46 protein-coding genes and 1 pseudogene are annotated in these 45,442 nt (G+C 70.6%); 27 read left to right on the plus strand and 20 right to left on the minus strand.

Translation table 11 applies throughout. The features are described 5' to 3' along the window. Window positions 1-77 precede the first annotated feature (77 nt). The gene (locus ABZ749_RS00450; protein ID WP_357221140.1) at window positions 78-638 is read left to right on the plus strand and encodes a TetR/AcrR family transcriptional regulator; all 561 of its coding nucleotides are present in this window, start codon (window positions 78-80) and stop codon (window positions 636-638) included. A 126-nt stretch (window positions 639-764) separates the two neighbouring features. Here the strand turns inward: ABZ749_RS00450 and ABZ749_RS00455 are convergent, their stop codons facing one another. After that, window positions 765-2,204, minus strand: a complete 1,440-nt coding sequence (locus ABZ749_RS00455) for a GuaB1 family IMP dehydrogenase-related protein (protein WP_357221143.1) — start codon at window positions 2,202-2,204, stop codon at window positions 765-767. A gap of 153 nt (window positions 2,205-2,357) precedes the next feature. Further along, the gene (locus ABZ749_RS00460) at window positions 2,358-2,954 is read right to left on the minus strand and encodes a LysE/ArgO family amino acid transporter (protein WP_357221146.1); all 597 of its coding nucleotides are present in this window, start codon (window positions 2,952-2,954) and stop codon (window positions 2,358-2,360) included. A gap of 70 nt (window positions 2,955-3,024) precedes the next feature. Here ABZ749_RS00460 and ABZ749_RS00465 point away from each other — a divergent pair, with 70 nt between their 5' ends. Then, a complete protein-coding gene (locus ABZ749_RS00465) occupies window positions 3,025-3,918 on the plus strand; it encodes a LysR family transcriptional regulator ArgP (protein WP_357221149.1) in 894 nt (297 codons plus the stop codon). A gap of 16 nt (window positions 3,919-3,934) precedes the next feature. Here ABZ749_RS00465 and ABZ749_RS00470 read toward each other — a convergent pair whose 3' ends face one another. Continuing rightward, window positions 3,935-5,686 (minus strand): biotin carboxylase N-terminal domain-containing protein, encoded by a 1,752-nt coding sequence (locus ABZ749_RS00470; protein WP_357221153.1) that lies wholly within the window; start codon window positions 5,684-5,686, stop codon window positions 3,935-3,937. A 150-nt stretch (window positions 5,687-5,836) separates the two neighbouring features. Here ABZ749_RS00470 and ABZ749_RS00475 point away from each other — a divergent pair, with 150 nt between their 5' ends. The 3 genes from ABZ749_RS00475 (at window position 5,837) to ABZ749_RS00485 (ending at window position 8,304) form a co-directional block, all read left to right on the plus strand. Continuing rightward, the gene (locus tag ABZ749_RS00475; protein WP_357221201.1) at window positions 5,837-6,448 is read left to right on the plus strand and encodes a PadR family transcriptional regulator; all 612 of its coding nucleotides are present in this window, start codon (window positions 5,837-5,839) and stop codon (window positions 6,446-6,448) included. Between the two features lie 122 nt (window positions 6,449-6,570). Next, entirely contained in the window at window positions 6,571-7,530 is a 960-nt protein-coding gene (locus ABZ749_RS00480; RefSeq protein ID WP_355009464.1) for an ATP-binding cassette domain-containing protein, read from the plus strand. A gap of 18 nt (window positions 7,531-7,548) precedes the next feature. Next, window positions 7,549-8,304: an ABC transporter permease gene (locus ABZ749_RS00485; RefSeq protein WP_357197966.1), complete on the plus strand. Its 756-nt coding sequence runs from the start codon at window positions 7,549-7,551 to the stop codon at window positions 8,302-8,304. A 64-nt stretch (window positions 8,305-8,368) separates the two neighbouring features. Here the strand turns inward: ABZ749_RS00485 and ABZ749_RS00490 are convergent, their stop codons facing one another. The 5 genes from ABZ749_RS00490 to ABZ749_RS00510 form a co-directional block, all read right to left on the minus strand. Then, window positions 8,369-9,022 carry an O-methyltransferase gene (locus ABZ749_RS00490; protein ID WP_357221156.1) on the minus strand — a complete coding sequence of 218 codons (654 nt, stop codon included), beginning with the start codon at window positions 9,020-9,022 and terminating at the stop codon, window positions 8,369-8,371. Next, window positions 9,019-9,687 (minus strand): Maf family protein, encoded by a 669-nt coding sequence (locus ABZ749_RS00495; RefSeq protein WP_357221159.1) that lies wholly within the window; start codon window positions 9,685-9,687, stop codon window positions 9,019-9,021. The genes ABZ749_RS00490 and ABZ749_RS00495 overlap by 4 nt, the downstream gene beginning before the upstream one ends. Window positions 9,688-9,846: 159 nt before the next feature. Continuing rightward, entirely contained in the window at window positions 9,847-10,890 is a 1,044-nt protein-coding gene (gene mycP / locus ABZ749_RS00500; RefSeq protein ID WP_357221204.1) for a type VII secretion-associated serine protease mycosin, read from the minus strand. Window positions 10,891-12,385: 1,495 nt separating this feature from the next. Then, complete coding sequence (locus ABZ749_RS00505; protein WP_112581897.1) at window positions 12,386-12,844, minus strand: hypothetical protein; 459 nt, start codon at window positions 12,842-12,844, stop codon at window positions 12,386-12,388. A gap of 91 nt (window positions 12,845-12,935) precedes the next feature. Further along, a complete protein-coding gene (locus ABZ749_RS00510) occupies window positions 12,936-13,130 on the minus strand; it encodes an acyl-CoA carboxylase subunit epsilon (protein WP_357221162.1) in 195 nt (64 codons plus the stop codon). A 90-nt stretch (window positions 13,131-13,220) separates the two neighbouring features. Between ABZ749_RS00510 and ABZ749_RS00515 the strand changes: the two genes are divergently transcribed. Both ABZ749_RS00515 and ABZ749_RS00520 read left to right on the plus strand, forming a co-directional pair. Next, entirely contained in the window at window positions 13,221-15,272 is a 2,052-nt protein-coding gene (locus ABZ749_RS00515; RefSeq protein ID WP_357221164.1) for a serine/threonine-protein kinase, read from the plus strand. A gap of 65 nt (window positions 15,273-15,337) precedes the next feature. Continuing rightward, the gene (locus ABZ749_RS00520) at window positions 15,338-15,565 is read left to right on the plus strand and encodes a hypothetical protein (RefSeq protein ID WP_357221167.1); all 228 of its coding nucleotides are present in this window, start codon (window positions 15,338-15,340) and stop codon (window positions 15,563-15,565) included. Between the two features lie 83 nt (window positions 15,566-15,648). On the opposite strand, the gene ABZ749_RS00525 is transcribed toward ABZ749_RS00520, so the two are convergent. Next, entirely contained in the window at window positions 15,649-16,401 is a 753-nt protein-coding gene (locus ABZ749_RS00525) for a GH25 family lysozyme (RefSeq protein WP_112625147.1), read from the minus strand. Window positions 16,402-16,573: 172 nt separating this feature from the next. Between ABZ749_RS00525 and ABZ749_RS00530 the strand changes: the two genes are divergently transcribed. The 4 genes from ABZ749_RS00530 to ABZ749_RS00545 all read left to right on the plus strand — a co-directional run bounded on the left by ABZ749_RS00530 (window position 16,574) and on the right by ABZ749_RS00545 (window position 19,749). Beyond that, entirely contained in the window at window positions 16,574-17,308 is a 735-nt protein-coding gene (locus ABZ749_RS00530; RefSeq protein ID WP_357221169.1) for a M50 family metallopeptidase, read from the plus strand. A gap of 36 nt (window positions 17,309-17,344) precedes the next feature. After that, the gene (locus ABZ749_RS00535; RefSeq protein WP_357221171.1) at window positions 17,345-18,328 is read left to right on the plus strand and encodes a 2-dehydropantoate 2-reductase N-terminal domain-containing protein; all 984 of its coding nucleotides are present in this window, start codon (window positions 17,345-17,347) and stop codon (window positions 18,326-18,328) included. 61 nt (window positions 18,329-18,389) lie between these two features. Then, window positions 18,390-18,890, plus strand: coding sequence for a SigE family RNA polymerase sigma factor (locus tag ABZ749_RS00540; RefSeq protein WP_357221173.1), 501 nt, complete (start codon window positions 18,390-18,392; stop codon window positions 18,888-18,890). Continuing rightward, window positions 18,883-19,749, plus strand: a complete 867-nt coding sequence (locus tag ABZ749_RS00545; RefSeq protein ID WP_357221175.1) for a hypothetical protein — start codon at window positions 18,883-18,885, stop codon at window positions 19,747-19,749. Before ABZ749_RS00540 ends, ABZ749_RS00545 begins: the two co-directional genes overlap by 8 nt. 84 nt (window positions 19,750-19,833) lie before the next feature. Here ABZ749_RS00545 and ABZ749_RS00550 read toward each other — a convergent pair whose 3' ends face one another. Continuing rightward, entirely contained in the window at window positions 19,834-21,417 is a 1,584-nt protein-coding gene (locus tag ABZ749_RS00550) for an acyl-CoA carboxylase subunit beta (RefSeq protein ID WP_357221177.1), read from the minus strand. Window positions 21,418-21,501: 84 nt separating this feature from the next. Here ABZ749_RS00550 and ABZ749_RS00555 point away from each other — a divergent pair, with 84 nt between their 5' ends. After that, window positions 21,502-22,377, plus strand: a complete 876-nt coding sequence (locus tag ABZ749_RS00555; RefSeq protein ID WP_357221179.1) for a biotin--[acetyl-CoA-carboxylase] ligase — start codon at window positions 21,502-21,504, stop codon at window positions 22,375-22,377. 107 nt (window positions 22,378-22,484) lie between these two features. Next, the gene (locus tag ABZ749_RS00560) at window positions 22,485-23,057 is read left to right on the plus strand and encodes a PH domain-containing protein (RefSeq protein WP_357198008.1); all 573 of its coding nucleotides are present in this window, start codon (window positions 22,485-22,487) and stop codon (window positions 23,055-23,057) included. 45 nt (window positions 23,058-23,102) lie between these two features. Here the strand turns inward: ABZ749_RS00560 and ABZ749_RS00565 are convergent, their stop codons facing one another. The 3 genes from ABZ749_RS00565 to ABZ749_RS00575 form a co-directional block, all read right to left on the minus strand. Then, window positions 23,103-23,744: a MaoC/PaaZ C-terminal domain-containing protein gene (locus ABZ749_RS00565; RefSeq protein ID WP_357221181.1), complete on the minus strand. Its 642-nt coding sequence runs from the start codon at window positions 23,742-23,744 to the stop codon at window positions 23,103-23,105. Then, complete coding sequence (locus ABZ749_RS00570) at window positions 23,741-24,448, minus strand: GtrA family protein (protein WP_357221208.1); 708 nt, start codon at window positions 24,446-24,448, stop codon at window positions 23,741-23,743. Before ABZ749_RS00570 ends, ABZ749_RS00565 begins: the two co-directional genes overlap by 4 nt. A 63-nt stretch (window positions 24,449-24,511) precedes the next feature. Further along, on the minus strand, window positions 24,512-25,060 hold the full coding sequence (locus ABZ749_RS00575) for a GtrA family protein (RefSeq protein WP_357221183.1): 549 nt from the start codon (window positions 25,058-25,060) through the stop codon (window positions 24,512-24,514). A gap of 427 nt (window positions 25,061-25,487) precedes the next feature. Here ABZ749_RS00575 and ABZ749_RS00580 point away from each other — a divergent pair, with 427 nt between their 5' ends. The 4 genes from ABZ749_RS00580 to ABZ749_RS00595 all read left to right on the plus strand — a co-directional run bounded on the left by ABZ749_RS00580 (window position 25,488) and on the right by ABZ749_RS00595 (window position 30,545). After that, entirely contained in the window at window positions 25,488-27,332 is a 1,845-nt protein-coding gene (locus ABZ749_RS00580) for a phosphoenolpyruvate carboxykinase (GTP) (protein WP_357221185.1), read from the plus strand. A gap of 37 nt (window positions 27,333-27,369) precedes the next feature. Next, the gene (locus ABZ749_RS00585; RefSeq protein WP_357221187.1) at window positions 27,370-28,239 is read left to right on the plus strand and encodes a hypothetical protein; all 870 of its coding nucleotides are present in this window, start codon (window positions 27,370-27,372) and stop codon (window positions 28,237-28,239) included. 361 nt (window positions 28,240-28,600) lie between these two features. Further along, window positions 28,601-29,743, plus strand: a complete 1,143-nt coding sequence (locus ABZ749_RS00590) for a geranylgeranyl reductase family protein (protein WP_357221189.1) — start codon at window positions 28,601-28,603, stop codon at window positions 29,741-29,743. 31 nt (window positions 29,744-29,774) lie between these two features. After that, complete coding sequence (locus tag ABZ749_RS00595; protein WP_091394347.1) at window positions 29,775-30,545, plus strand: isoprenyl transferase; 771 nt, start codon at window positions 29,775-29,777, stop codon at window positions 30,543-30,545. 42 nt (window positions 30,546-30,587) lie between these two features. On the opposite strand, the gene otsB is transcribed toward ABZ749_RS00595, so the two are convergent. The 3 genes from otsB to ABZ749_RS00610 form a co-directional block, all read right to left on the minus strand. Continuing rightward, window positions 30,588-31,412, minus strand: a complete 825-nt coding sequence (otsB, locus tag ABZ749_RS00600; RefSeq protein ID WP_357198025.1) for a trehalose-phosphatase — start codon at window positions 31,410-31,412, stop codon at window positions 30,588-30,590. Between the two features lie 67 nt (window positions 31,413-31,479). After that, the gene (locus tag ABZ749_RS00605) at window positions 31,480-31,833 is read right to left on the minus strand and encodes a hypothetical protein (RefSeq protein ID WP_210784414.1); all 354 of its coding nucleotides are present in this window, start codon (window positions 31,831-31,833) and stop codon (window positions 31,480-31,482) included. A 162-nt stretch (window positions 31,834-31,995) separates the two neighbouring features. Then, window positions 31,996-32,439 carry an XRE family transcriptional regulator gene (locus ABZ749_RS00610; RefSeq protein WP_091394342.1) on the minus strand — a complete coding sequence of 148 codons (444 nt, stop codon included), beginning with the start codon at window positions 32,437-32,439 and terminating at the stop codon, window positions 31,996-31,998. Window positions 32,440-32,703: 264 nt separating this feature from the next. On the opposite strand from ABZ749_RS00610, the gene ABZ749_RS00615 reads away from it, so the two are divergent. The 7 genes from ABZ749_RS00615 (at window position 32,704) to ABZ749_RS00645 (ending at window position 39,768) form a co-directional block, all read left to right on the plus strand. Next, window positions 32,704-33,048 carry a hypothetical protein gene (locus ABZ749_RS00615; RefSeq protein ID WP_110562608.1) on the plus strand — a complete coding sequence of 115 codons (345 nt, stop codon included), beginning with the start codon at window positions 32,704-32,706 and terminating at the stop codon, window positions 33,046-33,048. Between the two features lie 31 nt (window positions 33,049-33,079). Continuing rightward, window positions 33,080-33,415 (plus strand): hypothetical protein, encoded by a 336-nt coding sequence (locus tag ABZ749_RS00620; protein ID WP_357198029.1) that lies wholly within the window; start codon window positions 33,080-33,082, stop codon window positions 33,413-33,415. Window positions 33,416-33,828: 413 nt separating this feature from the next. Then, window positions 33,829-35,244: a PhoH family protein gene (locus ABZ749_RS00625; RefSeq protein WP_357202766.1), complete on the plus strand. Its 1,416-nt coding sequence runs from the start codon at window positions 33,829-33,831 to the stop codon at window positions 35,242-35,244. Window positions 35,245-35,522: 278 nt separating this feature from the next. Further along, the gene (locus ABZ749_RS00630; RefSeq protein ID WP_357221191.1) at window positions 35,523-36,200 is read left to right on the plus strand and encodes a lytic transglycosylase domain-containing protein; all 678 of its coding nucleotides are present in this window, start codon (window positions 35,523-35,525) and stop codon (window positions 36,198-36,200) included. 106 nt (window positions 36,201-36,306) lie between these two features. Next, entirely contained in the window at window positions 36,307-36,960 is a 654-nt protein-coding gene (locus ABZ749_RS00635; protein ID WP_355009440.1) for a rhomboid family intramembrane serine protease, read from the plus strand. A gap of 106 nt (window positions 36,961-37,066) precedes the next feature. Further along, on the plus strand, window positions 37,067-38,035 hold the full coding sequence (locus tag ABZ749_RS00640; protein WP_357221211.1) for an NAD(P)/FAD-dependent oxidoreductase: 969 nt from the start codon (window positions 37,067-37,069) through the stop codon (window positions 38,033-38,035). A gap of 65 nt (window positions 38,036-38,100) precedes the next feature. Further along, window positions 38,101-39,768 carry a hypothetical protein gene (locus ABZ749_RS00645; RefSeq protein WP_357221195.1) on the plus strand — a complete coding sequence of 556 codons (1,668 nt, stop codon included), beginning with the start codon at window positions 38,101-38,103 and terminating at the stop codon, window positions 39,766-39,768. Between the two features lie 15 nt (window positions 39,769-39,783). On the opposite strand, the gene ABZ749_RS00650 is transcribed toward ABZ749_RS00645, so the two are convergent. Together ABZ749_RS00650 and glpX are read right to left on the minus strand one after the other, a co-directional pair. After that, complete coding sequence (locus ABZ749_RS00650; protein WP_357202754.1) at window positions 39,784-40,758, minus strand: DMT family transporter; 975 nt, start codon at window positions 40,756-40,758, stop codon at window positions 39,784-39,786. Continuing rightward, window positions 40,755-41,786 carry a class II fructose-bisphosphatase gene (glpX, locus tag ABZ749_RS00655; RefSeq protein WP_238661612.1) on the minus strand — a complete coding sequence of 344 codons (1,032 nt, stop codon included), beginning with the start codon at window positions 41,784-41,786 and terminating at the stop codon, window positions 40,755-40,757. Before glpX ends, ABZ749_RS00650 begins: the two co-directional genes overlap by 4 nt. Before the next feature lie 159 nt (window positions 41,787-41,945). Here glpX and ABZ749_RS00660 point away from each other — a divergent pair, with 159 nt between their 5' ends. Next, the gene (locus ABZ749_RS00660) at window positions 41,946-42,593 is read left to right on the plus strand and encodes a DUF4245 domain-containing protein (RefSeq protein ID WP_357221198.1); all 648 of its coding nucleotides are present in this window, start codon (window positions 41,946-41,948) and stop codon (window positions 42,591-42,593) included. A gap of 206 nt (window positions 42,594-42,799) precedes the next feature. Continuing rightward, the gene (locus tag ABZ749_RS00665) at window positions 42,800-43,645 is read left to right on the plus strand and encodes a hypothetical protein (RefSeq protein WP_357202747.1); all 846 of its coding nucleotides are present in this window, start codon (window positions 42,800-42,802) and stop codon (window positions 43,643-43,645) included. 43 nt (window positions 43,646-43,688) lie between these two features. On the opposite strand, the gene ABZ749_RS00670 is transcribed toward ABZ749_RS00665, so the two are convergent. Both ABZ749_RS00670 and xseA read right to left on the minus strand, forming a co-directional pair. Next, entirely contained in the window at window positions 43,689-43,910 is a 222-nt protein-coding gene (locus tag ABZ749_RS00670) for an exodeoxyribonuclease VII small subunit (RefSeq protein ID WP_030328827.1), read from the minus strand. A 45-nt stretch (window positions 43,911-43,955) separates the two neighbouring features. Continuing rightward, the gene (gene xseA / locus ABZ749_RS00675) at window positions 43,956-45,122 is read right to left on the minus strand and encodes an exodeoxyribonuclease VII large subunit (protein ID WP_357202769.1); all 1,167 of its coding nucleotides are present in this window, start codon (window positions 45,120-45,122) and stop codon (window positions 43,956-43,958) included. On the opposite strand from xseA, the pseudogene ABZ749_RS00680 reads away from it, so the two are divergent. Then, window positions 45,025-45,442: pseudogene (locus ABZ749_RS00680) on the plus strand (hypothetical protein); the annotation flags it as partial. The gene xseA and the pseudogene ABZ749_RS00680 overlap by 98 nt on opposite strands.

Genomic DNA, 45,442 nt, shown 5'->3' on the forward strand with positions numbered 1-45,442 from the left:
CTCCTCAGGGGAAACTTGTCAGTGACAAGATTGCGCGTCAGATGCTCATCTTGTCAATGGCAAGATAGGCTTGGCGCATGAGCGGAACCCGCGCCTACCACCACGGCGATCTGCGCCGCGCCCTGCTCGCCGCGGCGCTGGAGGTCGTCGGGGAGGTCGGACCCGCCGCGCTGAGCCTGCGCGACCTGGCTCGCCGGGCCGGTGTCTCGCACGCCGCGCCCGCACACCACTTCGGCGACAAGGCGGGCCTGCTCACCGCGCTCGCCGCCCAGGGCTTCGACCTGCTCGCCGAGACGTTGACCGCGGCGGATGACGACCTGCTGGAGGCCGGCGTCGCGTACGTCGACTTCGCGGTCACGCACCGGGCGTACTTCGAGGTGATGTTCCGCCCGGAGCTCTACCGGGCCGACGACGCCGAGCTGATCGCGGCGCGGAGCCGGGCCGGCGCCGCGCTCCGCTCCGGAGTGGCCGCGCTGTCGAACGGTGGCGCGCCTTCCGACACCGACCGGGACTCGCTCGCGGCCTGGTCGATCGCGCACGGCTTCGCCACCCTCTGGCTGGCCGGCGCTCTGCCCGACCGTGTGGGCGACAACCCCCGCGAGGCAGCCCGCGCCGTGCTGCGCCGCCCCTCAACCTGACGCCGAGGCCCACCCGGCCAACCCCGCCCACACCCTCCCTTGCCGTTGATCATGAAGTTATTGCCACGACACGCCGATGTGGAGGGCAATAACTTCATGATCAACAAGGGTGGACAGTGGGGTGGGCTACCAGCTGGTGGGGAGGGGCATTCCTTCGGTGAAGCCGGCGGCGCTCTGCACGCCGACGATCGCCCGCTCGTGGAACTGGGTCAGGTTCCGTGCGCCGGCGTAGGTGAAGGCGCTGCGTACCCCCGCGATGATCTCGTCGATCAGGTCCTCGACACCGGGGCGGGTCGGGTCCAGGTGCATCCGGGCCGAGGAGATGCCCTCCTCGAACACCGCCTTGCGGGCCCGGTCGTACGGGCTGTCGTCGGCAGTCCGGGCGCTGACCGCCCGAGCCGAGGCCATTCCGAAGCTCTCCTTGTACCGCCGGCCGTCCGCGTCGGTGTAAAGGTCACCGGGGGACTCGTAGGTGCCGGCGAACCAGGAACCGATCATCACGTTCGACGCGCCGGCGGCGAGCGCGAGCGCCACGTCCCGGGGGTGCCGCACCCCGCCGTCGGCCCACACGTGCCGGCCCAGTTGGCGGGCCGCGGCAGCGCAGTCGAGCACGGCGGAGAACTGCGGTCGACCCACGCCGGTCATCATCCGGGTGGTGCACATCGCCCCCGGGCCGACGCCGACCTTGATGATGTCCGCCCCCGCCTCCACCAGGTCGCGTACGCCCTCGGCGGTGACCACGTTGCCCGCCGCCACCGGCACCCCCGGGTCCAGCTTCCGGACCGCCTGAAGTGCGGAGATCATCCGTGCCTGATGGCCGTGCGCGGTGTCCACTACCAACGTGTCCACCCCCGCCTCCAGCAGCGCCGCCGCCTTGCCGGTCACGTCCCCGTTGATCCCGACGGCCGCCGCGATCCGCAGCCGGCCCCGGTCGTCCACCGCCGGTGTGTAGAGGGTGGCGCGCAACGCGCCCTGTCGGGTCAGCACCCCGACCAGCCGACCCTCGGCGTCCACCACCGGGGCGAGTCGGCGACGGCCCGCCGAGAGCAGATCGAAACCGGTACGAGGATCCGCGTCCGCCGGAACGGTGTGCAGCTCGGTGGACATCACGTGACGCAGTTGCGCGAAGCGGTCCACGCCAGTGGTGTCCGCCTCGGTGACCACACCCATCGGCCGGCCGTCGTCGTCGACGACGATCACCGCACCGTGCGAGCGCTTGGGCAGCAGGTGGATGGCATCGCCCACGGTCTCGGTCGGGCCCAGCGTGATGGGGGTGTCGTAGACCAGGTGGCGCTGCTTGACCCAGGCGACGACGTTGGCCACCACCTCGATCGGAATGTCCTGCGGGATCACAGTGATGGCACCCCGGCGGGCGACAGTCTCGGCCATCCGCCGTCCGGCGACCGCGGTCATGTTCGACACCACCAACGGAATGGTGGTGCCGGTGCCGTCGCCGGTGGAGAGGTCGACGTCGAGTCGGGAGCCCAGATCGGAGCGGGCCGGCGCCATGAAGACGTCGGTATAGGTCAGGTCGTGCGCGGGAGCCGCGCCGTGAAGGAACCGCACCCGGCAATCATTCCCGCTCGCGGTCGGTTCCACCGCCGGTGGTCGCGGAAAACACTCGCATCGTCGACGGTCCTGGTCCCGGTGGCGAGTCGGTGCTCGCCGGAGGAGCCGGGCGGCCGGTGGGGTGCCACGGCGAGTCCGGGTACGAACGGGTCAGCCCAGCAGGAGTGCCACGGCGAGCCCGGCCATCACGACGGCGATGACCGCGTCCAGCACCCGCCAGGCGGCGGCGCGGGCGAGCAGCGGCGCGAGGCGCTGCGCGCCGACGCCGAGCGCGGTGAACCAGGCCACACTGGCCAGAACGGCGCCGGCGCCGAAGACCCACCGGTGCGGGTGTTGCTGGGCCACGCTGCCGAGGAGCAGCACGGTGTCCAGGTAGACGTGCGGGTTCAGGTAGGTGAAGGCGGCGCAGGCGAGCAGGGTCGCCCCCAACGTGGCCGGCGGCCGCTCGGTGGGCAGCAGGGCGCCGGGACGCAGGGCGCGGCGGGCGGCGAGCCCCGCGTAGCAGAGCAGGAAGGCGGCTCCGCCCCAGCGGATCGCCGTCAGCAGGCCCGGTCGGCCGGTCACCAGCGAACCGACCCCGGCCACCCCCGCCATGATCAGCAGCGCGTCCGAAGCGGCGCAGGTCAGCACCACGGGTACGACGTGCTCGCGTCGCAGGCCCTGACGCAGGACGAAGGCGTTCTGGGCGCCGATGGCGACGATGAGCGCGATGGAGACCGAGAAGCCGGCGACGGCGGAGGTGAGCACGGAGTCGACGCTAGGACCGTCGACGGTCACCAGTCCAACTAAAGATTCTCACGCAACTTAAGCTCAGCTGATGGAAGGTCTCGACTCGGCGCAGCTTCGGACACTCGCGGCCGTGGTGGCGGAGGGCAGCTTCGACGCGGCGGCCCGGCTGCTGCACATCACGCCGTCGGCGGTGAGCCAACGGATCAAGACGCTGGAGGAGACCGTCGGCCAGGTGCTGGTCCGCCGTGCCCGTCCATGCGTGGCGACCGACGCCGGTCGCCCGCTGCTGCGCCTGGCCGGCCAGCTCGCGCTGCTCGAACGGGAGGCCCTCGCAGATGCCCGCGGCCCACTGGCCGGCGGTGGTCGGATCCGGGTCGCCGTGGTGGTCAACGCGGACTCGCTGGCCACCTGGTTCCCCGCCGCGCTGGCCCGGTTGCCGCAGCGGGCCGGGCTCTCGTTCGACCTGCGGCAGGACGATCAGGACCACACCGCCGAGCTGCTGCGCGACGGTTCGGTGACGGCGGCGGTCACCGCCCAGCGGGAGGCCGTGCAGGGCTGCCGGGTGCTGCGACTCGGGGCCGTGCGCTACCGCGCGTTGGCCACAGCGGAATTCGCGGCGTCCCACTTCCCCGGAGGATTCGCCGCCGCCGCGCTGGCGAGCACCCCGTTGTTGGTCTTCGACCGGAAGGACCGGGTGCAACATCGGTTCATCCGGGCGGTGGTCGGTCGACCGCTCGACCCGCCGGTGAACTACGTACCGTCGGTGCCGGCGTTCAGCGAGGCGATCCGGCTCGGGTTGGGCTGGGGTCTGGTGCCGGAACAGATCGCCCAGGCCGACCTGACCGCAGGTCGCTGTGTCGACCTCGCGCCGGGCCGACACCTCGACGTTCCGCTGTACTGGCAGCACTGGCGGCTGGAGTCGGACGTGCTCAACGCCCTGACCGTCGCCGTCCGCGAGGTCGCCGCCGAGACCCTGCGCTGATCGTCCGCCGGACGGCTCAGGCGATGGTGCAGATGGGAGCACCGGCGGTGATCACGGCGCCGACCTCGGCGCTGAGGCCGCTGACCGTACCCGCCTTGTGCGCGTGCAGCGGCTGCTCCATCTTCATCGCCTCGAGCACCACGACCAGATCACCCTCGGCCACCGTGTCGCCGTCCGCCACCGCGATCTTGACGATGGTGCCCTGCATCGGCGAGGTGAGCGAGTCGCCGCCGACCGGGGCGCCGGCCTTGGCGCCGCCACCGCGCCGGGTCGGCTTGCGAGCGGCGGGTGCCGCGGTGGTCGTACTCCCGCCGAAGCCGGCGGGGAGGCTGACCTCGATGCGCTTGCCGCCCACCTCGACCACGACGGTGTCGCGCTCGGCCGGCGCCTCGGCGGTGCCGGCGGCGGCGCTGAACGGCGGCACCGTGTTGTGGAACTCGGTCTCGATCCACCGGGTGTGCACTGTGAAGGGCTCGGCGGTGAACGCCTCGTCCCGCACGACGAGCCGGTGGAACGGCAGCGCGGTGGCCATCCCGTCGAGGACCATCTCGTCCAGCGCGCGGCGGGCGCGCTCCAGCGCCTCGGTCCGCGTCTCACCGACGATGATCACCTTGGCGAGCAGTGAGTCGAAGTTGCCGCCGATCACGTCGCCGGCCGAGATGCCGGTGTCGACCCGCACACCGGGCCCGCTGGGCAGGCGCAGCGCGGTGACAGTGCCGGGGGCGGGCAGGAAGTTGCGGCCCGGATCCTCGCCGTTGATCCGGAACTCGATCGCGTGCCCGCGCGGCGTCGGGTCCTCCGTGATCCGCAGCTTCTCGCCGTCGGCGATCCGGAACTGTTCGCGGACCAGGTCGATGCCGGCGGTCTCCTCGGTGACCGGGTGCTCGACCTGGAGCCGGGTGTTGACCTCCAGGAAGGAGATGGTGCCGTCGACGCCGACCAGGTATTCCACGGTGCCGGCGCCGTGGTAGCCGGCCTCGCGGCAGATCGCCTTGGCGCTCTCGTGGATCTGCGCGCGCTGGGCGTCGGTGAGGAACGGCGCGGGCGCCTCCTCGACGAGCTTCTGGTGACGCCGCTGCAACGAGCAGTCCCGGGTGCCCACCACGATCACGTTGCCGTGCTGGTCGGCGAGGACCTGCGCCTCGACGTGCCGGGGCTGGTCGAGGTACCGCTCGACGAAGCACTCGCCCCGGCCGAACGCCGCGACCGCCTCCCGGGTGGCCGACTCGAACAGTTGCGGGATCTCCTCCATCGTGCGGGCGACCTTGAGGCCGCGCCCGCCACCACCGAAGGCGGCCTTGATGGCGACCGGCAGGCCATGGTCGACGGCGAAGGCCATCACCTCGTCCGGGCTGGCCACCGGGTCCGGGGTGCCGGGGACCAGCGGTGCGCCGGCCCGCTGGGCGATGTGCCGGGCGGTGACCTTGTCGCCCAGGTCACGGATCGCCTGCGGGGTGGGGCCGATCCAGGTCAGCCCGGCGTCCATGACGGCCTGGGCGAAGTCGGCGTTCTCACTGAGGAAGCCATAACCCGGGTGTACGGCGTCGGCGCCGGCCCGAGCGGCGACGTCGAGCAGCTTGTCGATGCGCAGGTAGGTCTCGGTCGCGCTGTCCCCGCCCAGCGCGTACGCCTCGTCCGCGAGGGTGGCGTGCAGGGCGTCGCGGTCGGAGTCCGCGTACACGGCAACGCTGCCCAGGCCGGCGTCGCGGCACGCGCGGATCACCCGGACGGCGATCTCGCCGCGGTTGGCGATGAGTACCTTGCGCACCTTCGTGGCTCCTCCCGGGCAGGTTACTGACGGGGAGTGTATCGGCCGCCCACTGCGGCCCTAACGATCGCTCAGTGTGGGATGGCGCACTGCACCCGCCACGGGTTAGTCAAACTTGGCTATTACGCTTATCGGGTGTCTTCGACTCGGATGATGATTCTCGGTCTGGTGCGGTGGATGCAGCCCGTGCACGGCTACGACGTGCGCCGTGAGCTGCTGAGCTGGAGCGCCGACAAGTGGGCGAACGTGCAACCCGGATCGATCTATCACGCCCTGCGCAAGCTCACCGAGGAAGGGCTGCTCCGCGCCGTCGCGACCGAGCAGGTGGGCGCCCGTCCCGCGCGGACCACGTACGAGGTGACGGTCAAGGGGGAGGACGAGTTCGAGACGCTGCTGCGTAACTCCTGGTGGACCATCAGCGAGCCCGTCGACCCGTTCGTGGCCGCCTTCTCCTTCCTGCCGGCCATGCCGCGCGCCGAGGCGGCCGCCGCCCTGCGTAACCGGGCCAACCTGCTGCGCGCCGGCGTCGAGTCCATGCGCGCCTCGCTGGAGTCGGACTGGGTGCGCAACCGCAAGCCGGTGCACGTGGCCTGGATGTTCGAGCTGTGGTCGGCGCGCGCGGAGGCGGAGATGACCTGGTGCGAGCGGATCGCCGAGCGGATCGATTCCGGAGTGTCGTACCTGCCTGCTGAGCTGGACGAAGCGCAGGGTTGGACGGGGTGGAGGGACGGCCTGGAGTCGCCCGGCTCCGACGCGAAATAATCAACGTTGACTAGAAAAGTTATATCGCGTTAGCCTACTGACGGCACAGCGGGGGATTGCGCCGTCCGGCGTCGACCCAACTCGACGGCCGGCCCGACCGGCCCGAACGACCAGGAGCAGAGATGATCGAGACCAGGGGGCTGCGGAAGTCGTTCCGCTCCCGCGCGGGTCGAGAGACGAAGACGGTGGACGCCGTGCGGGGCGTCGACCTTGACGTTGCCAAGGGTGAGATCTTCGGCTTCCTCGGCCCGAACGGCGCCGGCAAGACCACCACGCTGCGGATGCTCGCCACGCTGATCGAGCCGGACGGCGGCGAGGCCACCATCGCGGGCGCCGACCTGCGCAAGGACCCGGCCGAGGTGCGCCGCCGCATCGGGTACGTCCCGCAGGGCGGCAGCACCTGGGACGAGTCCACCGCCCGCGAAGAGCTGGTGCTGCACGCCCGGATGTACGGCATCAGCAAGGCCGACGCGCAGCGGCGCGCCGCCCGCGCCCTGGACGCCTTCCAGCTCACCGAGTACGCCGACCGCAAGTGCAAGACCTACTCCGGCGGCCAGCGTCGCCGGGTGGAGATCGCCCTCGGCATCATCCACGAGCCGAAGATCGTCTTCCTGGACGAGCCGACCACCGGCCTCGACCCGCAGAGCCGCGCACACATGTGGGACGAGATCCGCCGGCTCCGCGCCGACGGCATGACCGTCTTCATCACCACTCACTACCTGGACGAGGCCGACGCGCTCTGCGACCGGATCGCGATCATGGACAACGGCGAGGTGGTGGCCGAGGGCACCCCCGCCGAGCTCAAGCGGGAGATCTCCGGCGACGTGGTGCTGGTCGGTCTCGACCTGGCCGCCACCCCGCAGGCCGCCCAGACGCTCGACGGCGAGCCGTACGTCAACAAGCTGGAGACGGTCGACGAGGGCGGCCTGCGCCTCTACGTCGACGAGGGCGCCACCGCCATCCCGCAGGTGCTGCGCCGACTCGACCACGCCGGGCTGGAGCTGCGCTCGATCGAGCTGCACCGACCCAGCCTGGACGACGTCTTCCTCACCAAGACCGGCCGCTCGCTGCGCGAGTCCTGACCACCGGAGACGACTCTCATGAAATTCGCCCGTGACACGTGGCTGATCTTCCAGCGCCAGATCCAACTCCTGCTCCGCAACCCGGTCTGGGTCTTCGTCGGTGTGTTCCAGCCGGTCATGTACCTGCTGCTCTTCGCCCCGCTGCTCAAGCCCGCACTGAACGCGCCCACCCAGGCGGCCGCCTACAAGATCTTCGTGCCGGGTCTGCTGGTGCTCCTGGCCATCTTCGGCGGACTGTTCCAGGGCTTCGGCCTGATCGCCGAGCTGCGAGCCGGTGTCATCGAACGCTCCCGGGTCACCCCGATCAGCCGGCTCGCCCTGCTGCTCGGCCGCTCGCTGCGCGACGTGGTCTCGCTCCTGGTGCAGGCCGTCATCATCACGCTCCTGGCGCTCATCTTCGACCTTCGGGTGTTCCTCGGGGACCTGCTGCTGGCGTACCTGATGCTCGCCCTGATCGCCCTCATGACCTCGGCCGTCTCCTACGGCGTCGCCCTCAAGGTCAAGAGTGAGGACGCGCTGGCCCCGCTGATGAACACCGTGGCACAGCCGGTGCTGCTGCTCTCCGGCATCCTGCTGCCGCTGACCTTCGCGCCCGGCTGGTTGCAGGGCATCGCCAACTGGAACCCGTTCTCCTGGGCGGTCGACGGCACCCGGGCGCTGTTCGCCGGTGACCTGGGCAGCGACAAGGTCTGGCAGGGCCTCAGCATCACCGCTGTCCTCGCCGCGCTGGGCGTCTACTGGGCTGCCCGCCAGTTCGCCCGCAGCGTCCGCTGACGCCGGGTTTCTGACAGGGGTGTCCCTCTGGTGGGGACACCCCTGTCGCTGCGGGCAGCGTCGGTCAGCGGACCCGGGCGAGGGTCAGGCCGTCCGCGATCGCCAGCATCACCGGGTCCACCCGTACGTCCGCGAGGACCTCGTCGTTGAACGCGGCGATGGCCCGGTCGCCGGCGTCCTGCGGGGCGATGACCCGCCCGCCACGCAGGACGTTGTCGACGGCGATCACCCCACCCGGCCGCATCCGGGGCACCAACTCGGCCCAGTAGATCGGGTAGCCGGTCTTGTCCGCATCGATGAACGCGAAGTCCAGGTGCCGCTCGTGCGGCAACTCCCGCAGCCCGTCCGCGGCCGGGCCGATGCGCAGGTCGATCAGATCCTGCACGCCGGCCCGCGCCCAGTAGCGCCGGGCGATGCCGGTGAACTCCTCGGAGATGTCGAAGCAGGTCAGTTGCCCACCCTCGGGCAACCCGCGGGCGATCGCCAGAGACGAGAGCCCGGTGAACGTGCCGACCTCGACGGCCTGGCGCACGCCGAGCAGCCGGGTGAGAAACGTCAGGAACGCGGCCTGCTCCGGAGCCACCTGCATGGTGGCGTGCTCGGGCAGCACCGACCGGGTCTCCTCGGCCAGGTCACGGATGATCTCGTCCGGCGGGGAGCCGTGTGCGACCAGATAGGCGTGCAGCTCGTTGGTGAGCGGGATCGACTTGATGGTCATGACCGGACGTTACCGATCGGCTCGACCATTTGGCCGCCCGGCGCGACAGTCGTCCACAGGTCGGTGATCCGCAGATCCAGCTCGGCGAGGAGCCGGCGCAGCAGCGGCATCGACAGCCCGACCACCGTCCCCGGGTCACCCTCGATCCGTTCCACGAACGGCCCACCCAGCCCGTCGATCGTGAACGCGCCAGCCACCGCCAGCGGCTCACCGGTGGCCACGTAGGCGGCGATCTCGTCGTCACTGATGTCAGCGAAGTGGACCGTCGTCGACGCGACCGCCTCCGCGCGCCGGCCCGCAGTAACGTCGACCAGGCAGTGCCCGCTGTGGAGAACGCCGCTGCGTCCCCGCATCCGCAGCCACCGCCGGGTAGCGTCCGCGGCATCCGCCGGCTTGCCGAGGATCTCCCCGTCGAAGGCGAGCACCGAGTCGCAGCCGATCACCAACGTCCGCTGATCGGCGGCCGCATTAAGCCGGGTCAACACCGCCTGTGCCTTCAGGCGAGCCAACTCCAGGCACAACTCCTCGGCCCGCTCGGTCACCACCAGGGACTCGTCCACCCCACTGACCAGCACCTCCGGCTCGACACCGGCAGCCTGGAGCAACTTACGACGGGCAGGGCTCGCCGATGCGAGCACGAGGCGGAGCGGCAAAGTCTCAGACACCACCCCGACGTTACCGCCCAGCCACCCACCAGGACCGACACCCCGCCGCCGGGTGGCCCGCCCCCATGATCCACTCGACTTACAGGAAAACGCGCTATCCCATCGCCCCGGACACCGCGTTTTCCTGCAAGCCGAGTGGATCACCGCTTCGCCGATCGTTCAGCGACTGATTCTGGGTGGCGGATCATCGCCACGTCGACGCCGCCGCGCTATCACGGCCCACCCGACCCCGGCAGCCACGAGCACCCCGAGAGTGGCCAGCCCACGCGCGGTCGCGCTATCGCTCTCATCACCCGGCTGAGCGCCAGCCGTCGTGGTCGGGCCAGCACCGGCCGGAGCGCTCACCGATTCAAACCCAAGCGGCGGTACGTCTGCCGTCAGCGCCGCCACAAGATCAATCACTCCATAGCCGTACTCGTCGTCACGCCCAGGAGGGCCCTTGTCGACGGCGGTAGCCGTGAGCCGGTGCGCCACCTCTCGGGCCGGCAGGTAGGGGTACTTGGACCTGATCAACGCAGCCGCGCCCGCAACGATCGCCGTCGCGTCAGAGGTGCCGGTGCCTTTGCGGTACTTGCCGTCGATACTCGTGCTGTAAATGTCAACGGCGGGCGCAACCACGTCAATCTCCGGCCCAGACACTGAAAAGCTGGCGCGAATCCCGTTTTGATCTATGCCGCCTACAGCTACCACGCCCGGATAGGCCGCCGGAAAGCTAACATATTTGTCCCGAGGGCCATTGCCTGCTCCTGCAATCACGACAACATTCGCTTGCGCTGCCATTTCGATGGCGCGTCTTAGTCGATTATTTGGTCCCGCTACGGAGGAGACGCTAATAACCGAAGCGCCCTTGGCCACAGCAAAGTCGATCCCGGCCGCAAGGTTGTCGCTGTCACCATCTTGATCTGTTCGGCTGGTGCGGATTGGTAGAATTTTTGCCTCTGGGGCGATGCCAAGGGCACCGAGATTTACGGACTGTCCGTGAGCGGCGATTAGCCCGGCCATTCCGGTGCCGTGGCTGCTTTCGTCCTGCCAGCCGTCGCCGCCGGGAAAGACGATGTCGGTACCGGTTAGGAGGTTATCGCGAAGGTCAGGGTGCGGTGTGACGCCGGTGTCTGGCACGGCCACAATTACGCCCTCGCCTTTGCTTAACCTTTGAGCTTCGTGGGTCTTTAGATAGTCCAGGTGCCACTGATCCTTGCGTATCCGCTCGGCACCATTCGGTTGAGGATCGTTCTGAGCTGACGCCGGGGCTGGAAGTAACGTGAATGTGAGGCTGAGACTGGCTAGCAGCACTCCAGAGGCATGCAGGGTCAACGGTCTAGACCGATAGTCGGGCCAGGGTCGATGGGGCCCTCATCGTTCGGTGGTCGAACGATTGGCGCGACGCCTTCGTCTGTCGTCCAGGGGTTGTCAGGATCCCGGCGGCGCCTTTCCGCGTCTGGATCTATCCGGAAACCGGGCCTTGAGGGTGCTGCTCGAGTGGGGTTTTGGCCGGCGCTGGGACCGATGCTGGAGCCGAAGCCGAAGGGAGGGGTTCCCTGAAGCGCGTTCGAGCCTCGGCCGCCTCCAGGGCGCGAGCCCGCGCCGCCAGTGGGCCCTGTCCCAGCGCTGCCGCCGCCTATTAAACCGCCCACCGGGTTAATGCGGCGGGGTGCGCCGGTACCGGATGCAGGAGGGCCAAATCCCATCGCAGGCACCCCGCCGATTAGGCCGCCAGGAGGCATCGGGCGCGGTTGCGCCGCAGGTTTGCCCGCGGAGCCTGTGGCGCTGGCTGGAGGGTTCACTGAGTGAGGCTGCCAACGCGATGCCCCAGAAGCATCACCACGCGCGGATCCTGCAGGCGGTAGGGGTGTCACCCCGACTCCAGGCGTTGAACCGGACACTGCTGGCGGTGTAGCTCCGATTGGCGGGACAGGAGTTGTGGAGCCAGGAGTGATTACGTTACCTGTTCCGCCAAGAACTGGGCCGACGCCGGGGCTTGTTATCGGCCAGCCTTGACCTGCAGAAGTCCGAGGGCGAGTAGTAGGAGCCTTCGGGAGAGGTACCGCTATTACTGGAGGAATTACAGGAGCAGCAGCAGTTCCGCCGTAAACATTGACCTCGCTCTGATCGATCCCGGGATTTGCCTTGGGCGCCACGGGGGGTTTTTGGAGGGTTGCTTGGGCTTGTTGGAGTTCGCCGCTCAGGTTGAACATCATGGAACGGGCCTGCACGTTCAGCCGTTCCAGTTCTCCGTCAGCAACAGGTGGTGTGGTGGCCCGGTTGCCCATCACCGCTTTCGGGTCGGCGACCATCGACTCGTACGCCTGCTTCTGCTGGAACTTGGTCGCGTACTCCTCGTAGATCTTGTGGAGTGCGGCGCGGGTGGTGCCGATGGCCTGTGTTGCGGCGGAGAGCGCTGTGTAGTTCGCGGCGGCGGCGTCGTGGGTTCGCTGCACCTTGTCGACGAGGTCGTCGAGTTCGGCGAGGTACGTGCGGGAGGCGGCGCTGGTTTCGGGGGGCCACGCCTCGGCGAGTCCGCGTCGGTACTGCTGGAGGCGGCCGAGGTGGGTTTGCGCCAGGTCGCAGACCTTGCGCCAGCCGGCGACCTGCTTCCAGTGGTTGGCGGTGTCGTGGTCCTGGAGGCAGGCCCACATGCTGTTGACGTCCATGAGGTGCCAGTCGGTGAGGCCGGAGGTGCGGCCGGTGCCCCGTTCGATCACGGCAGGACCACCGGCCCTTCGGCGTCGGGGCTGGTCGGGTCGGTGAGGGTTGGCGTCGGGCCGCCGGGGAGGACGCTGGCCGGGTTGGCGAGGGCTCGTTGCACGTCGACCACTCGGGCGGCGGTGAAGGCGTCGCTGTCGGCGTAGTGGGTGGCGACCTGATCGGCGGCGGCGGCCAGGTGGCCGGTGGCGCCTCGGACGGCGTACACCATGTCGGCGGTGGCCTGCTGCGTCTCGTGGTGGGCGTGCAGGAAGGTGACCAGCTCGATGAAGGCGTCACACGGGTTGGGCAGCTTCGCCGACATGTCTTCGGCGATGTACGACAGGTGCGGCGCGTAGTTGCTTTCGACCTCGGCGGCGAGCCGGTCGGCGAACTCTCTGAGCTGGCTGATGTCGGCTTCGATGCCGCCGTAACCGCGTAGCCAGGGTGCTGGCCGGTCCTCTTCGGGGATCATGGATCCTCCCTACCCGTAACGGCACCGTTTCCCTGAGTGAGGTTAACGGCTCAACGCCACCCTGACAGCCCCCGTACGGCAGGTCTCGGGGTCAGCGGGGCAGGCCGGTGGCGCGCCACCCGCGGGAGCCGCCGGGTCGACCGCTGCGTGCCCAGGCGGACGCGGTCGCCGGGACGGGGGCGGCGGCCGGACGGGTTCGGACGATGATCGCCCCCACCAGAGCGGCCAACTCCTCGGCGGTGGGCACGCCGCGGACGACCCGGAACAGCGGCTCTTCGGCAGACATGCCGCCAGGGTACGCGGCGCGAAGTTACCCGAAGCGCACAGTGGCGTGCCGGCGGTGTGAGCGTCAGCGGGTCCGGGTACCGTCTCACCGATGTCGAACGCGCTTCCCCAACTCGTCGCTGACCGATACCGGCTCCTGTCGCCGCTCGGCCAGGGCGGCATGGGCAGGGTGTGGAAGGCGCGCGACGAGGTGCTGCATCGGGACGTCGCCATCAAGGAGCTGGTGCCGCCGCCCGGTCTCACCGATGAGGAACGCCGCGAGATGCGGGAGCGTTCGTTGCGGGAGGCGCGGGCCATCGCCCGGCTCAACCACGCCAACGTCGTCCGCATCTTCGACGTGCTGCGCACCGACGGCGATCCGTGGATCGTCATGGAGTACGTGGCGTCGAAGTCGTTGCAGGACACTCTCGCCGAGGACGGCCCGGTGTCGGTGGCCCGCACTGTGGAGATCGGCCTGGGCGTGCTGGGTGCGCTCAGCGCCGCACACAAGGCGGGCGTCATGCACCGCGACGTGAAGCCCGGCAACGTGTTGCTCGGCGACGACGGTCGGGTGGTGCTGACCGATTTCGGTCTCGCCACGATCCCCGGTGACCCCAACGTGACCCGCACCGGCATGGTGCTCGGCTCGCCCGCGTACATCTCGCCGGAGCGGGCCCGGGACGGCACCGCAGGGCCGGAGGCCGACCTGTGGTCGCTGGGCGCGACGCTCTACGCGGCGGTCGAGGGCAAGTCTCCGTACGCCCGGCCGTCGGCGATCGGCACCCTGGCCGCGTTGGCCACCGAGCCGATTCCGCCGCCGAAGAACGCCGGTCCGCTCAAGGCCGTCCTCAACGGGTTGCTGCGCAAGGACCCGAACGAGCGGATCACCGCCGAGGTGGCGGAGCGGTTGCTGCGCCGCGCCGGGGGCAAGCGGTCGCGTGGCATCTCCCTGCTCGATGGCGTACGCCGGCCTGGGCCGAACGGTCCGCGCGAGCCGCGCCTGCCGGTGGTGCCGGCCCCGCGACCGGCCGAGAGTGTCGACCGGCCGGTGTCACCGCCGCCGGCCGCCGCCGCGACCACCTCCGCCGCCACCTCCGGTGCCGCCGCCACCTCCGGTGCCGCCGCGACCCCCGCCGCCGATGCCACGCCGACGGCCGTCGTTTCCGGTGCGGTCGCCGACCCAACCGCGGTCGTGCCGGCCGAGTCGGCGGCAACGGCCCCGGCCGAGCCGACCGCCACGATCGACCGACCGTCCGACGCCGCTCCGTCCGACGCCGCTCCGTCCGACGGCGAGCCGACCGCGAAGGTCACGGCCGCGCCCGACACGAGCGGCGACGGTACGACGAACGTCGACGACGAGCCGACGGTTGTCGACGGTCCGCCGGTGGCTCCGGAGCAGCGCAAGCCGACCACGCCGACGTCGCTCATGCCGCCGCTCAGTCCGGCCGGCCGTGCGTCGGTGCCGCCCTCGGATGGCACGAAGCCGAACAACACCCGACGTAACCTGCTGATCGGTGCTGTGGTCGCCCTGCTGCTGATCGGTCTCGTGGTGGTCGTGCCGATGCTGACCAAGGACGACGACAAGACCCCGCAGGCCAACCCGACCAGCGCTGCCGCGACCTCCGCGCCTGCGCCGACCTCGGCTGCGGCGCCTCCGCCGCCCACCAGCGGTGCCCCGAGCCCGTCCGCCTCGGCCACTCCCTCGGTCGACCCGAACGCGTTGCCGGCGGGCTGGAAGCTGCACCGGGACCCGGAAGGTTTCGCCCTGCCGATCCCCGACGGTTGGGTGCGCCGCGACGCCGGTCAGAACACTGTCGTCTTCGACGAGTCCAACGGGCCGGGGGAGCTGCTCGTCCAGTGGACCCCGACGCCGAAGAAGGACGCCTACGCCGACTGGAAGAGCATCGAGGGCGGCCGCAAGAACGAAGTCAGAAATTATCAGTACCTCAGCATCGAGCGCTGCACCTTCTGGAAGACCTGTGCGGACTGGGAGTGGCTGGAGACCCGGGACGGGCAGCGGATCCACGTCCGTAACCGAGGGTTCGTGACGGCCAGCAACCGGGGCTACGCGCTGCGGTGGGAGATCGCGGAGAAGGACTGGCAGGCCAACCTGCCGAACTTCGACCGGATCGCAAAGGGTTTCGTGCCCGACCGCCAGGACTGAAAATCCTTCGCATGACCTTCCGTCGTCGTGGGTAATTGACAGTCGACGACGGAAGGAGGCACGACATGCGTTACCGACGGAGGGACGCTCGGCCTCGGCTGGCACTGTGGATGCTCGTGGCGCTCGGCGACGCGATCCTGCTGCTGGTCAGCGCGGGGGTTTCGGTGCTCGTCGCACTGCTCGGCGTCGTGATCGTTGCCGGCTTTGGTGTTGCTGCCTGGCGCTTGACCCGCAGGGGCGCGCTGGCTCGTGAGGACGCTGTGGTGCCGGCCCTGAGTCGGCGGCGGGTCTGACCCGTACCCGGTGGTGTGGCGGCAGCCGGACCGATTGTCGACCATGATGGTGATCGTCGATCCCGCTGCCGCCAACGGCCCGGTCAGGTGTTGTTGGCCAACGCGATCAGGCGGCTCCGGTCGCCGTTCCAGTAGTTGCGGTCCACGTTGCCGCTGATCCCGGAGACCGCGCCGGTGCTGGTGTACTGCCAGAAGCTCCACACCGAAGCCCCGGCCGGCAGGGCGCCGGGCGTGCTCGACCAGCGGGCCAGCCAGAGCGGGTGGTTCGCCCACGGGCCGGTCCAGCTACCGGTGCACTGGTTCCACCAGCTGGTGGTGGTGTAGATGACCGCGTACCGGCCGGTGCGGGAGCGGTAGGTGTTCAGGAAGTCCTGCACCCAGTTGCGCATACCGGTGGTGCTGAGCCCGTAGCAGTAGCCGCCGGCGTACGGATTGCCCTCGATGTCCAGGGCCGCCGGGAGGGTCCGGCTGTCCGCCGACCAGGCGCCGCCGTTGGAGGCCAGGTAGTTGGCCTGGGTGGAGCCGGCGGAGATGTTCGGGCGGGCGAAGTGGTACGCCCCGCGGATCACCCCGGCGTTGTACGAGTTGACGTAGTTGGCGTTGAAGTTCGGGTCCTTGTAGCTGGTGCCCTCGGTCGCCTTGATGAAGGCGAACTGGATGCCGGCGTTGCGGACGCTTGTCCAGTTGATGCTGCCCTGGTAGCGGGACACGTCGACACCGGGTGTGGTGGCGGCGGCCGCCGGTCCGGCGGTCGCGACCAGGGCCGCCGCCGCGGTGGCGAGGACGGTGAGGCCGGCCGCGAGCGCGCGGCGCAGCGATGATCGGGTACGGGCCATGAATGCCTCCAAGAGGATCGCTCTATCGACAATCATCTTTGGAGCTTAGTGCCCTAGATCGCAAGTGCGATCGGAAAAAAGCTTCATCGGCGGACGTCAGTCGCCCCACTGGCCGACATGCGAGCCGGTGCCTCGGTAGCGACACGGAACGCCGCCGGTAGGCTCGCGCCCCATGATGTCGATCGACGGACTGGGCGAGAAGTGGGACACGCTGTTCGGCGCGCAGCCGGACCCGCCCGCGCTGCTGGTGCTGATCACCGGAGCCGTCGCGCTGGTGGTGGTCTCCACCCGGCTGCCGTGGCGGATCGCCCGTAATGCCGTCACCATCGCGCACGAGGGCGGGCACGCCCTGGTCGCCCTGCTCACCGGCCGCAAGCTGCGCGGCATTCGACTGCACTCGGACACGTCCGGGCTGACGCTCTCCGCCGGCCGCCCCACCGGGCCGGGCATGATTCTCACTCTGCTCGCCGGGTACGTCGCACCGCCGCTGGTCGGGCTGGCCGGGGCCTGGCTGCTCGGTGGTAACCGGATCACCCTGCTGCTCTGGGTGGCCGTGGTGCTTCTGCTGGCCATGCTCGTCATGATCCGCAACGCCTTCGGTGTGGTGTCGCTGCTGGTCACGGGCGCCCTGGTGTTCGCCGTCTCCTGGTACGCGACGCCGCAGGTCCAGGCCGCGTTCGCGTACACCGGGGTGTGGTTCCTCCTGCTCGGTGGGGTGCGACCGGTGGTCGAGCTGCAACGGCTGCGCTCGCGGGGCCGGATGCCCGCCTCCGACGCCGACCAGCTCGCCGGGCTCACCCCGTTCCCGCCGCTCTTCTGGGTGGGCGTCTTCGCCCTGGTCAACGTGGCGGCGCTGATCGCCGGAGCGCTCCTGCTCGCCGGCCCGTTCCTCCCCACGTCGCCCTAGCCGCCTCGCTCCGGTCGATCCGGGCAGAATGAGGCAATGCGATACCTGATCATCGGCGCGGGTGCGGTCGGCGGGACCATCGGCGTACGGCTGGCCCAGGCCGACCGGGACGTGACGGTGGTGGCCCGTGGTGCGCACCTGGAGGCGATCCGAGCGCGGGGCCTGACCCTTCGGCAGCCCGAGGGTGAGGTCACCGCCCGGCTCGCGGCGGTGGACCGGCCCACCGACCAGCCGCTGCCGGCGGACACCGTGCTGATCCTCACCGTCAAGTCACAGGACACCGCCGGCGCGTTGGCCGCCTGGGTGGACGCTCCGGTGGTCGGCGGCGGCACGGCGGGAGAACGTCTGCCGCTGGTGACCGCGCAGAACGGGGTGGCCAACGAGCGGGCCGCGCTGCGCCTCTTCGCCGACGTGCACCCGGTCTGCGTCTGGCTGCCGGCCACCCACCTGGACCCGGGTGTGGTGGTCGCCAACGGGTACCCGCATCCCGGGATGCTCCACATCGGGCGGTACCCCGGAGGCGCCGACGACACCGACCGGGCTGTCGCCGCCGACCTGACCGCCGCCGGCTTCGTCGCACCGGTCCGCACCGACGTGCTGCGCTGGAAGTACGGCAAGCTGCTCAGCAACCTCGGTAACGGCCTGCAGGCGTTGCTCGGCCGGGACATCCCGGACGCGCTGGTCGAGCGGGTACGCGCCGAGGGCGTCGCCGCGCTCGCCGCCGCCGGCATCGCGCACACCTCCCCGGAGGAGGAGAAGGCCGAACGCGGCGACCTGGTCGGGCAGCGCCCGGTCGACGGCGAGGCCCGCTCCGGCGGCTCCACCTGGCAGAGCCTGGCCCGGGGCACCAGCTCGACCGAGGTCGACCACCTCAACGGTGAGATCGCGCTGCTCGGCCGGTTGCACGGGGTGCCGACGCCGGTCAACGCCGCGGTGCAGCGGGCCGTACGCCGGGCGGTCCGGGAGCGGATCGGGGCCGGCGCGTTCCCGCTCGACGAACTGGAAAAGTCGATCGCCTGACCGGGCAACCAACGGCCCTTGCCGGTGCGTGTTCCCAGCGACCGACACGGGGAGGTATCGGGTGCCGGACGTCGACGGGTTCGACGAGTTCTACCGGGGGAGTCGGCAACGACTCCTCGGGTTCGTCTACGCCCTCACCGGTGATCGGGGTGAGGCCCAGGACGCCGTGCAGGAGGCGTACGTCCGGGCGTGGCAGCGCTGGTCGACGATCAGCGGGTACGACGACCCGGAGGCGTGGGTACGGGTGGTGGCCAGCCGGATCGCCGTCAGCCGGTGGCGCAGCCTGCGTAGCCGCGCCCGCGCCTACCTGCGACACGGGGCCACCGAGACCGTTCCCGGGCCGGGCACCGACACCGTCGCGGTGGTCGCCGCACTGCGTCGACTGCCCGAGGAGCAACGCGTCGCCATCGCCCTGTACTACCTGGTGGGCATGCCGGTCGCCGAGGTCGCGCGGGAGACCGCGGCCCCGGTGGGCACCGTCAAGGCCCGTCTCTCCCGGGGGCGTACCGCGCTCGCCGGTCTGCTCGCCGTCTCTGATCTGGAGGAGGCCACCGATGCGTGACGACCCGACATTCGTCGAACAGATCCAACGGGACCTGCAGGACGTGCGGTGGCTCGGCCCGGAGGAGATCCGCTCCCGGGCCCGCCGCCGCAGCCAGCGCAGGATCGTGGTGGCCACCGTCGCGCTGGCTCTCGCAGGGGTCTCCGCAGTGGCGGTCGCCGCCCCGAGGAAGTCCGCGCCGCCGGTCCCGCCGGCCGCCGCGCCCTCGGCCTCGCCGACCCGGCACGAGATCAGCAGCCACGCCCTGTTGCAGCCGGCCGACCTGCCGCAGCAGGTCGACGTGCAGCTCAGCCAGTCGGGCCTGGGCGAGCCGGTCCTGCTGGATCACATGCTCGGTGCCTGCCGGACGAGTCAGGGGCGATCGAATGGCTGGCTGCATTCGATCCTGTCCCGTTCGCAGACCCTGGTACCGAAGCGCGCCGCGGCAGTCCTCACCCAGTCCGATGGTCTGATCACGCAGGATCTCTACCGGCTGCCTCCGGACGCGGCCATCCAGCTTCTCGCCACCATGGACGACCTGGTCGCACCGTGTGCCGAATGGACCAGCGTCGGCGAATACAAGGTGCAGGGCGCAACAGGCACAGGCACCGCGTCGGCAACGCACCGCTGGGCGGTGATCCAGCGGGACTTCGCCGGTGACGGGGCTGCGCTGCTGCGGCACACCGGTTCGCAGCCCGTCGACCAGAAGACGGGCAAGCCCATCGCCGCGCCACCTCGGCCGACCACCACCGCCGTGGTCCGGGTGGGCGACCTGATCACAGTGCTCACTCTGAGGCAGACGGGCATCGAGGTGGACCTGCCCCGATTGGCGGAGGTCGCCGCCCGCCGGATGTGCGTCGCCGCCAACCCGGCCTGCTGACCACTGTCGATCCGCGCAACCTCAGGTTTGTCGCCCGCCGCCCGGAGGCAGCACTTCTCCTGACGTTGCGCGGATCGACCGGCCTCAGAGCGGGATGTTGCCGTGCTTCTTGGGCGGCAGGGTTTCCCGCTTGGTCCGCAGGACACGCAGCGCCCGGACGATCTGGGTGCGCGTCTCGTGCGGAGCGATCACCGAATCGATGTACCCGCGCTCGGCGGCCACGTACGGGTTGGCCAGGGTGTCCTCGTACTCGGCGATCTTCTCGGCCCGGACCGCCGCCGGGTCCTCGGCACCGGCCAGCTCGGAGCGGTAGAGGATGTTCACAGCGCCCTGCGCGCCCATCACCGCGATCTGCGCGGTCGGCCAGGCGAAGTTCAGGTCCGCGCCGAGGTGCTTGGAGCCCATCACGTCGTACGCCCCGCCGTACGCCTTGCGGGTGATCACGGTGACCTTCGGGACGGTCGCCTCGGCGTACGCGTAGATGAGCTTCGCGCCCCGGCGGATGATGCCGTCCCACTCCTGACCGGTGCCGGGCAGGAAGCCGGGCACGTCCACGAAGGTCAGCACCGGAATGTTGAACGCGTCGCAGGTGCGGACGAAACGGGCGGCCTTCTCCGAGGCGGCGATGTCCAGGGTGCCGGCGAAGTGCATCGGCTGATTGGCCACCACGCCGACCGGCCGTCCCTCGACCCGGCCGTAGCCGACCACGATGTTCTGCGCGTAGAGCGGCTGGACCTCCAGGAACTCCCCGTCGTCGAGGACGTGCTCGATCACCGTGTGGATGTCGTACGGCTGGTTGGCCGAGTCCGGGATGAGGGTGTCCAGCTCCCGGTCCTCGTCATTGACCTCAAGCGAAGCGGGGGCGTCGACCACGACCGGCTCGTCGAGGTTGTTCGACGGCAGGTACGACAGCAGCGCCTTGACGTAGTCGACGGCGTCCTCCTCGTCACTGGCGAGGTAGTGCGCGTTGCCGCTGCGGGTGTTGTGCGTACGCGCGCCACCCAGCTCCTCCATGCCGACGTCCTCGCCCGTCACCGTCTTGATCACGTCGGGGCCGGTGATGAACATGTGCGAGGTCTGGTCGACCATCACGGTGAAGTCGGTGACCGCCGGAGAGTAGACGGCGCCGCCGGCACAGGGCCCCATCACCAGTGAGATCTGCGGGATGACGCCGGAGGCCCGCACGTTGCGGAAGAAGATCTCGCCGTAGAGGCCGAGCGAGACGACGCCCTCCTGGATGCGCGCGCCGCCGGAGTCGTTGATGCCGACCACCGGGCAGCCGATCTTCATGGCCAGGTCCATCACCTTGACGATCTTCTCGCCGAAAACCTCACCGAGCGAGCCACCGAAGACCGTGAAGTCCTGCGCGAAGACGCACACCTGCCGGCCGTCCACCGTGCCGTAGCCGGTGACCACGCCGTCGCCGTACGGGCGGTTCCGCTCCAGCCCGAAGGCCGTGGACCGGTGCCGGGCCAGTTCGTCGAGTTCGACGAAGGAGCCCTCGTCGAGCAGCATCTCGATCCGTTCGCGGGCGGTCTTCTTGCCGCGCGCGTGCTGCTTCTCCACGGCGCGGGCCGACCCGGCGTGCACCGCCTCGTCGACCCGGCGCTCCAGGTCCGCCAGCTTGCCCGCGGTGCTGTGCATGTTGGTCCCGGTCTCGGTAGTCACCCAGGGAATATAACGATGGTTCAGGTGGGTGCCGCTGTGCAGTACGCCTCAGTGTCGGCCGGAGCACCGCCGTAGGCTGGCGGAATGTCGGGCTCCCCGTACACCGATCTGGACCGGCCGCCGCTGTCGGCGACCCGGCTGCGCCGCGCGTTGACAGCGCCGAACGGGCCGTGGGCCCGACTGGAGCTGCGTGTCGAGACCGGCTCCACCAACGCTGACGTGGCCGAGGCCGCGCGGGCCGACGAGCCCGAGGGCCTGGTCGTGGTCGCCGAGCGGCAGACCGCGGGGCGCGGCCGGCGCGGGCGGGTCTGGCAGTCGCCGGCGCGGGCCGGCATCGCGACGAGCGTCCTGCTGCGGCCCGGAGAGGCTGTGCCGGACCGCGGCTGGCTGCCGGCGACACCCACCGGGTACGGGTGGCTGCCGTTGCTGGCCGGCGTGGCGTTGGTGGAGGCGGTGGCCCGGCTGGCCGAGCTGGAAGCCACCCTGAAGTGGCCGAACGACCTGCTGATCGACGACGCGAAGTGCGCGGGCGTGCTGGCCGAGGCGGTGCCGGGACGGGCGCCGGACCAACCGCCGGCGATCGTGCTGGGCATCGGGCTCAACGTGACGTTGCGCGCCGACGAGTTGCCGGTGAATCCGACCGGGCTGCCGGCCACCTCGCTCCAGTTGGCCGGCGCGGTGGCCACCGATCGGGATCCGCTGCTGCGGGCGCTGCTGCGGGCGGTGGCCGACTGGTACGACCGTTGGCGTTCGGCGGGCGGCGACGCGGTGGCCAGCGGCCTGCGCGACGCCTATCTGGAGGCCTGCGCGACGATCGGGCGCGAGGTACGCGTCCTGCTCCCCGACGGCGACTCCCTGACCGGCACTGCCACCGGGGTGGACCCGGACGGCCAACTGATGGTCACCACGTCGACCGGCGCCCGAACCCTGGCCGCCGGCGACGTCCTGCACCTCCGCTGAGGACGGGCAAGATCACGTAGAGCCGAGTGGGCCCGCGCGGCGGATGTTGTGGTGGGGCCTGGGGGGTTTACCGTCTGCGCGTCCAGAAAATCGCGTTGGAGGTTCCCGTGGCGTTTCCCGAGGACGTGCTCACCGAGGACGAGCACGTCGTGCTGCACCTGCATCCGCACTGGAAGGCGTTGATCCGGCCGATCGCGGTGCTGGTGCTGGCCATCGCCGCGGTGGTGGTCGGCGTGCTCCTGTTGCCCGAGAGTGGCGGCGGTTCGGTCGCGCTGGCCGTGATCGGGGCGATCGCCCTGGTCGCGGTGCTCTGGCTCGGCCTGTGGCCGTTCCTGGTCTGGCGCACCACCCACTACCTGTTCACGAACGAGCGAGTCCTGCTTCAGCAGGGTGTGCTCTCCCGGGACCGGCGGGACCTTCCGCTCGCCCGGGTCAACGACCACTCGATGAACCAGCGTTTCGTCGAGCGTCTGCTCGGCTGCGGGACGCTCACCATCGAGTCGGCCGGTGAGCGCGGCCAGTCGGTGCTCGCCGACGTGCCGGACGTCGGGAAGGTGCAGACCACCCTGTACGAGCTGGTCGAGGCACAGCACGACAAGCACTCGCTGGGCGATGGCGAGATGCGCGACATGCTCGCCGACATGCAGGACGGCAAGCCGCTTCGCGACACCACGACCTGATCCGGGCCGGTGGAGACCCGCCCCTGGCACACCGTCGGGGGCGGGTCAGTCGGGTGGGCCGCTGCTCTTCGTCGGGTCGGTCTGGGACGACCCGACGGTGGACGGGTCTGCTGCGGTCGGGCCGCTGTCGGGCTGGTCAGCTGCGGGCCGGTCAGCGTCGGTCGGCCTGGCTTCGGCGGGGTCGGCCTCGACCGGTCGCACGGCGAACCAGCCACGGAAGCGGGTCCGCAGCACCTCCTGCTCGGGCCGGTCGTCCGGGCCGAGGCGCAGCATGGTGCCGGTGAGGCTGACGGTGCCGAGCCCGGGGCGGGCAGTCGACGGCCGGGCTCCCATCACGTCGACCCGGACCGCGAGCCGGTCGCCGGCCCGCACCGGGGCGAGCCAACGCAGCTCCTCCAGGCCGGGGGAGGCGTCTGCGGCGGCCCGGGACAGCAGGTGGTCGACGTACGCGCGCATGAACAGGCTGACCGTGTAGAAGCCGCTGGCGATCAGACCACCGTGTCGGCTCGCCGCAGCCAGGTCGGGGTCGACGTGGTACCACTGCGGGTCGAAGCGGCGAGCGAAGGCGACCATCTCGTCGGCGTCCACGGTGACCACGCCGAGGTCGACGGTGAGCCCCGGGACGAGATCCTCGAAGAACAGCTCGGCGGGTCGCCCCGTGCCGGAGCGGGCGTCGGGGGTCGTCACCGGCGGGGCGCGCGACGGGTGCCGACGTGCAGCTCCGCGGCGAGTTCCGCGTCCAGGTCGACGGCGGGGCTGACGCTCAGCCGCGGGAGCCGACCCTGCGTCGGTGCGCCGGCTGGCGGGTCGGTGCGTTGCGCCGACTCCGCCTCCTCCAGCTCGGACACCGATTCCGCCAACTCGGCGACCGGGTCCATCTCCGCCATGGTGTCCCACTCGTCGCGCGGAATGCTGTGCCAGGTGGAGTCAGGCTTCGCGGGCTCGTCCTCGGCCGGCGCGACGGGTTGGAAGACGAACGTGCGGTATGACCAGAACCGGAACAGCGTGGCCAGCAGGACGCCGACGGTCTTGGCCAGATTCAGTGCCAGCAGGCCGTGTACGCCGAGACCGTACTTCGCCGCCGCCACAGCCCCCAGCTCAATGAGCAGGCCAGCGCCGTTGAATAGGAAGAAAAGCAGATATTCCCGGCGAAGCGCCGATTTCGGGCGATCACGGTACGTCCAGTGCCGATTCATGAGGTACGACGTGATGGTGGCGACGATCGTCGCGATCACTGTCGCCTTCAACTGACCATTGACGAAAACGGTCAGTGCAAGGGCATTGAACACCGCGTAATTGATGACGGTGTTGATGCCGCCGACGATGCCGAACTTGAGCGCCTCGTGGATGAACTTCTGCCAGCGCTCAGGCAGCAGGCGGACAAGACGCATGCGAAACACCTTAGGGCAGTCGGTGCGGCCGGCGATCACCGGCCGAACGAGGTGGGCGGCAGGTCACGCCCCGTGGTCACGGTCGGGATCCACCTGCGGAAGGGTCGGGGTTCCCGCTTCGACGAAGACGAACCGCCGGTACGACCAGAATCGAAACAGCGTGGCGAATCCCGTACCGACGATGTAGCTGGCGAGATTGTCCGCCAGGCGCGTCTGGAACACGTCCGGCCAGATGGCCCCGAGCCCGTAGCGGCTGAGCGCGAGGCAGGCCACCGTGATGCCGAGACCGACCGCGTTGAAGAAGAAGAACAGCGCGTACTCGCGGGCCGCGTTGTTGCGCTGACGGTGCCGCCACGTCCAGAACCGGTTGCCCACGAAGGCGACGGACGCCGCGATCACCGTGGAGATCGTCTTCGCCGTCAACTCTTCGACGCCGTGCCTGCTCGTCAGGTAGTTGAAGAGCGCGAAGTCGACGAGGAACGCGAAACCACCCACGGTGGCGAACTTGCCCATCTCGCGGATGAGGTGACCGAAGCGGTCGAGGAGTAAGCCGACGAGACCCCGTCGGGTCTGCCGGGGACCCGGTTGTTCCCCGGTCATCGTGGCGGCCACGGGGGGAGCCTACCGGCTGCCGGCCAGTCAGAGGGGTAGCAACGGCAAGCGGGCGTGGTCTCCCGGAGGGGCCCAGCGCCGTGTACGTAACCACTGCACAGAGCGTAACCAATTGGGAGGACTGAGCCGCTGCGGAACGGGAATCACCGCATCGGTCGGCGGGGCAGGTCAACGGCCCGACCGCAACAAGCGTCCGCCGGGGTGCACAACAAGATTTGCGTGAAACTGCGCGGGAAAGCGGGTATCAGCTCGTGATGCCGCAGCGAGGCCGTAGCTTGTGCAGTTCTTCACAACCTGTCCCACTGACTCGGAAGGCTGCCCGGTTTACGCTGAGGCCAATCCCAGGTTTCCACGAAGGCGACGCATCGCGCCGCTGAGTCTCGTGCATCCCATAGATCGGTCAGCGTCGACCACAAGGAGATGTGTCATGGTTGCTCCGGCTGTTGTGCGGGGTATCGATCAGGCCCCGACGTCCCATCCGAAACTGCTCGCCTGGGTCCGTGAGGTCGCGGAACTGACCACCCCCGACCGTGTCGTCTGGGTGGACGGGTCCGACGAGGAGTGGCGCCGCCTCACCGATGAGCTGGTCGAGGCCGGCACCCTGATCCGGCTCAACCCGGAGAAGAAGCCCAACTCGTTCTACGCGCGCACCGACCCGACGGACGTCGCCCGGGTCGAGGAACGCACCTACATCTGTTCCGTCGACGAGGCGGACGCCGGCCCCACCAACAACTGGATGGCGCCGGCCGAGATGAAGCGGACGATGACGGATTTGTACCGGGGCTCCATGCGCGGTCGCACCATGTACGTCATCCCGTTCGTCATGGGGCCGGTCGAGGCCGAGTCCCCGATGTTCGGTGTCGAGATCACCGACAGTCCGTACGTGGTCGCCTCGATGCGCATCATGACGCGGATGGGCACCCGGGTCCTGGAGGCCATGGGCGACGACGCGGACTTCGTGCACGCGCTGCACTCGATCGGCGCGCCGCTCGCCCCCGGCCAGCAGGATGTCGCCTGGCCGTGCAACGACACCAAGTACATCTCGCACTTCCCGGAGAGCCGGGAGATCTGGTCGTACGGCTCGGGTTACGGCGGCAACTCGCTGCTGGGCAAGAAGTGCTACTCGCTGCGGATCGCCAGCGTGATGGGCCGCGACGAGGGCTGGCTCGCCGAGCACATGCTGATCCTCAAGATCACCTCGCCGGAGGGCAAGGTTTACCACATCGCCGGCGCCTTCCCGTCCGCCTGCGGCAAGACCAACCTCGCCATGGTGGAGCCGACGATTCCCGGCTGGAAGGTCGAGACCATCGGCGACGACATCGCCTGGATGCGGTTCGGCCCGGACGGCCGCCTCTACGCCGTCAACCCCGAGTACGGCCTGTTCGGCGTCGCGCCCGGCACCGACTGGAAGACCAACGCCAACGCCATGCGCACGCTGGACCGGGGCAACTCCGTCTTCACCAACGTCGGCCTGACCGACGACGGCGACGTCTGGTGGGAGGGCATGGGCGAGCCGCCGGCACACCTGATCGACTGGAAGGGCAACGACTGGACGCCGGAGAGCGACAGCCTGTCCTCCCACGCGAACAGCCGGTTCTGCACCCCGATCACGCAGTGCCCGATCCTCGCCGACGAGTACTTCGACCCGAACGGCGTGCCGATCGACGCGATCCTCTTCGGTGGACGCCGCAAGGACACCGTGCCGCTGGTGACCGAGGCCCGCGACTGGGTGCACGGCGTCTACATGGGTGCCACGCTCTCCTCGGAGACCACCGCCGCCGCGTCCGGCGCCGTCGGCGTGGTCCGGCGGGACCCGATGGCGATGCTGCCGTTCATCGGCTACCACGCCGGGGACTACTTCCGGCACTGGATCGAGATGGGCAAGGGCACCGACGGCGACGAGGCGAAGCTGCCGAAGATCTACTACGTCAACTGGTTCCGCAAGGACCCGGACGGCTCGTTCCTCTGGCCGGGCTTCGGGGAGAACTCCCGGGTGCTCAAGTGGGTCGTCGAGCGGATCGAGGGCACTGCCGACGCGGTCGAGACGCCGGTCGGCATGGTCCCCGCGCCGGACGCCCTGGACGTCGAGGGCCTGGACATGACCCCGGAGGATGTTCGGATCGCGCTGAAGGTCGACCCGGACGAATGGCGTAACGAGCTGCCGATGATCACCGAGTGGTTCGAAAAGTTCGGTGACAAGCTGCCCGGCGTGCTCTGGGCCGAGTTGGACGCGTTGCGCGCCCGCCTGGACGCTGCGCAACCGCAGCGGTAGGTGTGAACGAGACCCTTCGCGGGCAACATCGGATTTCATGAGGACGGCCGCCGAGACACAGGTCCGGCGGCCGTCCGCCGTCCGGGTGCTCACCATCCTGCTGGCGACGACGGCGGCGGCCACCGTCGTGGTCGAGCTGCTCAACTGGTGGTACGCCCCGGAGCAGGGATTCGGGCTCGCGGTACGGACCGGCTGGGCCATGCTGCGCTCGTTCGGCTTCCTGCTGCTGATCGGCCACGTGCGACGGGGTCGTACGGCGGCCCGCCCGTTCGGGCTGATCCTCGCGGTCACCACGATCTTCGCGGTCGGCCGGCTCATCGTGCCCCGGCAGGGCGTGCCGCCGCTGCCCGGCCTGCTCGGCTTCGCCATTCTCACGGCGCTCTGCGTCGCGGTGGTCTGGCTGCTCTACCGCTCGTCGGCGTTGGCAGCGCACCTGGTCCGGCACCGTCCACGCCTCGTCATCGACCGGGACGGCATCTCCTGGCGGGAGACGCCGCCACGCCGACCACAGGCCAGTGCCTGGTTGTTGACCAGCCGGGTGGCGGCCTTCACCTACAGCCCGCTGATGCTGGTGCCGGCACTGGTCGCCGGCGGTTCCATCCTGGATGGTCGACTGACCGCGGTGCCGGCCGTGCTGTTCTGGTTCGGTGCGGGCATCACGGCCAGCTACGCGGTGCTGTTCTGCACAGCGTTCCTGATGCGGGGCAAGGACTGGGCACGTGGCCTGCTGGTCGTCGTCACTGTGGCCGTACTCGCCGTGGATCTGCCGCTGTGCTGGTGGCTGCTGGGTGTAGACGGCCTGGTCCGCGACGGAGGCCCCCTGGTGGCGGCGGCAGGGCTGACCCTGTACGGCCTTCGCCGCGCCGCTCGCGCCCCCGACGACGCCGGACCTGAACCCCGACCTTGACCGCGGCGGAGCCCCCGCACCGACGCCGCCGGGTGCCGACCCGGCGGCCGACCGCGGCCCAGCACCTGCCCATCCCCTCGTCTGCTCTGCACCGTCCTTTGCTCTGCACCCCAATAGGCGACAGTCGCGGACGGTAACCGTCGCATCCGCGGGTGCAGAGCAAAGGTGGGGTGGGTGAGATTGGCCGGCCGGGTGCGGGAGCGTTCTTCGCGGGCGGCCAGGGGGCAGGATGGCGGGTGGCGTCGGTCACAGTGTCGACGTCGGGGCGAGCTGCGGAAATCGTCGCGGCGGTCGGCCGCAGGGCCGACCGGGTCGCCCGGCGGGAGCGGCCGCGACGCGGCGGACTGGGAGGAGGCTCGTGGTGGGCGACGAGTTCGACGTGGTGGTGGTGGGGGCGGGACCGGCCGGGGCGGCAGCCGCGCTGACGGCGCGCCGGGCCGGTGCCAGCGTGCTGCTGCTGGACCGGGCCGACTTTCCCCGGGACAAGGCGTGCGGTGACGGGATCGCCGCGCACTCGGTGGACGTGCTCGCCGAGCTGGGGGTGACCGAGGCGGTGGCGGGTTACGCGCCACTGCCGGCGTTACGCATGGTCTCGCCGGGTGGCGGTGCGGTCGCTCGGGCGCTGCCCCGACCCGCGTACACAGTGCCCCGGGAGGTTTTCGACGCGCGGCTGGTGGCGGCCGCGGTGGCCGCCGGCGCGCAGCTGTGCCGGCACACGGTGCGCCAGGTCGAACCGCGCGCGGACCGGGTGGTGCTCGACGGGCAGGTGTCCGGCCGGGTGGTGATCGGCGCGGACGGCGCCGGCTCGGTGGTACGTCGGGCGCTCGGCCATCCGCAGAACCCCGACCGACACCTCGCGCTGGCCATCCGGGGGTACGCCCCGGCTCTGCCCGGCCCGTCCGAGCAGCTCATCGTCACCTCGAAGGCGCGTTGGCCGGCGTACGCCTGGTCGTTCCCGATCGGTGACGGCCGGGCGAACGTCGGATACGGGGAGGTCCTGCGCGGTGAGCCACTGAGCCGCGCGTACCTGCTGGACCGGCTGGCCGCGCTGCTGCCCGGCACCGATCTGGCGACCGTGACCGCGTTGCGCGCGCATCACCTGCCGCTCTCCACCCACCGGCCGTCGCCGGGGCGTGGACGCACCCTGTTGGCCGGGGACGCCCTGTCGCTGATCAACCCGTTCACCGGGGAGGGGATCTTCTACGCGTTGCTCTCCGGCGCGCTCGCCGGGTCGGCGGCGGCCCGGTCGCCTGAAGGCGCGGCTGGCCGCTACGCCGACGGGTTGCGTCGCCGCCTCGGCACCCACCTGCGGCACAGTTCGGTAGCGGCGTGGTTGGCCCGGCGACGTCGGGTGGTGGACGCGGCGGTCCGGGCCGCCCGTCGGGACGACCGGGTGTTCTACGACGTGGTCGAGCTGGGGCTGGGTGACGGACGCCTCACCGCTCGTACGCTCGCCCTGATCGGTGTCGGTCTGGGCGGCGGGGATGGGGCTCCGAGGCAGTGAACTGGCGCAAGGGTCGCTACGCTGCTAGGTGATGACGCTGCGGAACCTTATCTACTCCGTGTACGAGCGCCGGCTCACGGCGAAGCTCGCGGGTAAGCCGGTGCCCCGGCACGTCGGGGTGATGTGCGACGGCAACCGCCGATGGGCGAGGGAGATGGGCTTCGTCGACCCGAACGACGGGCACCGGGTCGGCGCGGCGAAGATCAAGCACGTCCTCGGCTGGTGTGACCAGGCCGGCGTCGGGCACGTGACCCTCTACCTGCTGGCCACCGACAACCTGCGCCGTCCGGCCGCCGAGCTGGACCCACTCCTCAAGATCATTGAGGACCTGGTGGTGGAGCTCTCCGAGGAGGGCAACCCCTGGCGACTGCGCATCGTCGGAGCGCTTGACCTGCTGCCGGCGCAGACTGCGGCGGCACTCAAGGGCGCCGAGGAGCGCACCCGTGAGCGCACCGGTGGCGCGGAGGTCAACATCGCGGTGGGCTACGGCGGCCGCCGGGAGATCACCGACGCGGTCCGTTCGCTGCTGCTGGAGCACGCCGCCACCGGAGGCACGATCGAGGAGTTGGCCGAGGTGCTGGACGTCGAGCACATCGCCGAACACCTCTACACCCGCGGCCAGCCCGACCCGGACCTGGTCATCCGCACCAGCGGCGAGCAGCGGCTTTCCGGTTTCATGCTCTGGCAGTCCGCGCACTCGGAGTTCTACTTCTGCGAGCTCAACTGGCCGGATTTCCGGCACATCGACTTTCTGCGGGCCCTGCGCTCGTACGCCACCAGGCAACGCCGCTACGGCGCCTGACCCGGCGGCGACGCCGTCGGCCGCCGCTGGGGTCAGGTCGGTTCAGGACAGGTGGGTCAGCGCCCGGGTGAGGAAGTCACCCAGGGCGGCCGGCGACTCGATGGTCAGGTCGGCGGCGTTGGCCACCTCGTGGCCGGTCTCCGGGTTGGCCACCGCCACACAGACGCCGAGGAAGTCCGGGTCGGCGGTGGCGCGAGCGCGCAGCGCGGCGAACGCCTTGATGTCGGAGACGTCATCGCCGAAGTACCAGGCGCCGGTGGCACCCTTGATCGCCTCGCCGATCACCATGCCCTTGTCCCGGTCGACAGGTGGCTTGAGCTCCAGCACCATCCGCCCGGCCTGCGAGCGCAACCCCAGACGGTCGGCCTGCGCCTGCCCCCACTGCTGCACCGTCGCGCCGAGTTGCGGGGCGGTACGCCAGTGCAGCGCGACCGAGAGCCGCTTGTACTCCACAAGCGTGCCGGGTGGCAGTTCCGCCCGAGCCAGGTCGGCCAGCTCCGACATGGTCGGCACCCAGGGCAGCGCGGCCGGTTCGGTGACTGTCTCGCCGCCGGAATGGCTGTGCTCCAGCCCGTAGAGGCCGTAGAGGTCAACGCCAGCGAGCCCGCCGAGCTGATCCCGAAGGAACTCGACGGGTCGGGCGGAGACGATCGCGACCCGCTGCACGACCGGGGCGAGCGCCTCGATCGCGGCCAACGCCTTGGGCGCCGGGCGTACCGCGGTCGGATCGTCGTCGACGGGCGCGAGCGTGCCGTCGAAGTCGAAGAAGAGCACGGTCCCGGCCGCCCGGCTGGCGGTTACCCGCCAGGCCTGGTCGGCGTTCAACGGGGTCCTCGGCTGTTGATTTCCCAGATTCAACGGCGGCACGCGCGTCAGCGTACCCCGGCGATCCAGGCTCATTCCTGGCCGAGCGGACCCATTGAGCGGTAAGCGATCAGCGTTCGGCGGCTCCTCGTCCGCGCCGGCCGAACGGCACCACCGCGGCTTCCTGGCCGTGGCTCAACAGGTAGCCCTCCACGAACCCGGTGTTGCGATCGCCGGTGTGGTTGTCGATCTCGTTGAGCCGTGCCACCAGGAACTCGGTGAGCGCGCTGATTCGGTTGTTCAAACGCTCGTGCAGCTCGGCGACGACGGCCAGGACGACCGCGGTGCCGGCGGTGATGAGCGCAAAGAGGTTGACGAGCAGCGGCAGCTGCCCGCCGTCGACCGCGAGGGTCACCGTGTTGCCGGTCGCCCACAGTGTCACCGACACCGTTGCGACCACGACTGCCAACCACTTCAGGGTCATGGACAGACCCCTCCTTCTGTCCCGCAGGGCTGGGTTCGGCCTTGTCCCGTCCCCCCGCCGATGACGAGCCCAAGCAGTACGAATAGGGACGCTAGCGTGCCCGTTCCAGCCCCGGAGGCAAACGAATGAACCTGACCAGGCGTTCTTTCGCTATCTGAGGAACTAGCCTGCCTGATTGCCCCTTTTTCGGACATCGACCGGCAGCGTTGGGCGGTATGCGAGGTATCTGATGGTTTCCCGGATGTGGAACTTCTCCGCGTCCGACACCTGCGGATCGACCAGACGGCGCAGCAGCGCCTCCACGTCGGGGTCCATCGGCGGGGCGGCCTGGCCGGTGCGGGGGCCGGCTGCGGCGCGGTCCCAGCCGAGTGCGGCGAAGGCCGCGGCAGGGTTCAACCCCAGGCCCTCGCAGAAGGCGACCACCCGTTCGGCCTCCGGGTCGCTGGCCCAGTCGCCCCGGACCCAGCGGTTGATGGTCTGCCGGGAGACGCCGGTGCGCCGGGACACCTCGGTGCCGCTCCAGGCTCGGGTCGCCCGCGCCTCGTCCAGGGCCCGCCTGACGAAGGTGGCGAAGGCGATCTTCCGCGCATTGGCCGTCTCGGTCACTCCGTGACGGTACGACCAGCCGGCTACAGGTGCGCGCCCCGGCTCGCCACTGTCACGCGGACGTGACGAAGGGTTCGGATTTCCGGTAAACGAGTCAGTGCCACTGTTGAGGGGTGTCACGCGGGCAGAATAGATGAACGTCGTGGCAAACGTAAGCGGACGAAAAGCTGATACTGTCACGCCCATGGGACAATCTACGGTGTGTCACGTGCATGAGACGATTGGTGCTCACATGCGTCACGCCCCCGGTGCCAGGGGGTCGTGGTGACCGAGCTCGCCACCCGCGCCCAGGCCTTCGGGCTGATCGCCGAGGGTGTCGCCGCGGGGCTGACCGCCCCCTGGCGCCTCTATCTGGCCCGAGGCTGCCGCTACCTGTCGCTGAGCGTCGGTGATCGTGCCGAGTGGAACGCCTGGCGTACCCATCTCGGCTGCCCGGAGCTGAGCGTCCGGGTCTACGACGCCGGCGGCGAAATCCGTCGGTCCTCGATGGCCGAAGTCGTGCTGGACGGCTGCCGGATCAGCGTCGAGCTGGTCGAGGAGGTCAGCACCGACGACCTGGACCGGCTGCTCGTCGCCGACCCCACCACGATCGAGCCGGAGGAGCGATGACCTGGCGTCCCGGCTGGGCCGGAGCTGCCCGATGAGCCCGTTTCTCGCTGTGTTCCTCGTCCTGGTGCTCGGTGCCACCAGTTACGCGGCCGGCCGGCTGCACGGGCAGCTCAGCTACCGCATCGGCTACCGCTTCGGTTACCGGCAGGGCTACTTCGACGGTGACCGGGGCGCCTGGAACCGGCGTCGTCGGGACGCCCAGGCGGCGATCGCCTCGGCCCTGTCGGTCTCGCCGGCGGGCGTGGTCCGCACCGCCGGTGCTGTCGAACGCCCCGGCACCACGTACACCGGCTCGTCGTTCAGCGCGCCGGCCGCCCCGATCACCGGGCGGCACCCGACCGGCACGCTCGTCCGACGTACCGGTTGAGGTCGGTCGGCGGGCCTGCCCCGCCGACCGGCGCCACGAGCGCGGTGCGTCGTCCGCGGCGGACACGCACCGTCGGGGCCACGTCAGACCGGTGACGGTGGCCCCACCGGCCGGGATGCGCGCAGGGGGCATGCATCCCGGCCGGGTCCGCCGCGTGCGCGACAGTGCCTTTCGACTGGTGCGGGCGTCGACGGAGCGCTGTTCACGAGCGCGTCTTGGGAGATCCACGTTCGGCCCCTAGCCGGGAAGGTCCGGCGGGGCTAGCGTCTAGGCATGGCACGGGGTTCTCCCGAGCCAGCCGGTCCGCCCGGATCTGCGACCTCGCGCATGGGGTTCCGCATCCGACCCCGTGTCCCCGGGCACCGGAGGAGGCGGAACACGGGTGGCGGGTGCCCATCCGTCGGAGCAGGCCTGTGACGACTCGCCGTACCATCGCCGGTGCCGACCAAACCCCGGCCGCGACTGCCACGCCCCGCCGAGCCACCAGGAGCCGCCGTTCGGCGGCCGCCGCGCCGGCCGACCCCAAGGAGCCACGACCAGCCGGCCAGGCCTTTGTCCTGGACACGTCGGTGCTGCTCTCCGACCCGGCGGCGTTTCACCGGTTCGCGGAGCACGAAGTGGTGCTGCCTCTGGTGGTCATCACCGAGTTGGAGGGAAAGCGGCACCATCCGGAGCTGGGCTGGTTCGCCCGGCAGTCGCTGCGGATGCTCGACGACCTGCGGGTTCGGCACGGCCGACTCGACCGCCCGGTGCCCGCCAACGACGTCGGCGGCACCCTGCGGGTGGAGCTCAACCACACCGACGACGGTGTTCTGCCGCCCGGGTTCCGCAACGAGAGCAATGACGCCAGGATCCTCTCCGTCGCGCTCAACCTCGCCGCCGAAGGGCGGGAGGTGACCCTGGTCAGCAAGGACATGCCGTTGCGGGTCAAGGCGGCCTCGGTTGGACTGCGCGCCGACGAGTACCGCCACGGCCAGGCCAGCGACCCGACCTGGACCGGCATGTCGGAGATGGAGTTGAGCGAGGAGCAGATCGGCCAGTTGTACGCCGGCGAGACGCTCGACCTCGACGAGGCGGCCGGGCTGCCCTGCCACACCGGTCTGGTGCTGCACTCGGGGCGTGGCTCCGCACTCGGTCGGGTGCTGCCGGACAAGTCGGTACGTCTGGTTCGGGGCGACCGGGAGGCGTTCGGGCTGCACGGCCGCTCGGCCGAGCAGCGAGTCGCCCTCGACCTGCTGCTGGACGAGTCGATCGGGATCGTCTCACTGGGTGGCCGGGCCGGCACCGGCAAGTCGGCGCTGGCGCTCTGCGCCGGGCTGGAGGCGGTGATGGAGCGCCGCCGCCACAAGAAGGTGATCGTGTTCCGCCCGCTCTACGCCGTCGGTGGCCAGGAGTTGGGCTACCTGCCGGGCTCGGAGTCGGAGAAGATGTCGCCGTGGGCCCAGGCGGTCTTCGACACGCTCGGCGCGGTGGTGCACGAGAACGTGCTGGAGGAGGTCACCTCGCGGGGCATCCTCGAGGTGTTGCCGCTGACCCACATCCGCGGACGCAGCCTGCACGACGCCTACGTGATCGTGGACGAGGCCCAGTCGCTGGAGCGCGGTGTGCTGCTGACCGTGCTGTCCCGGATCGGGCAGGGCTCCCGGGTGGTGCTCACCCACGACGTGGCCCAGCGGGACAATCTGCGGGTCGGCCGGCACGACGGGGTGACGGCTGTCATCGAAGCGCTCAAGGGTCATCCGCTCTTCGCGCACGTCACCCTCAGCCGTTCGGAGCGATCTCCGATCGCGGCGATGGTCACGGACCTCTTGGAGGACATCCCGATCTGACGGGTAATAATGGGGGCTTTTGTCCGCATTATCGGTGTGGCGCAGATCACAAACTGCCTGGTTGGTTTCCCATCAGCCTCACTGTGCGCAATCGTGTCCCACGAGCGTCCACGCACCACCGGAATCGTTGGTGATCGAACGTCGCGAGACGGACGACATCGGCGAAGGTCGGTGCGTCGGCGCGACCGGCAACCGGTCGGGGCGCTCGTGGCACGGCTGACGGTCCACCTGTGGTCTGCGCCGCGCCGCGTCCTTGCTCCCGACGAAGGGACCACTTCGTGAGTCGGCTGTGGAGCCGGTTGGGCGCCCGTACGGCTGCTGTCGCGCTGCTCTCCGTGGGCGTTGCCGGTGGCTTCTACCTGGGCGAAGACCGGGAAACCCAGCAACAGGGTCTGACCGAGCAGGTCAGTCTCGAGGTCGACCGGGCCGACCTCGCGTACCAGCGCGAGCGGCAGGCCGCCCACCAGGTGCAGTTCTCCAAGCAGCGGGCCGCCGAATACCAGGCCAAGCTGCGGGCGAAGCAGGCCGCCAAGGAAGCCGCCGAGCGGGCCCGCAGGGCCGAGGCCGCCGCGGCGTCCCGTAAGCGCGAGCGCGCCGCCGCCAACGCACCCGCCAAGCCGTACGACGGGCCGATCCCGGCGTCCTGCGCGGAATACAGCGGCAACCGCAAGGTCGGCTGTGCCCTGATGATCGACAAGGGCTTCGGCATCGCGGAGTTCCCCTGTCTGGAGAAGCTCTGGACCAAGGAGAGCGGCTGGAACCACAAGGCCAACAACTCCTCGTCCGGCGCGTACGGCATCCCGCAGTCCCTGCCGGGCAGCAAGATGGCCTCGGTCGCGTCCGACTGGCGCACCAACCCGGCCACCCAGATCATCTGGGGGCTCGGCTACATCAAGGGCCGGTACAAGACGCCCTGCGGCGCCTGGACCTACTTCCAGAACAACGGGCACTACTGACGGCTCTCGAAGGCGGGGCGGGTGGCTCTCCACCCGCCCCGCCTTCGCGCGTACTCGAACGGGACGTGAGTGGCGGTCGGCCGCTTTTGCTGATAGCAGTTGTGGAGTGACCCTGCACCCGTCAAGCGGCGACCCGTTCCGGTTCGGCACCGAGGCGTTCTACGCCTCACTCGGCCGGGCGTTCGTCGCCATGTGCGCGGTGGTCCCGTTCCTCTTTCTCATCGAGGCCGTCGACCAGGGGCTCGCGTTCGGCCTGGACGCCACCGCCGGCATCATCCCGCAGCGCATCGAAGGGCTGGACGGGGTCTTCTTCTCCCCGTTCCTGCACCACGGCTTCGACCACCTCTACAGCAACAGCATCCCGCTGATCCTGCTGGGCACCTTCGTCCTCGCCGCCGGCGCCCGCCGGTTCCTCTGGTCGACACTGGTCATCATCCTGGTCAGCGGCCTCGGTGTGTGGTTCACCGGCTCACCCAACTCGGTGGTGGTCGGCGCCAGCGGTGTCATCTTCGGCTACCTGGGCATCCTGCTCACCCGAGGCATCGTCGAGCGCAGCTGGTGGAACTTCGCGGTCTTCCTCCTGGTCGGTCTGCTCTACGGCTGGCAACTGGTCGGCATCCTCCCCACCGACGAGCGGATCTCCTGGCAGGGGCACCTGTTCGGCCTGCTCGGCGGGGTGGTGGCGGCGATCCTGTTCCGTCGGCGGCGACCCGCACTGGGCGGCCCGGACTACTCGGGCTCCACGCTCAGCCTGCCCTGAGGCGATTCTCCGGCGCGCCTCTGGGACATGCTTGCCCGACCGTCGCCGCCCGCTTACGGTCGAGATCAGCAAGCGTTGATCCGTGAGCGGAAAGCGACGGTACGCCATGCGCGAGGTCGATGTCGCCGTGATCGGGGCCGGTCCGGCCGGCCTCTTCGCCGCCTACTATGCCGGGTTCCGCGGGCTGTCGGTGGCGGTGATCGACGCGTTGCCCGAGCCGGGCGGCCAGGTCACCGCCATGTACCCGGAGAAGCTGATCCTCGACGTCGCCGGCTTCCCCGCGGTCAAGGGCCGCGACCTGGTGGCCAACCTGGTGGCCCAGGCGGCACCGTTCGATCCGCAGTACCTGCTCGGCACCCGGGCGGAGAAGCTCGCGTACGCCGACGGCCGCCCGGTGCTCGGCCTGGCCGGTGGCGAGCAGTTCGCGTGCGGCGCGGTCGTGGTCACCGGCGGGCTCGGCAGCTTCAGCCCTCGGCCGTTGCCGTGCGCCGACGGCGCCCCCGGCTCGGGGATCCTCTACTTCGTCACCGAGCCGACCGAGCTGACCGATCGGGACGTGCTGATCGTCGGTGGCGGCGACTCCGCGTTCGACTGGGCGCTGGCGCTGCAACCGTTGGCCCGGTCGGTGACCCTGGTGCACCGCCGGGAGAAGTTCCGGGCCCACGCCTCGACTGTCGCCCGGGTGCTCTCCCTGCCGGTGCGGGTGGTGGTCAACGCCGAGGTCACCAGGCTGCTCGGGGACGGCGCGGTGACCGGTGCCGAGGTGACAGTGCGCGGCGGCGCGACCGAGACGCTGCCGGTGGACGTCGTGGTGGCCGCCCTCGGCTTCACCGCCGACCTGGGCCCGCTCGCCGAGTGGGGGCTACGGCTGGACCGCCGGCACATCCTGGTCGACAGCGCGATGGCCACCAACCTGCCCCGGGTCTTCGCGGCCGGCGACATCACCGAATATCCGGGCAAGGTCCGGCTGATCGCCACCGGCTTCGGTGAGGCGGCGACGGCTGTCAACAACGCGGCAGTGGCCATCGACCCGAGCGCACACCTCTTCCCCGGGCACTCCTCCGACGCCGGCTGAGCGTCGGTATCTGACCCAGACCGACCCGAGTCCGGATCGAGACTGGTCGACCGGATCCTGAGAGGATGACGGGTCCCGAGACACCGCGGGACGGCGCGCCCACCACGCTGTCCTGGCTCTGCCACCCCGCAACCCTGGTCGCGCTGGTCCTGCTGCTGGTCAACGACCATGTGCTGAAGGTGGCCTTCCCTGGCCCGGTGACCGGCAAACTGAGCGACGTCGCCGGCCTGGTGCTGGCACCACCGCTTGTCGCGGTGCTGCTGACTCTCCTGGTGCCACGGCTGCCGTCCCGGGCCGCCGCGCTGGCCGGCCTGGTCGCGGTGGGTGCCGGGTTCGCGGTCGTCAAATCCAGTGGGTACGCCGCCGAACTCGCCTCTTCGGCCTGGACCGTGCTGGCCGGGCCGTCGCTGGTCCGGGCCGACCGGACCGACCTGCTCACCCTGCCGGCGCTATGCCTGTCCTGGTGGAGTTGGACGCGGTCACGTCGCCGCCCGGTGCGCCGACGGACCGCCCGGCTGGTCCGGTTGCTGGTGGTGCTGCCACCGGCGGTGCTGGCCGTGGCAGCGACCAGTGCGATCCACTACCCGTACGCGGTGGGCACCGCGATGCTCGACGGCCAACCGGCGATCTCGGTCGGCAGCGGTTACAGCGCGTCGGACTGGCCGACCAGCCCGTCGGACGGGCAGTGGGCGGTCAGCGATGACGGCGCGACCACCTGGCGGCCCGCCACCGATGACGAGAAGCAGCGGCTGTCCCGCCAGGAGACCGGGCAGCAGCAGGCGTGCGCTCCGGATGAGCCCCGGCGTTGCTACCGGGTCGTCACCGGGCACCTGCGGGTCGAGGAGAGTGACGACGCCGGTGCGACCTGGAGGGTGGCCTGGGAGGTGCCCGACGAGCAGCGGGAGGAGTTGGCCCGCCGGTCGCCGAACCCGGGCGATGTCCAGCGCCACTTCGCCTCCCGCGACCTGGTCGTCTACCCCCATCCCGGGGGCGGTCACGAGGTGCTGGTCGCCAACGGCCGGGACGGGTTTCTGCGCCGCCTGCCCGACGGTGCGTGGCAGCGCGACGGGTTCCTCTTCAAGGAGGGGCAGAGCGCCATGTCGTGGACCGATCCGCCCCGACTGGGCGGTGGCGGGCCCGGTGACCGCGGGACGGACCTGCTGCTCGCCGTCGCGTTGGCGCTGACTCTCGGCTGCGCCGTCGCCGCGCTCGCCGGTCACCTGGCTATCCGCCGTGGTGGAGGCCCGCGCTGGTGGGGGATCGCTGGCAGCGGGGCACTGCTGGTGGCGGGCATCGTGCTGGCCGCGGCGTGGGAGCGTGACGACGACATGCTGGCGTTCATGGCCGTGCCGTTCGTGCTGGCGGTGGGCGTCCTCACCGCGGTGGCCATGATCGTTCGAGCCTCCTACCAGGGTGCTCTGCGTCAGTGGATCAGGTGGGTGATCACCGGGCTTCTCCTCACCGCGTTCCTGGCCGGGCTGCCGCTCGTCGGTTGGCTGTACGGCACCCCGTCGCGGACCCGGTTCGCGGTGGCGATCGCCCTGCTGGCCCTGGTGCCGGGCGTGCTGCTGGCCACCCGGATCGCGGGGCTTGTCGACCCGGCCCGCGCGTTCGAGCGCCGGTACCCGCCGCGCCCGCACTATGCGCCCTATCCGCCGTACGGGCCCTATCCGCCTGCGCCCTACCCCGCGCGCCCGCCGACGGTGCCTGATCCGCCCTACCCGCAGCAGTGATCCGGCGGGGGCCGGTCAGCGGCGGGGGGCGGGCGGCGCCAGCGCGGCGATCAGCACCGCCACCATTGTCAGCGCGGCCCCGAGCAGGGTGTTCACACCCGGGTGCGAGGCCGCTGTGGGGAGGATCAGGTCCAGCAGGACCGCGCCCACGATCTGCCCGGCGATGGTGGCCAGACCGAGCAGCAGCACACCCGTGAAGCGCACGATCGCGGCGGCGATCGCGATGAACACGATGCCGATCGGGCCGCCCAGGTAGAGCCACGGCTCGGACGGCAGCTCACCGCCGGGCCAGCCGCGTACGGCGATGTCGATCGCGAACGCGACGAGCAGGGTGGCGGTGCCGACGGCGAAGTTCACGAGCGTGGCGGTCAACGCACTGTCGGCCGCCGCCCGGACCCGACCGTTGACGGCCTGCTGCCAGGCGATACCCACCCCGGCGAGCAGTGGTAGCAGGGCCAGCGCCAGCGCGCCCAGGTCGCCAAGACGGTCGCCGACCGCCAGGCCGACCGCCAGCACGGTGAGCACCGCTCCGGCCAGCCGCTGCCGGGTGACCGGCTGCCGTCCGGTCGGCCCGATTCCGGCCCGGTCCACGGCGAGGCTGCTGCCGGTCTGGCCGGCGACCACCGCCACGGTGAAGACCGCCACGCCCAACGTGCCGATCGTGAGGCCCTGGGTGGCCACCAGGAAAGCCCCGCACATCCCGCCGAGGCACTGCCAGGGCCGTAGCGTGCCGGTCCGCAGGGCCCGCCGCGTCGCGACCAGCCCTCGCCGACCACCGGGGGTCGCGGGCACCAGCACCAGCAGCACCAGCAGACCGATGCCGAACGACACGACCGCGGCGGCGAAACCGTCGTCGAGGCGTACCCCCAGCTCGCCGTTGATGCGCGACTGCACCGCCACCGCGACCCCGGAGGCCGACGCCAGCGCGACGCCGGTGATCCGGCGGGCGGCCGACAGGGTCTGCGGGGTCGCCGTGTCGGCGGCTGTCACTCCTGCTCGGCCAGCGGACGACCGTCGAAGTCGACGGCGGAGTAGAGCGCCAACTTCTCCAACCGGTGGTACGAGTCGATCACCCGGATGGTGCCGCTCTTCGAGCGCATCACGATCGACTGGGTGTACGCGCCGCCCGCCCGGTAACGCACCCCGCGCAGCAGGTCGCCCGAGGTGACCCCGGTCGCCACGAAGAAGCAGTTGTCGCCGGTGACCAGATCATCGGTGCCCAGCACCCGGTCCAGGTCGTGCCCGGCGGCGATCGCCTTCTCCCGCTCCTGCTCGTCGCGCGGCCACAGCTTGGCCTGCATCGCACCGCCCATGCACTTCAGCGCGCACGCGGAGATGATGCCCTCCGGGGTGCCGCCGATGCCCATCAGGACGTCGACGTCCGACTCGCCCCGGGCCGCCGCGATCGAGCCCGCGATGTCGCCGTCGGAGATGAACCGGATCCCCGCCCCGGTCCGGCGAATCTGCGTGACCAGGTCGTCGTGACGGCTCCGGTCCAGCACGCAGACGGTCACCTCGGAGACGTCGGTGCCCTTGACCTTGGCGATCCGGCGCAGGTTCTCCGCGACACCGGCGTTGATGTCGATCACGTCGGCGTACGCGGGCCCAACAGCGAGCTTCTCCATGTAGAACACGGCGCTGGGGTCGAACATCGCACCGCGCTCGGAGACGGCGAGCACCGCCACCGCGTTCGGCATGCCCTTGCTCATCAGGGTGGTGCCGTCCACCGGGTCGACGGCGACGTCCACCTCCGGGCCTGTGCCGTCGCCGACGTGTTCGCCGTTGAAGAGCATCGGGGCGTTGTCCTTCTCGCCCTCGCCGATCACCACCACACCGCGCATCTGGATCGAGTTGATCAGCTTGCGCATCGCGTCGACCGCGGCCCCGTCGCCGCCCTCCTTGTCGCCCCGACCGACCCAACGGCCGGCAGCCATCGCTGCGGCCTCGGTGACCCGGACCAGGTCGAGGGCAAGGTTTCGGTCGAGATCCTGTGGGATCCGCGTCCTGGTGTTCGTCATGACGGCTACTCCTCCTCGCGACGGTGCGGGGACGACCGGTGGCGGGGAGGCCCCCACTGCCGGCTTTGTCGCTGATCCTCACACGATGGCCGACCGGGCGTCGGCGCGGGGCGGTGATGGCCTGGATACCGCCGGTCGGGCGGCTGCGAAGATAACGGGGTGGAACCCGCACAGCCTGCCGACCGCGTACCCGCCGACAGCACGCCGCCCGACGGTCAGCCGCCGGCCGACGTCCCCGCCGGCCGCAGTGGTGAGCCCGCCGCGACCGACCCGACCCCAGCGCCGCCGGCGGTGTCCGGCAAGTCCGAGCGGTCGCCGAAGGACATGGCGATCTCGCTGCTGGTGCTGCTCGTCCCGATCGCGCTGCTCCTGGCGTTCTACCGGGGATTCCTCGGCGGCGACCAGGCCACCACAGTCGATCCTGCGCCCGCCATCGAGCAGGCACGTTCGGCGAACGTCTTCCCGGTGAGCCAGCCGCAGGGTCTCGGCGCCGACTGGAAGACGGTCAGCGCCCGCTACCAGACCGTCGAGGGCGGTGCGAACCTGCGACTCGGCTACCTCACGCCGGAGGGGCGGGGCGTCCAACTGCTGCAGAGCAGCGTCCCGGCGGACCGTCTGCTCCCCGCCGAGCTGACCAGCCAGGGCCAGCCACAAGGCCCCACCGAGCTGGCCGGTCGCGCCTGGCAGCTCTACACGGCCCGGGGGAACCAGCAGGCGCTGGTCCTGCTGGAGCCGACCCGCACGGTGATCGTCGTCGGCGACGCCCGGGACAACGAACTCCGCGAACTGGCCGGCTCGCTGCGCTGACCGGACCCGGTGGAATGGCCCCGTCGGCGCTGAATCTGGGCAACTGGCCCGAAGGGTGATTGTCCGACGCGTCGACAGGGAAGAAGGAGGGGGTGATCCGGGCGCGTTGCTCGGCCCGGGTCGCGCGACGCAGCCGACGGTGCTGCTGCGTCGCCGGAGTTTCCGGCGCCGTCCAGGCCGTCGGGTGACCCCCTTGGGAGACACGTATGACTGTTCGACGACTCGGCGCCGGCCTGGTAGCCGCCGCTCTGATCACGCCCGCACTGGCCGCCTGCGCCAGCGGAACCGGCACCGCCGGATCGACGCCGTCCCCGACGGTGAGCGCGTCCGGGACGGCGAGCCCGTCCGGTGCTCCGGTCGCGGGCGACGCCAAGCAGGCCCTGCTCGACTCCACCAAGGAGATCAGCAACGGGAACTTCCGGTTCACCCTGGCCGGCGCCGGCTCGACGGCGGAGGGGCTCGTGCACCAGCCGAGCCAGAGCGCGGCGATGAAGATTGCGATCGGTGGCCCCTCGTCCGACCTGGCGATGAAGCTCGATGTGATCCACTTCAAGCCGGACAGCTGGGTCAAGCTGGAGCTGAGCGGCCCCACCGCCAACAGCCTGCCCGCCATCAAGCAGCTCAATCTCGGCAAGTACCAGCACCTCGACCAGACCCGGATCAAGGGCAACCGCAGCCTCGGCTTCGACTTCGAGAAGGTCGACCCGGCCGGCAGCGCGGTGCTCACCCAGGGCATCACCGAGGTGCGCAGCACCGGCACCGGCGCGTACGCCGGCACCATCGACGTCACCAAGGCCGCCGAGGCGGGCTCGTTGAACGCCGCCACGATCGCCGCGCTGGGCACCCAGGCGAAGACCGTCCCGTTCACCGCGAAGGTCGACCCGCAGGGCCGGCTCAGCGAGCTGGTGCTGCAGTTGCCGGCCGCCGGGCAGACCACCGCCCAGGAGATCAAGATGACGTACTCCGACTACGGTGCCGCCACCGCCGCGCAGAAGCCGCCGGCGGACCAGGTCGTCGAGGCGCCGGCCGAGCTGTACAGCCTGTTCAACTGACGTGCCGAGGTGGGGCGGCTCCGGCCGCCCCACCGGCGGTCGGTCAGGAAGCGGGCTCCTGCCGGGCGGCGTCGATCCGCGCCCGCGCACCATCCAGCCAGCGTTGACAGATCACCGCCAGCGCCTCGCCGCGCTCCCAGAGGGCCAGCGACTCCTCCAGGGACGTGCCGCCGGCCTCCAGCCGTTCCACCACCGAGGCCAGCTCGGCGCGGGCCTGCTCGTAACTGAGCCGCTCGTCCGGCCCGGCCTTCGTGTCATCAGTCATCGCGTTCATCTCAGCACACCATTCCCCACCGTGCCGCGTCGCCACTCAGCCATCGACAGTGGCGGCCAGCTCGCCGTCGGCCAGTCGTACCCGCAGCGGGTCGCCCTTGCCGACCTCCGCCGCCGCGCGGACCACGTGGCCGTCCGCGCGCTGCACGATCGCGTACCCCCGGTCGAGGGTGGCGGCGGGGGAGAGGGCGCGCAGGCGGGCGAGGGTGTGCCGCAGGTCATCCTCGGCGGCCCCGAGCCGGTGTTCCAGGCAGCGGCCGGCCCGCTGACGCAACGCGGTCAGCTCGGTCGCCCGATGCTCCACCATCACCTGGGGTCGGGCCAGCACCGGTCGGGAACGCAGCCCGTCCAGCCGGTGCGTCTCCCGGTCGACCAGGTTGCGCACCGCCCGTTCGAGTCGGTGCCGGGCCTGACCGATGAGGCGTACCTCCTCGGTGAGGTCGGGGACGACCCGCTTCGCCGCGTCGGTCGGGGTCGACGCGCGGACGTCGGCGACGTAGTCGATCAAGGGCGCGTCCGTCTCGTGGCCGATCGCGCTGACCACCGGCGTACGACAGCCGAACACCGCGCGACAGAGCGCCTCGTCGGAGAAGGGCAGCAGGTCCTCGATGCCGCCGCCACCCCGGGCGATGATGATCACGTCGATGCTCGGGTCGGCGTCCAGCACCTTGAGCGCGTCGACGATCTGTGGCACCGCGGACGGGCCCTGCACTGCCACGTTGACCGTCCGGAACTCCACGGCCGGCCAGCGCCGCCGGGCATTTGTCAGCACGTCCCGCTCGGCCGCCGACGCGCGACCGGTGATGAGCCCGATCCGGCCGGGCAGGAACGGCAGTCGACGCTTGCGGGCGCGGTCGAAGAGCCCTTCGGCGGCGAGCAGCTTCTTGAGCTTTTCCAGTCGGGCCAGCAGCTCCCCGAGCCCCACCTGACGAATCTCGTCGGCCCGCAGGCTCAGCGTGCCCCGGGCGGCGTAGAACTCGGGCTTGGCGTGCAGCACCACACGTGCGCCCTCGCGTAGCTCCGGCGCGCCGGAGTCCAGGACGTCCCGGTTGGTGGTGACGGTCAGGCTCAGATCGGCCGATGGGTCACGCAGGGTGAGGAAGACAGTGCTGGCCCCGGGGCGGCGGCTGATCTGCGCCACCTGCCCGTCCACCCACACCCAGCCCAGCTTGGCGATCCAGGCCCCCACCTTCTGGCTGACCACCCGTACCGGCCAAGGCTCCTCAGCGCTGCTCGCCCCGCTGCCCCCGCCGCTGGCCCCGCCGCTTCCCACTCGCCCGCCCTCGCTCACCCGCCCACCCTACGGACCTCCCCCGCCTGGCCCGTCGATCATGAAGTTATTGCCCTCCGTGCCGGCGTGTCGCAGCAATAACTTCATGATCAACGCAGGGATGGGTGGGGCGCGGGCCGGTGGCGGGTGGAGGGGTGGCACGTACGATGGGGTGGTGACTGAGGCTCAGGCGACTCACCGGACCGGCAAGCGCGTGCTCCTGGCCAAGCCCCGCGGCTACTGCGCGGGTGTCG

It is taken from the genome of Micromonospora sp. NPDC047753 (genome assembly GCF_040642735.1).
In the GTDB taxonomy this organism is placed as follows: Bacteria; Actinomycetota; Actinomycetes; order Mycobacteriales; family Micromonosporaceae; genus Micromonospora.

Bases quoted from the DNA above. Each gene is read 5' to 3' on its own strand.
- ABZ749_RS00505 (WP_112581897.1), bottom strand. From the start codon at position 12,844: ATGATCCCCGAAGAGGACCGGCCAGCACCCTGGCTACGCGGTTACGGC.
- ABZ749_RS00510 (WP_357221162.1), bottom strand. From the start codon at position 13,130: ATGTCTGCCGAAGAGCCGCTGTTCCGGGTCGTCCGCGGCGTGCCCACC.
- ABZ749_RS00515 (WP_357221164.1), top strand. From the start codon at position 13,221: ATGTCGAACGCGCTTCCCCAACTCGTCGCTGACCGATACCGGCTCCTG.
- ABZ749_RS00535 (WP_357221171.1), top strand. From the start codon at position 17,345: ATGCGATACCTGATCATCGGCGCGGGTGCGGTCGGCGGGACCATCGGC.
- ABZ749_RS00605 (WP_210784414.1), bottom strand. From the start codon at position 31,833: ATGACCCTGAAGTGGTTGGCAGTCGTGGTCGCAACGGTGTCGGTGACA.
- ABZ749_RS00450 (WP_357221140.1), top strand. From the start codon at position 78: ATGAGCGGAACCCGCGCCTACCACCACGGCGATCTGCGCCGCGCCCTG.
- ABZ749_RS00545 (WP_357221175.1), top strand. From the start codon at position 18,883: ATGCGTGACGACCCGACATTCGTCGAACAGATCCAACGGGACCTGCAG.
- ABZ749_RS00585 (WP_357221187.1), top strand. From the start codon at position 27,370: ATGAGGACGGCCGCCGAGACACAGGTCCGGCGGCCGTCCGCCGTCCGG.
- ABZ749_RS00570 (WP_357221208.1), bottom strand. From the start codon at position 24,448: ATGCGTCTTGTCCGCCTGCTGCCTGAGCGCTGGCAGAAGTTCATCCAC.
- ABZ749_RS00480 (WP_355009464.1), top strand. From the start codon at position 6,571: ATGATCGAGACCAGGGGGCTGCGGAAGTCGTTCCGCTCCCGCGCGGGT.
- ABZ749_RS00665 (WP_357202747.1), top strand. From the start codon at position 42,800: ATGACTGTTCGACGACTCGGCGCCGGCCTGGTAGCCGCCGCTCTGATC.
- ABZ749_RS00465 (WP_357221149.1), top strand. From the start codon at position 3,025: ATGGAAGGTCTCGACTCGGCGCAGCTTCGGACACTCGCGGCCGTGGTG.
- ABZ749_RS00490 (WP_357221156.1), bottom strand. From the start codon at position 9,022: ATGACCATCAAGTCGATCCCGCTCACCAACGAGCTGCACGCCTATCTG.
- glpX (WP_238661612.1), bottom strand. From the start codon at position 41,786: ATGACGAACACCAGGACGCGGATCCCACAGGATCTCGACCGAAACCTT.
- ABZ749_RS00640 (WP_357221211.1), top strand. From the start codon at position 37,067: ATGCGCGAGGTCGATGTCGCCGTGATCGGGGCCGGTCCGGCCGGCCTC.
- ABZ749_RS00595 (WP_091394347.1), top strand. From the start codon at position 29,775: ATGACGCTGCGGAACCTTATCTACTCCGTGTACGAGCGCCGGCTCACG.
- ABZ749_RS00525 (WP_112625147.1), bottom strand. From the start codon at position 16,401: ATGGCCCGTACCCGATCATCGCTGCGCCGCGCGCTCGCGGCCGGCCTC.
- ABZ749_RS00555 (WP_357221179.1), top strand. From the start codon at position 21,502: ATGTCGGGCTCCCCGTACACCGATCTGGACCGGCCGCCGCTGTCGGCG.
- ABZ749_RS00520 (WP_357221167.1), top strand. From the start codon at position 15,338: ATGCGTTACCGACGGAGGGACGCTCGGCCTCGGCTGGCACTGTGGATG.
- ABZ749_RS00485 (WP_357197966.1), top strand. From the start codon at position 7,549: ATGAAATTCGCCCGTGACACGTGGCTGATCTTCCAGCGCCAGATCCAA.
- ABZ749_RS00645 (WP_357221195.1), top strand. From the start codon at position 38,101: ATGACGGGTCCCGAGACACCGCGGGACGGCGCGCCCACCACGCTGTCC.
- ABZ749_RS00670 (WP_030328827.1), bottom strand. From the start codon at position 43,910: ATGACTGATGACACGAAGGCCGGGCCGGACGAGCGGCTCAGTTACGAG.
- ABZ749_RS00530 (WP_357221169.1), top strand. From the start codon at position 16,574: ATGATGTCGATCGACGGACTGGGCGAGAAGTGGGACACGCTGTTCGGC.
- ABZ749_RS00580 (WP_357221185.1), top strand. From the start codon at position 25,488: ATGGTTGCTCCGGCTGTTGTGCGGGGTATCGATCAGGCCCCGACGTCC.
- ABZ749_RS00620 (WP_357198029.1), top strand. From the start codon at position 33,080: ATGAGCCCGTTTCTCGCTGTGTTCCTCGTCCTGGTGCTCGGTGCCACC.
- ABZ749_RS00475 (WP_357221201.1), top strand. From the start codon at position 5,837: ATGATGATTCTCGGTCTGGTGCGGTGGATGCAGCCCGTGCACGGCTAC.